The organism is Ensifer sp. Root127 (assembly GCF_001425225.1).
Classification (GTDB): Bacteria; Pseudomonadota; Alphaproteobacteria; order Rhizobiales; family Rhizobiaceae; genus Ensifer; species Ensifer canadensis.
The window spans coordinates 56,405-109,322 of record NZ_LMDX01000006.1 but is presented as its reverse complement, the minus strand read 5'-3'; the positions used below and the strand labels follow the sequence as shown (position 1 = coordinate 109,322).

At 62.7% G+C, this 52,918-nt stretch carries 50 protein-coding genes and 1 pseudogene (1 of these 51 only partly in view); 28 read left to right on the top strand and 23 right to left on the bottom strand.

The window, feature by feature from the left end:
• From ASD03_RS38790 to ASD03_RS10190, 5 genes and pseudogenes are all read right to left on the bottom strand, one after another.
• Window positions 1–111: pseudogene (locus ASD03_RS38790) on the bottom strand (sugar phosphate isomerase/epimerase); the annotation flags it as partial.
• A gap of 145 nt (window positions 112–256) precedes the next feature.
• Complete coding sequence (locus tag ASD03_RS10205; protein ID WP_025429470.1) at window positions 257–1,216, bottom strand: substrate-binding domain-containing protein; 960 nt, start codon at window positions 1,214–1,216, stop codon at window positions 257–259.
• A gap of 73 nt (window positions 1,217–1,289) precedes the next feature.
• Entirely contained in the window at window positions 1,290–2,294 is a 1,005-nt protein-coding gene (locus ASD03_RS10200; protein ID WP_057213217.1) for an ABC transporter permease, read from the bottom strand.
• A 15-nt stretch (window positions 2,295–2,309) separates the two neighbouring features.
• Window positions 2,310–3,833 carry a sugar ABC transporter ATP-binding protein gene (locus tag ASD03_RS10195; RefSeq protein WP_057213194.1) on the bottom strand — a complete coding sequence of 508 codons (1,524 nt, stop codon included), beginning with the start codon at window positions 3,831–3,833 and terminating at the stop codon, window positions 2,310–2,312.
• Window positions 3,834–4,294: 461 nt separating this feature from the next.
• A complete protein-coding gene (locus ASD03_RS10190; RefSeq protein ID WP_057213192.1) occupies window positions 4,295–4,663 on the bottom strand; it encodes a hypothetical protein in 369 nt (122 codons plus the stop codon).
• A gap of 371 nt (window positions 4,664–5,034) precedes the next feature.
• Between ASD03_RS10190 and ASD03_RS10185 the strand changes: the two genes are divergently transcribed.
• Window positions 5,035–6,417: a nucleobase:cation symporter-2 family protein gene (locus ASD03_RS10185; protein ID WP_057213190.1), complete on the top strand. Its 1,383-nt coding sequence runs from the start codon at window positions 5,035–5,037 to the stop codon at window positions 6,415–6,417.
• Window positions 6,418–6,488: 71 nt separating this feature from the next.
• Here the strand turns inward: ASD03_RS10185 and ASD03_RS39930 are convergent, their stop codons facing one another.
• From ASD03_RS39930 to ASD03_RS10165, 5 genes are all read right to left on the bottom strand, one after another.
• Window positions 6,489–6,647, bottom strand: a complete 159-nt coding sequence (locus ASD03_RS39930; protein WP_164474920.1) for a hypothetical protein — start codon at window positions 6,645–6,647, stop codon at window positions 6,489–6,491.
• A gap of 82 nt (window positions 6,648–6,729) precedes the next feature.
• Complete coding sequence (locus ASD03_RS10180; RefSeq protein ID WP_057213188.1) at window positions 6,730–7,146, bottom strand: organic hydroperoxide resistance protein; 417 nt, start codon at window positions 7,144–7,146, stop codon at window positions 6,730–6,732.
• Between the two features lie 272 nt (window positions 7,147–7,418).
• Window positions 7,419–8,741 carry a HAMP domain-containing sensor histidine kinase gene (locus ASD03_RS10175; protein WP_057213186.1) on the bottom strand — a complete coding sequence of 441 codons (1,323 nt, stop codon included), beginning with the start codon at window positions 8,739–8,741 and terminating at the stop codon, window positions 7,419–7,421.
• Window positions 8,738–9,478, bottom strand: a complete 741-nt coding sequence (locus tag ASD03_RS10170) for a response regulator (RefSeq protein WP_057207589.1) — start codon at window positions 9,476–9,478, stop codon at window positions 8,738–8,740. Before ASD03_RS10170 ends, ASD03_RS10175 begins: the two co-directional genes overlap by 4 nt.
• A 119-nt stretch (window positions 9,479–9,597) precedes the next feature.
• Entirely contained in the window at window positions 9,598–10,650 is a 1,053-nt protein-coding gene (locus ASD03_RS10165; RefSeq protein ID WP_057213184.1) for an alpha/beta hydrolase, read from the bottom strand.
• Between the two features lie 356 nt (window positions 10,651–11,006).
• Here ASD03_RS10165 and ASD03_RS10160 point away from each other — a divergent pair, with 356 nt between their 5' ends.
• The 5 genes from ASD03_RS10160 to ASD03_RS10140 all read left to right on the top strand — a co-directional run bounded on the left by ASD03_RS10160 (window position 11,007) and on the right by ASD03_RS10140 (window position 15,920).
• Window positions 11,007–12,782: a cytochrome c biogenesis protein DipZ gene (locus tag ASD03_RS10160; RefSeq protein WP_057213182.1), complete on the top strand. Its 1,776-nt coding sequence runs from the start codon at window positions 11,007–11,009 to the stop codon at window positions 12,780–12,782.
• Between the two features lie 58 nt (window positions 12,783–12,840).
• Window positions 12,841–13,596: an alpha/beta hydrolase gene (locus ASD03_RS10155; protein ID WP_057213180.1), complete on the top strand. Its 756-nt coding sequence runs from the start codon at window positions 12,841–12,843 to the stop codon at window positions 13,594–13,596.
• Between the two features lie 155 nt (window positions 13,597–13,751).
• Entirely contained in the window at window positions 13,752–14,456 is a 705-nt protein-coding gene (locus ASD03_RS10150) for a DUF899 family protein (RefSeq protein WP_057213178.1), read from the top strand.
• A 169-nt stretch (window positions 14,457–14,625) separates the two neighbouring features.
• Window positions 14,626–15,486, top strand: a complete 861-nt coding sequence (locus ASD03_RS10145; protein WP_057213176.1) for an AraC family transcriptional regulator — start codon at window positions 14,626–14,628, stop codon at window positions 15,484–15,486.
• Window positions 15,483–15,920 carry a DUF1801 domain-containing protein gene (locus ASD03_RS10140; RefSeq protein ID WP_057213174.1) on the top strand — a complete coding sequence of 146 codons (438 nt, stop codon included), beginning with the start codon at window positions 15,483–15,485 and terminating at the stop codon, window positions 15,918–15,920. Before ASD03_RS10145 ends, ASD03_RS10140 begins: the two co-directional genes overlap by 4 nt.
• Before the next feature lie 124 nt (window positions 15,921–16,044).
• On the opposite strand, the gene ASD03_RS10135 is transcribed toward ASD03_RS10140, so the two are convergent.
• From ASD03_RS10135 to ASD03_RS10110, 6 genes are all read right to left on the bottom strand, one after another.
• A complete protein-coding gene (locus ASD03_RS10135; RefSeq protein WP_057213172.1) occupies window positions 16,045–16,842 on the bottom strand; it encodes a M55 family metallopeptidase in 798 nt (265 codons plus the stop codon).
• 17 nt (window positions 16,843–16,859) lie between these two features.
• The gene (locus ASD03_RS10130) at window positions 16,860–17,966 is read right to left on the bottom strand and encodes a pyridoxal phosphate-dependent aminotransferase family protein (protein WP_244494619.1); all 1,107 of its coding nucleotides are present in this window, start codon (window positions 17,964–17,966) and stop codon (window positions 16,860–16,862) included.
• Entirely contained in the window at window positions 17,963–19,639 is a 1,677-nt protein-coding gene (locus ASD03_RS10125; protein WP_057213170.1) for a serine hydrolase domain-containing protein, read from the bottom strand. Before ASD03_RS10125 ends, ASD03_RS10130 begins: the two co-directional genes overlap by 4 nt.
• Before the next feature lie 34 nt (window positions 19,640–19,673).
• Complete coding sequence (locus ASD03_RS10120; protein ID WP_025429487.1) at window positions 19,674–20,546, bottom strand: ABC transporter permease; 873 nt, start codon at window positions 20,544–20,546, stop codon at window positions 19,674–19,676.
• Window positions 20,543–21,580, bottom strand: a complete 1,038-nt coding sequence (locus ASD03_RS10115; protein WP_244494232.1) for an ABC transporter permease — start codon at window positions 21,578–21,580, stop codon at window positions 20,543–20,545. Before ASD03_RS10115 ends, ASD03_RS10120 begins: the two co-directional genes overlap by 4 nt.
• 131 nt (window positions 21,581–21,711) lie before the next feature.
• Entirely contained in the window at window positions 21,712–23,640 is a 1,929-nt protein-coding gene (locus ASD03_RS10110) for an ABC transporter substrate-binding protein (RefSeq protein ID WP_057213168.1), read from the bottom strand.
• 123 nt (window positions 23,641–23,763) lie between these two features.
• Between ASD03_RS10110 and ASD03_RS10105 the strand changes: the two genes are divergently transcribed.
• From ASD03_RS10105 to ASD03_RS10090, 6 genes are all read left to right on the top strand, one after another.
• Entirely contained in the window at window positions 23,764–24,717 is a 954-nt protein-coding gene (locus tag ASD03_RS10105; protein ID WP_025429490.1) for a LysR family transcriptional regulator, read from the top strand.
• A 267-nt stretch (window positions 24,718–24,984) separates the two neighbouring features.
• A complete protein-coding gene (locus ASD03_RS37460) occupies window positions 24,985–25,911 on the top strand; it encodes an ABC transporter ATP-binding protein (RefSeq protein WP_082557289.1) in 927 nt (308 codons plus the stop codon).
• Complete coding sequence (locus ASD03_RS37455; protein ID WP_081788969.1) at window positions 25,908–26,864, top strand: ATP-binding cassette domain-containing protein; 957 nt, start codon at window positions 25,908–25,910, stop codon at window positions 26,862–26,864. The genes ASD03_RS37460 and ASD03_RS37455 overlap by 4 nt, the downstream gene beginning before the upstream one ends.
• A gap of 41 nt (window positions 26,865–26,905) precedes the next feature.
• The gene (locus tag ASD03_RS10095) at window positions 26,906–28,132 is read left to right on the top strand and encodes an alanine racemase (protein ID WP_057213166.1); all 1,227 of its coding nucleotides are present in this window, start codon (window positions 26,906–26,908) and stop codon (window positions 28,130–28,132) included.
• Between the two features lie 115 nt (window positions 28,133–28,247).
• Window positions 28,248–28,700 (top strand): LysR substrate-binding domain-containing protein, encoded by a 453-nt coding sequence (locus tag ASD03_RS41245; protein WP_082557288.1) that lies wholly within the window; start codon window positions 28,248–28,250, stop codon window positions 28,698–28,700.
• Between the two features lie 92 nt (window positions 28,701–28,792).
• Window positions 28,793–29,773, top strand: a complete 981-nt coding sequence (locus ASD03_RS10090) for a sugar-binding transcriptional regulator (RefSeq protein WP_057213164.1) — start codon at window positions 28,793–28,795, stop codon at window positions 29,771–29,773.
• Between the two features lie 82 nt (window positions 29,774–29,855).
• Here ASD03_RS10090 and ASD03_RS10085 read toward each other — a convergent pair whose 3' ends face one another.
• Genes ASD03_RS10085 through ASD03_RS10075 form a run of 3 tightly spaced genes read right to left on the bottom strand, consistent with a single transcriptional unit; the run spans window position 29,856 to window position 33,532 of the window.
• Window positions 29,856–30,899: a substrate-binding domain-containing protein gene (locus tag ASD03_RS10085; protein WP_057213162.1), complete on the bottom strand. Its 1,044-nt coding sequence runs from the start codon at window positions 30,897–30,899 to the stop codon at window positions 29,856–29,858.
• A 52-nt stretch (window positions 30,900–30,951) separates the two neighbouring features.
• Window positions 30,952–32,019, bottom strand: a complete 1,068-nt coding sequence (locus ASD03_RS10080) for an ABC transporter permease (RefSeq protein ID WP_107028122.1) — start codon at window positions 32,017–32,019, stop codon at window positions 30,952–30,954.
• Window positions 32,009–33,532 (bottom strand): sugar ABC transporter ATP-binding protein, encoded by a 1,524-nt coding sequence (locus ASD03_RS10075; protein ID WP_057213161.1) that lies wholly within the window; start codon window positions 33,530–33,532, stop codon window positions 32,009–32,011. The genes ASD03_RS10080 and ASD03_RS10075 overlap by 11 nt, the downstream gene beginning before the upstream one ends.
• Window positions 33,533–33,677: 145 nt before the next feature.
• Here ASD03_RS10075 and mtnK point away from each other — a divergent pair, with 145 nt between their 5' ends.
• The 5 genes from mtnK to ASD03_RS10050 are packed head-to-tail and all read left to right on the top strand — an operon-like array spanning window position 33,678 to window position 39,101.
• Window positions 33,678–34,949 (top strand): S-methyl-5-thioribose kinase, encoded by a 1,272-nt coding sequence (gene mtnK / locus ASD03_RS10070; protein WP_057213159.1) that lies wholly within the window; start codon window positions 33,678–33,680, stop codon window positions 34,947–34,949.
• Window positions 34,946–36,040 (top strand): S-methyl-5-thioribose-1-phosphate isomerase, encoded by a 1,095-nt coding sequence (gene mtnA, locus ASD03_RS10065; RefSeq protein ID WP_057213157.1) that lies wholly within the window; start codon window positions 34,946–34,948, stop codon window positions 36,038–36,040. Before mtnK ends, mtnA begins: the two co-directional genes overlap by 4 nt.
• Before the next feature lie 3 nt (window positions 36,041–36,043).
• Window positions 36,044–36,979, top strand: a complete 936-nt coding sequence (locus tag ASD03_RS10060; protein ID WP_057213155.1) for a 1-deoxy-D-xylulose-5-phosphate synthase N-terminal domain-containing protein — start codon at window positions 36,044–36,046, stop codon at window positions 36,977–36,979.
• 2 nt (window positions 36,980–36,981) lie between these two features.
• Window positions 36,982–37,983, top strand: a complete 1,002-nt coding sequence (locus ASD03_RS10055) for a transketolase C-terminal domain-containing protein (protein WP_057207607.1) — start codon at window positions 36,982–36,984, stop codon at window positions 37,981–37,983.
• Window positions 37,983–39,101: a RuBisCO large subunit C-terminal-like domain-containing protein gene (locus tag ASD03_RS10050; protein ID WP_057213154.1), complete on the top strand. Its 1,119-nt coding sequence runs from the start codon at window positions 37,983–37,985 to the stop codon at window positions 39,099–39,101. Before ASD03_RS10055 ends, ASD03_RS10050 begins: the two co-directional genes overlap by 1 nt.
• Window positions 39,102–39,477: 376 nt before the next feature.
• Here the strand turns inward: ASD03_RS10050 and ASD03_RS10045 are convergent, their stop codons facing one another.
• Complete coding sequence (locus tag ASD03_RS10045; RefSeq protein ID WP_025429502.1) at window positions 39,478–39,663, bottom strand: hypothetical protein; 186 nt, start codon at window positions 39,661–39,663, stop codon at window positions 39,478–39,480.
• A gap of 354 nt (window positions 39,664–40,017) precedes the next feature.
• Here ASD03_RS10045 and ASD03_RS10040 point away from each other — a divergent pair, with 354 nt between their 5' ends.
• The 9 genes from ASD03_RS10040 to ASD03_RS10000 all read left to right on the top strand — a co-directional run bounded on the left by ASD03_RS10040 (window position 40,018) and on the right by ASD03_RS10000 (window position 50,142).
• On the top strand, window positions 40,018–40,782 hold the full coding sequence (locus ASD03_RS10040; RefSeq protein ID WP_057207610.1) for an IclR family transcriptional regulator C-terminal domain-containing protein: 765 nt from the start codon (window positions 40,018–40,020) through the stop codon (window positions 40,780–40,782).
• Window positions 40,782–41,894 carry an extracellular solute-binding protein gene (locus ASD03_RS10035; protein WP_057207611.1) on the top strand — a complete coding sequence of 371 codons (1,113 nt, stop codon included), beginning with the start codon at window positions 40,782–40,784 and terminating at the stop codon, window positions 41,892–41,894. The genes ASD03_RS10040 and ASD03_RS10035 overlap by 1 nt, the downstream gene beginning before the upstream one ends.
• A 127-nt stretch (window positions 41,895–42,021) precedes the next feature.
• Window positions 42,022–43,740, top strand: coding sequence for an iron ABC transporter permease (locus ASD03_RS10030; RefSeq protein WP_057213152.1), 1,719 nt, complete (start codon window positions 42,022–42,024; stop codon window positions 43,738–43,740).
• Window positions 43,733–44,812 (top strand): ABC transporter ATP-binding protein, encoded by a 1,080-nt coding sequence (locus ASD03_RS10025; RefSeq protein ID WP_057213150.1) that lies wholly within the window; start codon window positions 43,733–43,735, stop codon window positions 44,810–44,812. Before ASD03_RS10030 ends, ASD03_RS10025 begins: the two co-directional genes overlap by 8 nt.
• Before the next feature lie 22 nt (window positions 44,813–44,834).
• Window positions 44,835–46,049: a CoA transferase gene (locus ASD03_RS10020; RefSeq protein WP_025429507.1), complete on the top strand. Its 1,215-nt coding sequence runs from the start codon at window positions 44,835–44,837 to the stop codon at window positions 46,047–46,049.
• Complete coding sequence (locus tag ASD03_RS10015; RefSeq protein WP_063978398.1) at window positions 46,046–46,894, top strand: CoA ester lyase; 849 nt, start codon at window positions 46,046–46,048, stop codon at window positions 46,892–46,894. Before ASD03_RS10020 ends, ASD03_RS10015 begins: the two co-directional genes overlap by 4 nt.
• Before the next feature lie 41 nt (window positions 46,895–46,935).
• Entirely contained in the window at window positions 46,936–47,964 is a 1,029-nt protein-coding gene (locus ASD03_RS10010; RefSeq protein ID WP_057213148.1) for a hydroxyacid dehydrogenase, read from the top strand.
• A 119-nt stretch (window positions 47,965–48,083) separates the two neighbouring features.
• A complete protein-coding gene (locus ASD03_RS10005) occupies window positions 48,084–48,761 on the top strand; it encodes an RraA family protein (protein ID WP_057213146.1) in 678 nt (225 codons plus the stop codon).
• Window positions 48,762–49,290: 529 nt separating this feature from the next.
• Entirely contained in the window at window positions 49,291–50,142 is an 852-nt protein-coding gene (locus ASD03_RS10000; protein WP_057213144.1) for an alpha/beta hydrolase, read from the top strand.
• Window positions 50,143–50,370: 228 nt separating this feature from the next.
• Here ASD03_RS10000 and ASD03_RS09995 read toward each other — a convergent pair whose 3' ends face one another.
• Entirely contained in the window at window positions 50,371–50,580 is a 210-nt protein-coding gene (locus tag ASD03_RS09995) for a hypothetical protein (protein WP_057213142.1), read from the bottom strand.
• 227 nt (window positions 50,581–50,807) lie between these two features.
• On the opposite strand from ASD03_RS09995, the gene ASD03_RS09990 reads away from it, so the two are divergent.
• Window positions 50,808–51,188, top strand: coding sequence for a YciI family protein (locus tag ASD03_RS09990; protein ID WP_025429513.1), 381 nt, complete (start codon window positions 50,808–50,810; stop codon window positions 51,186–51,188).
• Between the two features lie 287 nt (window positions 51,189–51,475).
• Here ASD03_RS09990 and ASD03_RS09985 read toward each other — a convergent pair whose 3' ends face one another.
• Together ASD03_RS09985 and ASD03_RS09980 are read right to left on the bottom strand one after the other, a co-directional pair.
• On the bottom strand, window positions 51,476–52,039 hold the full coding sequence (locus ASD03_RS09985) for a GNAT family N-acetyltransferase (protein ID WP_063997072.1): 564 nt from the start codon (window positions 52,037–52,039) through the stop codon (window positions 51,476–51,478).
• 9 nt (window positions 52,040–52,048) lie between these two features.
• Entirely contained in the window at window positions 52,049–52,687 is a 639-nt protein-coding gene (locus tag ASD03_RS09980) for an FMN-binding negative transcriptional regulator (RefSeq protein WP_057213140.1), read from the bottom strand.
• Window positions 52,688–52,761: 74 nt separating this feature from the next.
• On the opposite strand from ASD03_RS09980, the gene ASD03_RS09975 reads away from it, so the two are divergent.
• Window positions 52,762–52,918: the start of a PLP-dependent aminotransferase family protein gene (locus ASD03_RS09975; protein WP_057213138.1), read on the top strand. It continues 1,322 nt past the right edge of the window; only the first 157 of its 1,479 coding nucleotides appear in the window; the start codon lies at window positions 52,762–52,764; the stop codon falls past the right edge of the window.

The window sequence follows — 52,918 nt, the reverse complement described above, 5'->3', positions numbered from 1 at the left end:
CTTGTAGCCGCAATCGGCAGCCCACTTGGTGATCGCCGCAAACGAGTTGAACGGCGCCGCATCCCCGGCAAACTGCGCAAGAAACAGACCGGGGCCCTTGATCGTTTTCATGATTTTTCCTCGTCTAAGCTGCCGTGACCGGATCGATGTCACGCTGAAGAGGCGCCGGACACAGGGTTGGCCAAGCGCGATTGGGACCTGAAAAATGGGTGCGAAAGGAAAAAGGCGCGCCCGACCGACGGGCGCGCCTGGCTTATCAGAACGGAGAATCCGGGAAGTAGAACTGCTCGGCATTGTCCTTGGTCACCAGCGTGGCGTCGAGGATGTATTCGCCGCTGACCGGGACCTGGTCGTAGAACTTGGCAGCCGTGAGCTGCATTGCGGTTGCGACCATCGCCGGCGGATAGAGCACGTCGACCGGGACCATCTTGTCGCCGTCCATGACCTTCTTGATCATGTCCTTCGAGCCGGCGCCGGCAACGATGTACTGGATATCCGTGCGCTTTGCCTGGCCGATGGCTTCGAGTACGCCGACTGCCATGTCGTCGTCCTGGCACCAGACCACGTCGATCTTCGGGTATTTGGTCAGGTAGTCCTGCATGACGCGGAAGGCGTCGTCGCGGTTCCAGTTGCCGTACTGGCGGTCGAGAACCTTGACGTTGGAACCGGCAATGCCCTTGTCGAAACCATCCTGGCGCTGCTGGTCGATCGGGATCGGCAGACCGCGGATAACGACGACTTCGGCATCCGGCGTCGTCTTCTTGATATATTCGCCCGCGACCTGGCCGAGCGCCGGGTTGTTGCCGGCGACATAGAGATCGCGGATCGAGCTGTCGTTGACCGACGGGGCGCGGTCGACGAGCGCGACAAAGGCGCCGGAATCCTTGACCTGCTGGATGGCGTTGACGAGCGGATCCGGATCCGACGGCAGGATGACCAGCGCGTCCAGCCCCTGAACCGCAAGGTCCTGCACGGCATTTGCCTGGGTGGCTGCGTCGGGCGATGTCTTGACGATGACGTTGAGGCCCGGATGTTCCTGCATCAGCAACTTGGCGACACGTTCGGCGTGGAAGACGACACCGGCCGTCCAGCCATGGTCGGCCGCCGGGATCGATACGCCGATGGTCACCTTCTTGTCCTGCGCAAAGGCGCCGGGTGCGGCGCCTGCAAATGCCGCCACGGCGGCGACGGTCAAACCGATAATTGTCCTACGCATAGTCTCCCTCCCAAGAGTTCCACGGGGCCTCGATTGCAATGAAACCGGGCTCGCCCCAACGGCCCGGCCAATCTCAGGTGCGGCGCATGAGCGACCGCTGCACCAGCATGGCGATGATGATGATCGCGCCCTGGATGGCGCCGATCAGATATTCGCTGACGAAGTTCGAAAGCAGCATGATGTTGCCGACGATCTCCAGGATGAAGGCGCCGCAGACCGTGCCCCAGACACGTCCGACGCCGCCCCTCAGAGCCGTTCCGCCGACGACGACGGCCGTGATTGCCTGCAACTCCCAGAGGATGCCGGTGGTCGCCGATGTGGAGCCGAGACGCGGCACGTAGAGCAGGACGGCGACGGCGACGCAGAGGCCCTGGATCACATAGGCGATCGTCCTCACGCGGTTGACCGAGATGCCGGAATAGCGCGCGACGTCCTCGTTGGAACCCACAGCGACGACATGGCGCCCATAACGGGTGCGATAGAGCACGAAGGCGGCGATCGCTGCGGTCACAAAGATCACGATGATCGGCACGGGCACGCCGGCGACCGAGCCGAAATAGACCGGCCGATAGATCTGCTGGAGTTCGCGGTCCTGCAACGTGATCGCGCCGCCTTGCGACAGCCAGGTCGTCAACCCGCGGTAGATGCCCATGGTGCCGAGCGTGGCGATGAAGGGCTCGATCCGGCCGACGGTGGTGATCAGCCCGTTGACGAGCCCGCACGCCGCACCCAGCACCAGCGCCAGGATCGCGGCGCAGATCAGCATCAACACGGGATCAGCAATAACGCCGCTGTTGATAAACAGGATCATTAGGCTGGCGACGAAGGCGACCATCGAGCCAACGGAAAGATCGAGCCCACCGGACGAAATCACATAGGTTGCACCCAGCGCGATGATGGCGATGAAGGCGCTGCGCGTGATGACGTTCAAAAGATTGGCGACAGAAATGAAGTTCGGATTGGCGAAATAGCCAAGGATGAGCAGCAGTGCCAGCGCGACAAAGGGCGCGATCGCCGCCATATCCCAATCTCGCGACGTTCGCGGAGCGCTCTGCGTTTCGGTTGCAACATTCGTCATCATCGTGTCCCGCGCTTACGCGGCCTCCCCGGTATTGGCGCCTGTCGCAAGAACGACGATCTCGTTTTCGTTCATCTTGTCTCCCGTAACTTCGCCGACGATATGGCCCGCCCGCATGACCAGGATGCGGTCGGAAATACCGATCAACTCCGGCATTTCAGAAGAGACGACGATGATCGACCGCCCCTCCTCTGCGAGCTTGGCGATGAATTTGTAGATCTGCTCCTTGTTGCCGATGTCGATGCCGCGCGTCGGCTCGTCGATGATGACGATCTCCGGATCGAGCATCATCATTTTGGCAAGCAGCAGCTTCTGCTGGTTGCCGCCGGACAGCTGCCCGGCAAGGATATCCTTGCGGCCGGTTCGGATGTCGAACTCGCGGATCGCCCCGTCGAGCGCGTCGGCTTCCTTCTTGCGGTCGATCTGCAGGGTTTTGACGAAGCGGGATAGCGAGGCAAGCGTCAGGTTGACCCTCAGATCCTTGGTCAGCAACAGGCCCTTGCCCTTTCGGTCCTCGCTTAGATAGACCAATCCAGCCTTGAGGCTCGCCTCAACGTTGGAGAAATTCACCGCCTGGCCGTGATGCCTGATCCTGCCGTGGCCCGGACGAAGCCCGGCAATGCCCTCCATCAACTCGGTTCGGCCGGCGCCGACAAGACCGGCAAAGCCGAGGATCTCGCCCTTGCGCAGTTGAAAGGTGGCGTTGCGCGCGAAGCCCGGCACCGAAAAGTCTTCGATCTCGAGCACGACGTCGCGTGCAGGCCCACCGTGGCGTTCGGGATAAAGTTTTGCGACATCGCGCCCGACCATCAGCCGCGCCATGTCGGCCGGCTGCAGCTCGGCGGCATCGTGGGCGGCCACGACCCGGCCGTCGCGCAGCACCGTCACCCGGTCGGCGATCTCCTTCACCTCCGGCAGTCGGTGCGAAATATAGAGAACGCCGACGCCCTTGGCGCGGATATCCTTGATGACCTTGAGCAGTGCGTCCGTTTCATGCGGCGTCAGGGATGCCGTCGGCTCGTCGAAGATCACCACCCGGTGCGGCACCAGCAGCACCCGCGCGATCTGGACCAGCTGGCGCTGAGCGATCGACAGACGGCGCACGATGGCCCTCGGGTCGATATCGGCACCGAGATCACGGATCGCTCTGGCCGCGCCATCGTTCATGGCCCGGTCGTCGACGGAAAGACCCTTGCGCAGTTCGCGACCGAGATAGATGTTCTGCGCCACCGTCAGATCCGGCGCGAGCAGGATTTCCTGGTGGACAAGGACGATGCCGGCTTGCTCGGCATCGACGGGGCCGGAAAAGCTCACCGGCCTTCCATCGATCGCCAGCTCGCCGCGTGTCGGCAAATGATTGCCGGCCAGGATCTTCATCAGCGTGGATTTGCCGGCACCGTTTTCGCCGATGATGGCGTGGACTTCGCCGGGCCGCACGGACACATCGATGTCGCGCAGCACCTCGACGATGCCAAACGTCTTGGAAATGCCCCTCGCCTCGAGGACGGGTGGCGCACTCTGGGATGCCGCAGCCGTCATGTGGCGACCGCAATCGTCAAGCCACGCCCCATAGGGTCGGCCGCCACGCCCCGTGCTCGGGCACGAACGCAACGAAACAATGTCATAAGAACTCCTCCGGAAGTACTGCTAACCCATTTTCTGAGGTACGTAAATCAGAATTTGTTTTTCAGCCTGTTGATTTCGAACGGCGAGGCCAAAAGCCAAAGAGAGAGCCCCGAGGCAGCGCAGCGTCAGCACGGACGATCGGTTTTAGGAAGAGAGAAGCTCAGCCGCAGCCGACCCGATACGGGGCTCCAGACAGACGGACAGGCGACATTCGCGAGTGGAGTCAAAGGGCGGCATCTGGCGCACTTTCTCAGACCGAGCGGATCGACAGCTACAGGACGCATCAGCCAGTCCGATGATGGCATGGCCGAGTGCGCGCGCGCTGTCAGAGGGGGCGATTGGCACACACGCCGCATGGCCGGATACGCGTGCGCCTAGAAGCGCGAGAAGCCTTTCAGCGGTGGCATGATCATGCCACGTCCGTCACCCATGAACTGGGACACGCCTCTCGCCACCTCCTCGCTCGGATCGCCGTAGACTTCGAATTTTTCGACGGTGCAATGCGCAGACACGCTCTGAATATGCGCATCCGACATCTGCCAGTGGCGCAGGACATCGGCGGATTTTCGGTAGAGCTGGTAGCTGACCGCCCGCATTTCTGTCTCGTCGATGAACGTGCGGACCATCAATTGTGGAGCGTTCTCTTCCACGAAGTCGACCGCTGCCCGCACCGCTTCACGGAAGGGCTGCAGATGCCCGGCTTTGATCTTCATGACATTTCGAAAGAGCAATTGGTCGGTCATCATGTTTCTCCATAGCGCTGTACGGAGTGCCTTATAGAAACTCAAGCATAGTTGAGGTCAATGGGCGCGATCTGTCGACGGCAAGATCTTGCATCAGACTTTGGTCTTGCAGGGCGGGCCGGCGGCACGCCGCATGATTGCGCTGAGCACCAGCGAAACAGCTTCACGTATTTCTTGTGAATGAGAAACGTCGAATTCATCTAGCTTTCGCCGCGCACCCAACGTTGGAGGACGGCGGGCGCCGCACCGAATGTTTCGAGACATTCGGCGATCGACAAGGGAGGAACAATGTCGAAACTTTCAGCCGACCGACGGACTTCGAAATCGCGCACGCCGAACCTGCTCGGGACCCTGACCATGGGTCGACGCACATGAACATACACAATCCCACCGCCGCGCCGACGCGGCCGACCGAACTCGTGCTCGGCCTCGACGATCGCCCCTCGCCGTCGATCGCCTTTCTTGCAGCGCTGCAGCATTTGCTGGCAATCATCGTGCCGATCGTCACGCCAGGCCTGCTGATCTGCCAGGCACTCGGTGTCTCTCTTCGCGACACGAACATGATCGTGTCGATGTCCTTGGTCATCTCGGGGATCGCAACCTTCGTTCAATGTCGCCGTTTCGGCCCGCTCGGCGCGGGCCTGCTGATCGTTCAGGGAACAAGCTTCAACTTCGTCGGCCCGTTGATTGCCGGCGGCGTGTTGATGGTGAAGCAGGGGACGCCGGTCGAAACCGTGATGGCGTGCATATTCGGCGTCGTCATCGCCGGATCCTTCATCGAAATGGGCCTTTCGCGCGTGCTGCCCTTCGTCAAGCGCCTGATCACCCCTCTCGTCACCGGCATCGTCGTCCTGATGATCGGCCTTACCTTGATCAAGGTCGGCCTGATCAGCATGGGCGGAGGCTTTGCCGCGATGTCGCAGGGCACCTTTGCCAACGGCGAAAACTTGCTGCTGTCAGGCGTCGTGCTTGGGCTTATCATTGCGCTCAACCGCATTCCGGTCGTCTGGGTCCGCAGTAGCGCCATCATGCTGGCGCTCGCCGCCGGTTATCTGCTGGCGGCATGGATGGGTCGCCTCGACTTTGCCGGCGTGCATCAGGCAGCCTGGTTCCAGGCGCCGGTGCCGTTTCATTTCGGCGTCGACTTCTCGTGGTCGCTGTTTGCGCCGATGGTGGTCATCTATCTCGTCACGTCGCTTGAGGCGATCGGCGACATCACCGCCACCAGCAAGATCTCGCGCCAGCCGATCGAAGGTCCGCTTTGGATGGAGAGGATCAAGGGCGGCGTTCTCGTCAACGGCGTGAACTCGCTGCTGGCGGGCATCTTCAACACCTTCCCAAGCTCGGTGTTTGCGCAGAACAACGGCATCATCCAATTGACCGGCGTCGCCAGCCGTCACGTCGGCATCTACATCGCCGCCGCGCTGGTCCTGCTCGGGCTGTTCCCGACGGTTGCCGGCGTCATCCAGGCCGTGCCGGAACCGGTCCTCGGCGGTGCCGTCATCGTCATGTTCGGCGCGGTTGCCGCCTCCGGCATCAACATCCTCGCCGGCGTTCATCTGGACCGCCGCGCGCTTCTGATCATCGCCATCTCGCTTGCCCTCGGGCTCGGCGTCTCTCAGGTTCCCGAGTTCGTCACGCATATGCCCCGGGCGCTCGCGGACGTACTGGAATCGGGCGTGGCAACCGGCGGCATCTGCGCGGTCTTCCTCAACTGGCTTCTGCCCGAGCGCCAGGAAGAAATCATCGACTGACAACAAGGGGATCGCCACCCCAACCGGGCCCGCTCGCACGAGCGGGGCCGGTTGGGGTCACCTTCGAGAGGTCAGTGCCTGCTCGGCGCGAAATTGACGGTGGCACCCTCAATCGTGGAAGCCGCAGCAAACAGGCCTATCAAGGGCGAAGGTTCTTGCGAGCTCACATCATAGATACACGGTGCTGCAAAAACCGCCGCTCCAAGTGCGATGATGATCATCAGCTTCATTGGATCCTCCGATGGCGATGCGCAAGCATCGCCCATTCCATTTCCATGAAAGCTCGCCGCGACGCGGCGAGCTTTCATCGTTTTAGGCGACCGTCAACTCGACGTTGATGTTGCCGCGGGTCGCCTTCGAATAGGGGCAGGTCTGATGCGCCTCTTCAACTAGGGCTGTCGCCAGTTCCCGCTCGATGCCGGGCATGTTCACCTTCAGCCGCGCCTGGAGCAGATAGGCGCCGTTGGTCGATCCGAGATCAACCTCGGCAGCCACGGAGAGATCTCCAGGAAGCTTGACGTCGCGCTTTCCCGCCGCTTTACCGATGGCGCCGATGAAACAGGCCGACCATCCGGCCGCAAAGAGTTGCTCGGGATTGGTCCCGGCATGGGCGCTTCCCGGTGGCGAGAGCTTGACATCCAGCCGCCCATCATCACTGCGTGCGGCGCCGTCGCGACCGCCGCTGGTATGCGTCCTGCCGGTGTAGAGAACCTTGTCGACCTGTGTCATGGAACACTCCGTTATTGTGTCGCCCCTGGCGACTGCGTTGACGGAGAGAAATTTGACCGGCGGAGGTATCCGGCATGTTTCCGAAACAGGCGGAAATGTACCAAAGCGTAGCGGTGGTCGCTCCGGACACCTACTGCATGGCTCCTTAAATCCTATTCGATTTGAGGATAAAACATGCAGTAATTCAAAGTGCTACAGCGACCTTTGCGCGTCTGATAAGACGCGCGGCGCTGTAGAGCTACAAACCGCTTCGGCGAACTTTGACCGCGATATCAGCGGATGACGACCTCCGCCGCCAAACCGCCGCCGGCGCGATTGTAGAGCCGCACCGAGCCGCCGATGGCCCCTGCCAGTTGCTGGGCGATCGCAAGTCCGAGCCCGGTGCCGCCCGTCTCCCGATTGCGGGACTGTTCGAGCCTGAAGAACGGCTGCATCGCAGCCTCGAGCATGTCGTCCGGAATGCCCGGCCCCCGATCCATCACCGTGATGGCGACCTCGCCATTTTCCCGTCGCTCGACACTGATCTCGGCAGCGCCGGCAAATTTCAGCGCGTTGTCGATGAAGTTGGAGAGGATCCGGCGCAACGCATGCGGCTTGACGGGTATGGTCCCGTCAACGGCACTGACGACGGCCACGGACTTTCCGGTGTCCTGATAATCATAGGCCAGGCTGTCGATAAAGGATGCGAGGTCGATGCGGGAAGTCTTCTCGACATTGCCGTGCGCACTTCGGGCGTAAGCAATACCGTCCTGAACCAGTCGTTCGATCTCGCGGAGATCCTGCACCAGCTTATCCCTTTCAGGCGATTCATCCGCCATGTCGGCGCGAAGCCGCATGCGCGTGATCGGCGTCTGGAGATCGTGGGAAATGGCGGCAAGGATCTGCACGCGCTCTTCGAGATAGTGGGCGATCCTGTCGCGCATGGCATTGAAGGCCCGGGCGGCATGCGCGACTTCACGTGGGCCGGCTTCGCTCAACGGCGCGGCCTTCCTGTTCGGGTCCAGCGCATCGGCGGCAGCGGCAAGGTCGCTCAAAGGGCGGATGACCTGGCGCACGGCAAACCAGACGCAAAGGAGCAGGAGTGCCATCTGGGTCGCCAGCACATAGGGAAGCCATTCGGCGATCGGCATGACGCCCCGTGGCGTCACGTCTATCGTCAGGGGCGCGCCGTCGCTGAGCGTCAGATGGGCCTGCAATCTTTTGTCGTCACCCGGAATCGCCTCCACGTGCAGGGGAAAGCGATGCCCGGCCGCCTCCTCGATCTTGGTAGCGATCTCCGCACCACGGGTGGTGAGATCCGGCACGCCGGGAAGGCCGGGCCCCAGCACGAAACGATAGCTGCCGCGGCTGAGACGATCGAGCCAACCCGCTCTCTCGCTCGCCGGCAGTCGATCGAGAATGGCGATCGATGTGGCAACATCGGTTTCCAGCGTGCCGAGCATGACCGCCTTCGCCGACATATAGCGTTCGAGAAACAGGACGCTGAAAGAAAGGCCATAGGCGATTGCGAGACCGAGGAGAAGAACGAGAAAAAGCCGAGCGCGTAAGGTGCTCGGCCAATACCAGCTGACAGTCGATGTGACGCCCAAGCTCATTGCCTGGGCTCCGAGATCTCGACCGGAACGGAAAAGACGTAACCTTCGCTGCGCAGCGTCTTGATGTAGGTCGGCTCACGCGCATCGTCACCGAGCCGCTGGCGCAGACGGCTGACGAGAAGATCGATCGAGCGATCGAACAGCTCGGCGTCGCGCCCCTGGGTCAGATTGAGAAGCTGATCACGGTTGAGCACGCGCTGCGGATGATCGATGAAGACACGCAGCAGCCGGTATTCGGCACCACTCAAGGCGATCTCCGTGCCCTGCCTGTCGAGAAGGCGGCGGCCGACCGTGTCGAGCTGCCAGTCGCCGAAGGTCAGCAATTGACCCGCCTCAGTGATCTGCAGGTTCGGAGGCAGCATTCGGGTTCGGCGCAGCACCGCCTTGATGCGTGCCAAGAGCTCGCGCGCAGCAAATGGCTTGGGCAGATAGTCGTCCGCTCCCATTTCCAGGCCGATGATCCTGTCCATCTCATCGCTGCGAGCCGTCAGCATCAGGATCGGCGTCGCCTTGTGCTTGCCGGCGCGCAGCTCCCGGCAGAGGACCAGTCCGTCGTCGCCGGGCATCATCACATCGAGCACGATCAGATCGACGGTGTTGGCTTCCAGAAAGGCGCGCATCTGGCGGCCATCCGCGGCAACGGCCGTGCGCAGCCCGTTCTTCCTTAGATAGCTCGACACCAGCTCGCGAATTTCGCGATCGTCGTCGACGATCAGGATGTGATCGACGTGTTCCATATCCGACTTCCCACTCCCCTATGCACTCGGCCACAGCGCCTGATGCCTTTAGACCCAAGGCGGCTTGCGCGAGGCAGGCATCCACAAGGTCGCGCGCCCTGTTGCCGACTATCGTCGGTCTAAAAACGATCCACGTCCATAACCGCTTGTGCGAACGCCTGCGGCGCTTCCTGCGGCAGGTTATGCCCGATGCCGCCGCTGACGGTGCGATGTTCGTACTTTCCCGAAAATTTGCCGGCATAGGCGGCAGGCTGCGGATGTGGCGCGCCGTTGGCATCACCTTCCAGCGTGATGGTGGGAACCGAGATCTTCGGTCCCGCGGCAAGCCGCTTTTCGTAGGCGTCGTATTTGCGTTCGCCTTCCGCCAGGCTCAATCGCCAGCGATAATTGTCGACGACGACGGCGACATGGTCGGGATTGTCGAAGGCTTCAGCCGAACGCTCGAAGGTCGCATCATCGAATTTCCAGGTGGGCGAGGCGGTCTGCCAGATCAGCTTGGCAAAGGCGCGCCGATTCTCCTCATAGCCCAGCCGCCCGCGCTCGGTGGCGAAATAGAACTGGTACCACCAGGCAAGCTCGGCGCTGGGCGACAATGGCTTCCTGTTGATTTCCTGGCTTCCGATGAGATAGCCGCTCACAGAGACCATCGCCTTGCAGCGCTCCGGCCAAAGTGCTGCCATGATATTGACCGTGCGTGCGCCCCAGTCGCAACCGCCAAGCACCGCCTTTTCGATGCTCAGCGCATCCATCAAGGCGATCATATCCGCAGCGATCGCCGATTGCTGGCCGTTGCGCGGCGTATCCGGCGAAAGGAAGTGCGTCGTTCCGTAACCGCGCAGGTAAGGCACGATCACGCGGTAGCCGGCTTGAGCAAGCAAGGGCGCGACGTCGACATAGGTATGAATGTCATAGGGCCAGCCGTGCAGCAGCAGAACAGCCGGCCCATCGGCGGGACCTGCCTCCGCGTAGCCGACTTCGAGCACGCCGGCCCGGATCTGCTTGAGTGCGGCAAAGGAGGTGTGTGTGCCGGGCTTGATGTCAGGCAGCCGTGCGGCGGACGCTTGCCCCGACTGCGCCATCGCGGCACCCGCCATGCCAAGCTCGACCGCAGCAATGGTCATGGCAGCCACCCCGAAAAACTTGCGGCGTTCATGGTTGATTTCGTCAGACATCGGCCTCTCCTTTTTGAACCCAAGCACAATGGGAGAAAGACGGGCCGCTTGTATCCTGCGTGTGTCGCGCCCGCCCGATCTTGAATACCAATGTAGCGCCGACCCGCCCGGATACAGTCTGATACAAAGACGCCTTGCGACCAGCCAACTCGATCCGCCGGCGCGTGTCTGATGGCTGATCATCGGCAGCCGATTTGTATCGCTCTGTAGCAGGCCGGGCTACGCCTACATCCCGGTACATTTTCATACCTGAGCGGACACATGCGGGATACGTCGCAAAGACCAGATGCGTATCCGTTGCTGGTCAAGGCACATCGCCGTCCAGAGCCCGATCAATCGGTTCAAAGGAAACGATGATGACGCTTCTCATCATAGCCTATCTCGGAGGCGCGCTGACGATCTTCAGTCCGTGCATCCTGCCTATCCTGCCTTTCGTTTTCGCACGCGCCGAACAGTCCTTCCTCCGAAGCACGCTGCCGATGCTTGCCGGCATGGCCATCACCTTTGCGCTTGTCGCCACCCTGGCAGCCATCGGCGGCAGCTGGGCCATCCATGCCAACGAATATGGCCGCATTGCCGCGATTGCCTTGCTTGCGGCGTTTGGCGCAAGCCTGCTGTCACCGCGGATCGCCAGCGCGCTTTCACAGCCCGTCGTCGATTTCGGCAACCGCCTGATGAGGGCCACCGGCCATGGGCGCGCGACGCCCGATGTGGCCGGGTCGTTTGTTCTCGGCATCGCGACCGGCCTGCTCTGGGCCCCTTGCGCCGGGCCCATCCTTGGTCTGGTCCTGACCGGCGCGGCACTGCAGGGTGCCAATCTTGCGACGACATTCCTGCTGCTTGCCTATGCTGCCGGTGCGGCCACCTCGCTTGCCACAGCCATGTTTGTCGGCGGAAAGGTTTTCGCCGCCATGAAGCGGTCGCTGGGGATCAGCGAGCGCGTTCGCCAGGTCCTGGGTGCCGCGGTGCTCGCCGGCGTTGCGGCAATCGCGCTCGGCCTCGATACCGGCCTGCTGGCCCAACTTTCCTACGCCAGCACGGCATCCCTGGAACAGACCGTGCTCGAAAAGCTCGATACCAAAGCCGCTGGCGGACCGTTCTCCGCGGCTGCCGACAAGGGCGTGGACGTCGCATCGGCCGATACGACCCGCCCCTTTCAAAGCGACCTGCCCGTCGAAGGCGCTGCACCATCGCTTGATGGAGCGGTGGAGTGGCTGAACTCGCCGCCGCTCACCGCGGAAGCCTTGCGGGGGAAGGTGGTGCTCGTCGATTTCTGGACCTATTCCTGTATCAACTGCATTCGCACCGTCCCCTATGTCCGCGCGTGGGCGGAAAAATACCGGGATCAAGGCCTCGTCGTCATCGGCGTGCATGCGCCTGAATTCGCCTTCGAGAAGAAGATCGACAATGTCCGCAAGGCGGTCAGCGATTTCAACATCGGCTATCCCGTCGCCATCGACAACGACTACCGCATCTGGCGCGCCTTCGAGAACAGCTACTGGCCGGCCCATTACCTGATCGATGCCAAGGGGCAGATCCGCTACCATCATTTCGGCGAGGGCAATTACCCGCAGACGGAGAAGGCCATCCAGGACCTGCTCAGAGAAGCCGGTAGCGACATGGCGGCGAGCAGGCCGGTAGTGCCCGAGACCAAGGGCGCTGAACTCGGCGCCGACCTCAACAATATCCGCTCGAGCGAAACCTATCTCGGATACCAGCGCGCTTCGAACTTCGCCTCCAACGAGAGCCTGAGCGCCGATGCGGCGCGCAAATACACGGTCGCCGAACCGGGTCTCAACGAATGGGGCCTCACCGGCGCCTGGACCGTCGGCCCGGAACAGGCAACGCTCGACGAGCCGGGAGGCGGCATCGCCTCGCGTTTCAGCGCCCGCGACCTGCATCTCGTTCTTGGGCCGGGAGCGGCCGGAAAGCCGGTCCGCTTTCAGGTGACCATCGACGGCAAGGCGCCGGGCAAGGACCACGGCGCCGATATCGACGCCAATGGAAACGGCACGGTCACGGCAACAAGGCTTTATCAGCTGGTGCGCCAGGCAGGCGACGTCTCGGCGCGCAACTTCAGCATCCGGTTCCTTGACCCAGGCGTTCAGGCCTACGCCTTCACCTTCGGCTGAGACCTCGAGACATGTTCAAACCTGCCAATCGCCATCAACCCGACAAGGAGTGAAATCCATGAACCGTCATCTTTCCACCCTCGCGCTCGCCCTCTTCACCAGCGCGATTGCCTTTGCGGCCCAGGCAGCCGAGGTCAAGAATATCGTCATCGTTCACGGCGCACTGGCCGATGGCTCCGGCTGGCGCCAGGCAACGGAAATTCTCGAGAAGCGGGGCTATGCCGTGACGATCGTTCAACAGCCCATCACGTCGCTGGCGGATGACGTTGCCGCCACCGACCGCGTGCTCGATCTGCAGGATGGTCCGACCTTGCTCGTCGGGCACAGCTATGGCGGCATCGTCATCACCGAAGCCGGCAACCGTGGCGACGTCGCAGGCCTCGTCTATGTCGCCGCCTTCCAGCCCGACAAGGGCGAAAGTCTGCTCGCCCTTGCCAGCTCCAAACCGGCGGGCGGCATGAACATCAGGGAGACCAAGGACGGAAAATACCTCTATCTCGACCCGAGCGCCTTCGCCGCCGATTTCGCTGCTGACCTTCCGAAGGACGAAGCGGCATTCCTTGCAAAATCTCAGGTCTTTGCCGCCAAGGCGGCGTTTTCGTCCAAGGTCGGCGATCCGGCCTGGCGAACCAAGAAGAGCTGGTCGATCGTGGCGACGCAGGATCGCGCGATCAATCCCGATCTCGAGCGCGACATGGCCAAGCGGGCAAACAGCGAGGTGACGGAGATCAAGGCGAGCCATGCCGTCTTTGCCTCTCAGCCGGAGATGGTTGCTGATGTCATCGAAAAGGCAGCCAAACAGCTCGGCCAGTAAGTCGATGCACGGCAACTGACGTGCAAACATCTGACTGCCGCGTTTATCGCAGCTGGTCCGGGCGTTGCAGCGCCCGGCCGAGCATTCCTTCTCTCGTTCGGGAACCTGGACGGCTCGAAGCCGTTAGTTGGGATCGATAAAACGAGGGCAAGGACATGAGCTTCGATCAACTCGTTCCGGCGCCGGATCTCGCAGCCAAGGGCAAATCGCCCTTTCCCGGCGAAACGGCTGAGTACAGAAAGGCGCGGCAGGCTTTGCTGCGCGAAGAAATCGAGTTCCGGCGGCAGATGACGCGGCTGGTCGAGCAGCGGCGGTTGCTGCCGGATGGGCCGGTGATTGAAAAGAATTATCGCTTCAAGGATGCCAACGGCAACGACATCGGCCTGCTCGACCTCTTCGGCGACAAACAGACGCTCGTCGCCTATTTCTGGATGTACGGGCCGCAGCGCGCGCGCCCCTGCCCGATGTGCACGAACTGGCTCGGCGCGGTGAACGGCAACGCCGCCGATATCAAGCAGCGGGTGGCGCTGAAGATCTTCGGCCGCAGCTCCGTCGAGCGTCAGCTGGCGTTTGCCCAGGAGCGTGGCTGGCGAGACCTCGATTTCGTCCAGACGGTCGGCGACGACTATGCTCGGGATCTCGGCCTCATCAATGCGGACGGAAGCGAAAATCCGGCGCTTGGCGTCTTCAAACGTGAAGGCAACGCCGTCAGGCTCTTCTGGGCAAGCGAGATGACGACGGAGATGGCCGACCCCGGCCAAGATCCGAGAGAGGCGCCGGACATCGCCTCGCTCTGGTCGATCCTGGATCTGACGCCGGAGGGCCGCGGCACGGACTGGTATCCGAAGCTCAGCTACTGACGATCATCGTCACGGCGGCAATGGATGTCGTGGACGGGCCGCGAAGCTGGCGGGAAGCATTTGGGCGACAAATAGTGGCGGTTGCGTCGGCAAGATCTTCAAATCCGCAAGATTTGCCGGTCCACTTCGTGCAAATCTTCTCGTGGTTTGGAGAGCCGTGAGGACAGCGATGCGCAAGGCACTGACACAGGCGAGCTACAACGCACGGATGAACAGGGTCATCGACCATGTCTATGCTCATCTGGAAGAGGACATTTCCTTCGACGAACTGGCCGACGTCGCCTGCCTCTCCTCCTATCACTGGAGCCGGATCTACTCGGCCATGCGCGGCGAGACCATAGCGTCGACCATTCGCAGACTCCGGCTGCAGCGCGCTGCCGACCGGCTGGCCAATTCCGATCTTGAGGTCAGGATCGTCGCCGATCGCGCTGGGTATGCCTCGGTCGACACATTTGGGCGGGCTTTCAAGGATGCTTTTGGCATGACGCCCGCCGCCTATCGGGAAAATGGTCCGCACGACGCCTTCAGGGCGGCCAATGCCGCAGGCGACACGAACGGATTCCCGGTGAGCGTCGTCACCCTGCCCGAGCGACGGTGTGCGTCGATCGCCCACCGGGGCTCCTACATGGAAATCGACCGTGCGATGGCGCGGCTCTTTACCGAACTCGCGGCCCGTGGGGCATTGCCGGACCGACCGGAGATGATCGGGGTATTCTTCGACGACCCCGACCTCGGGTCTGAGCAGGACTTGCGCTCTCGCGCCAGCATGCCGATTGCCGGTCCAATCACCTTCGACCTGCCGTTGACCGAAACGGTCCTGCGTGGAGGCCCCTACGCTAGACTGAGTTACACCGGTCCCTATGCGGCAATGCGCGGTGCCTATCGCTGGTTCCTCGGCGTGTGGCTGCCCGGATCCGGGCATGAGCCCGACGATGCGCCGGTCTTCGAAGACTATCTCAACGATCCGCGCCTGGTGCCCCAGAGCGAATTGCGAACCGACATTCATCTGCCGCTGAAAAGCACGCCATGACGACCCCACCCGTTCCATCCGCCGTCGCCGAGGTGCTTGCGCAACACGCCGCAGCGATACGAGCGCGCCTTCTGCAGGTTCGCGACCTCATCTATATGGTTGCAGCCGAGACCGAAGGCGTGGGGCCGCTGACGGAAACGCTGAAATGGGGAGAGCCGGCCTATCTTACGCAGGCAAGCAAAAGCGGAACGACCATCCGTCTCGGCGTCGCCGAATCGGCGCCGGAACGATGTGCCGTATTCTTCAACTGCAGGACGACGCTCGTCGAAACCTTCCGCATTCACTTTGCCGATGATTTCACCTTCGAGGGCAATCGCGCCCTCCTCATCCCCACCACAGGGGATTTGCCGAAAGGACCGCTGGCGCTGTGCCTGCGGGCAGCATTGACCTATCACCGACGCGCGACGATCTTGCCCACGACATTGACGAGCTGACGAGCCCGCGAGTGCTTCAGTTGGCTGGCAGCCGCCGATAATCGTGAACGAGGTCCCGACGCCCTTGCCGGCGGAGGCTCGGCGAGCCGCGACGCAACGTCTGGCCCACTGCAAATCGCCTCGCTCACACGATAAAGCGGATGGCGCGCTGGATTTCGAAGAAGTCCTTGGCCTCGAAGCGCAGCGTGCGGGCGGCGACATGTTCAACACCGGGATACCAGCTGCCGCGATAGGCCTCGATCGGGGTCGTGTATTCGACAACAAGCTCGAAGCGGTCGGCGAGCTTCGGCAGGCAGCCCTCGAGATCACCCGACAGCGCTTTCTCCACGCCCTCGCGAATGGCGGCAACCGAGGCCTTTGGCGTCAGCGATCTGGTCGCCGGGCCGAAACCTTCGCTGGTGGCAACGGTGCCGATGCCGGAAACAATCGCCCTGGCCTCAGCGCACATGCCGGCGTCGCCGGAGAGAAACGCCGACGGAACGCCGTAGCGTGCGGCGCAAAATGCGTTCAGCGTGAATTCTGACGCCACGTCGCCATTGATCAAAAGCCGCGACACCGTGCCGGTCAGCGTATGGGCGAGCGGATTGGTGTCGGTGCCGGCCTTGTTGTGATAGCCAGTGTAGAGGGCTGCCGAAAAACTCTTGTCGATGCCGAACATCATCAGATCTGGATGACCGCTCCAGCCCCTGACGATGCTGACATAGGCCGGCAGCTTCGACAGGATCAGATTGCGCGCGGTCGAATGCGCATCCTTGACTACCACCTCCTTGGCACCGGCCGCCTTCGCCCCTTCGCAGGCCGCCACCAGCTCGTCGGTCATGTATTCGCGGAATTCCTCGTATTCCGGATGCCCCTTCTTGGCCTCGTCCCAGGCGGTGATCCCCGCCGTGCCCTCGATATCTGCGCTGATGAAAACCTTCATGATCGCTCCCTCATGTTTCAAAGAAGCTCGGCCATCGACTGCAGCAGCCGATCGATCTGAGCTGGGGAATGTTCGGAAAACACCGCGAGCCGCAGGGTCGGCACGTCGGGTGCGTCGGAATAGCCGCCCGCCTGCTGGACCCGGACGATGATGTCGCGTTCGGCGAGACGGTCGCGAAGCTGCTCGAGATCGGTCACGCCCTTGACGGTGACGATCGGCACCGGCGTGTCGGCGACCTCGAAGCCCAGCGCTCGCAGGCCGCTGCGCACATGCTTGATGTTGCGGGTGAGGTTCGCGCGCTTTTCCGGCGTCGTTTGCAGGACCCGGAGCGATGCGGCGGCCGCCGCCGCAAGACCGGGCGGCGCCGGCGAGGCGCCGCGCATGATCATTGCGTTGCGGGCAATCTTTTCGGCAAGCGCTGCGTCGCCCGGAACGACGCCGCCGAGTGCGCCGAATGCCTTGCTCATGGTGCCGGCCAGAAAATTGCCCTCGCCCTCGAGCCCGGCATGCTGCAGCGAGCCACGCCCGGTTTCGCCGAGAACGCCGACGCCGTGGGAATCGTCGATGCAGAGCAGCGCGCCCTCGTAGGGAGCCATCACATGGCGATAGTCGGCAAGCGGTGCAAGCTTGCCTGACGACGGGAAAACGCCGTCCGTCAGAACAGCCGGCCGCTCGCCTGCCTTCACATGCAGCGACAGTTGCGCTGCGAGATCTTCCGGGTCGGCATGGCGAAACTCGTGGATCGGCTTGCCGAGCGTCGGGATCGCGTCACGGGTGCTGTAATGGGTGGCCGAGTCGATGAGGATGACGTCGAAATCGTCGCGTAGCCCCTGCAGCAGCACCATCGGACTGGTGTAGCCGGAGATCATGTAGACGACCTCCTCGGTGCCGAACCAGTCGCGCAGCCGCTCCTGCAGGTCGGCATAGACCTGCATGTGGGCGAGCGTTCCCGGCCCCATGCCGTACTGCCGGGTGGCGTCGCAGGCCGCCTCGATCACTTCGGGGTGGCCGTGCAGGCAGAAGTAGGACGTGCCGCAGTAATAGTCGACCTCGCGCCCGCCGATGAACATACGGGCGCCGAGCGGCGATTCCATCTTGATCGGAGCAACCATGGTCCGGATCACGCCGCTTCCGCCTGGGACGGGCTGCGCCGTTCCAGGAACATCGGGCCGACGCGGATGCCGCGCTTGCCGTTGTCATCGACGGCGTCGAGTTCGAGGATCTCGTCCTCGTAGAGCCGGCCGTGCATGCGGAAGCGCCCTTCCTCGACCGGCTCGCACGTGTGCGTGCAGAAATACTCGATCAGGCACTTCAGCCCGCCGTGGCTGTAGGTCAGGTATGTGATGTTGAAATCCGGCCCGTATTCGCCGAGATGCGGCTTGATCGCGTCGGGCACGGTCTCGTCGAGAGGTGCCTCGATGCGCGTCCAGTTCGCATCCTTCCAGAGGAGCTTGCCGGCTTCCGGGAAGGAGAGGTTCATATGGGCATAATCAGCGCCGCGCCCGTAGATGCGGCCGTCTATGACGAAGTCGTTGCCGGCGACCGGACGAATCTGGTGTGGCACGCCCTCGCCCATCAGGTAGATCTTGCCGTCCTTGGACTTGACCTCGACGATCTCCTGCGTGGCGTCGTCGCGGTAATAGCCCGGCAGCGTCTTGAACTGCGCCTCGGAAATTGCAGGCGGACGCTGCACGCGCTCCGGCATCTTGCCCATCCTGCGCTCGGCAAGGACGATACGCACGCCGTCGACGCCGAGCCGCGAGGCGATCTGGTTGGAAAAGTCGAGCGTCGCGAAGATCAGCACACCGACGCCGGCGGCCGGCAGCAGCATCATTTGCGAAGCATAACCATAGACGGCGCCGCCATGGCCGACAGAGGTCCAGCCGTCGACATCACCGGACCCGAAGCACAGGCCGTAGCCGGCAAGCGTCTTGTCGTGGCCAGCCGGACGCTTGCCGAACGGCGTCCACATTTCGCGCAGCGCCGCCGGCGAGATGATGGAGTTGCCCTCAGCATCGAAGCCGCCGCGCAGAAGGCACTGGGCGTAACGCGCCATGTCGCCGGTGGTGGAGAAGATATTGCCGGCCGGCGAACCGCCGAGGCTGAACACCGGCGCCGGCGTGTCGCCGTCGAGCGTCCACATGTCAGCTGGTGCAAGCCTTTCACGAATGCCGAGTGCCATGCCGCACGAGGAGCTGTCCATGCCGAGCGGCTTTAGGATGTTGGCGGCGACATAATCGGAGTAGCTCTGGCCGCTGACCGTCTCGATCACCCGGCCGACGACGGCGATGCCGGCGTTGGAGTAATGCATCACCCCGAGGCTCGGGTCCTGCTTCAAGGTCGAGCTTGCCAGCTCGTTGACCGTGTCTTCGAGCGGCGGACGGGTGGCATCGAGATAGTGCCCGCTCTTCGGCTCGCGTACAAGGCCGGCCGTATGGGTCATCAGCTTGCGCAGGCTGATGACCGAGTCGTAGGGCCCGCCCTCGGCGCCGGCGAACGGGTTTATCGGCTTGAAGCCGGGGAGATAGGTCGACACGTCGACATCGATATCCACCAGCCCCTTCTCGACCAATTGCATCATCGCCAGTGAGGTGAAGGTCTTGGTGATGGAGCCGATGCGGAAGCAGGTGTCCTTGCCCATGTCGAAATGCCGGTCATGACGCTGGACATGGCCTTCGGCGAGCACGCCGTCACGGTCGACAAGGGCATAGGAGATCGACGGGATCGCCTTGTCCTCGACCTCGTAACGGATCAGATCCTCGAAAAGCTCGATCGAGGCGGCAGACAGAGAGGGCATCGGTACGCTCCTTGGGTCTCGATAGGAATGGGTCTCAATGGGAATGGCGAGGGTCCAGCATGTCGCGCAACGCATCGCCGACAAGGTTCCACGACAGCACGAAAAGGAAGACGGCAGCGCCGGGGAAGGCCAGCGTGTACCAGAACTGGAAAGGGTTGCCGGGCTGGCCGACGATCCAGTTGCGCGAGTAGGCGATGAACTGTCCCCAGTCGGCATAGCCTTCTTCGGTGCCGACGCCGAGGAAGCTGAGCGCCGAGGCGGACAGCACCATCGAGCCTGTCGCCATCGTTGCCAGCACCAGCACCGGGAACATGGCGTTGGGCAGGATATGCAGCACGATCAGCCGCAGATCGCTGGCGCCGTAGCTGCGTGCCGCATGGATATAGTCCATCTCGCGGATCCTCAGGATCTCGCTTCGCACGATACGGGCATAGCTCATCCACCCGAACGTCGTCAGGGCAATGGTGATCGGCACGATGCCCTTGCCAAGCAGCGCCGTCAGCACCATGGCCGCGATCAGGAACGGCACCGCCATGAACACGTCGACGATGCGCATCAGGATTTCTTCGGCAAGCCCGCCATAATAGGCGGCGACCGCGCCGACCACCGTGCCGATCAGCACGGAGATCGCCACGACCCCGAGACCGATCTTGAACGCCGTGCGCGTCCCCCAGACGACACCGTAGAAGATGTCGTACTGGCCTTGCGTGGTGCCGAAAACGGCTTCCGGCGAAGGCGGTTGCGGCGTCGCCAGGAAGCCGGCACGCGGCGTGTCGTAGGGTGAAAGCTGGAAGCTCTGCGGCGGCGCCAGAACCGGCGCGAACACGGCGATCAGCACGAAGGCCAGAAGCACCACGACGCCAAAGAGGGACACCGGGTTTCTTGCGAGGTAACGAAGAACCTTCATTGCGTCTTCACCCTCGGATCGAGCAGCGGATAGATAAGGTCGACGATCAGGTTCATCAGCACCAGAACGACCGCGAAATAGAGGCCGAAACCGAGAACCGCCGGGAAATCCAGATTGGCGGCGGTCTTGGCTGCGAACTGGCCGAGGCCGGCATAGTCGAAGATCGTCTCGGTGATGACGACACCGCCCATCATCACGGCCAGCTCCATGCCGGCGATGGTCGCAACCGGCAGAAGCGCGTTGCGCCGGGCATGACGCAGTTCGACGACACGGCGCGGCAGACCCTTGGCGCGGGCGGTGCGCACATAGTCCTGGCGCAGCGTCTCCAGCATCGAGGTGCGCATCACCCGGGTCATGCTGGCAACGTTGACATAGGTCAGCGTGATCACCGGCGCTGCCAGATGGCGAAGCGCATCGCCGAAGATCGCCAGATTGCCGTTCAGCAGCGCATCGACGGTGTTTGCGCCGGTGTAGCGCACGAAGTCGCTGGAGCTGACCACGGTCTGGGCCCACTGGCTGAGTCGGCCCGGTGGAAACCAGTCGAGCGCCGAATAGAAGATCAACAGCATCAAGAGGCCGAAGACGTAGACCGGGAAAGACCAGCCGAGAATGGTGAAGATGCGGATGAGGTGATCCGGCCAACGATTGAGATAGATGCCCGCGCGCGAGCCAAGGAAGACCGCGAGCAGCAGGCATGGAACGAAGGCCAGCACCACCAGTTCCAGGGTCGCCGGAAACAGCGACATCAGCGCGGTCGAAACCGGCTGGCGGGCCGTCTCCGACCAGCCGAGATTGCCGGTCAGGATGCCGCCGATCCAGCGGCCGTACTGGATGTAGAAGGGATCGTTCAGCCCGTACTGTTCGATCATCCTGCGGATGCTTTCCTGACCACCCTTGAGATAATCAGGCGACGGCGCATAGGCCGCCAGTCTCTGCGTCGGCGAAAGCGACATCTGCAGCGCAAAGATCATCAACGACAGAGCGAAGAGAACGATGGGCAACATCATCAGTCGTCTGAGTGCATAGTTCAGCACGGTTCATACGTTCCGATTTCAGGGAAAATGAAACAAAGGCATGTCGGGCGGGGATGCCGCCCGACATGCAGCAATTCAAAGTGCTACAGCGACCTTTGCGCGTCTAATAAGACGCGCGGCGCAGTAGCCAATCAATCGTTGGCCTTGGTGACCGGATAGAAGTCCCAGGCACCGTAGAGGATCATGTTGTCGACATAACCATCGATGTTGCTGCGGGTGACGACGTAGCCGAAGTCCTCCCACAGGAACTGGGTGGTGGCGTATTCGTACGACATTTCCTGCAGCTTGGCGTAGATCGGCTCGCGCACGGCGGGATCGACCGAGGCCCAGGCCTCATCGAGCAACGGCTTGAACTTCTCCGCCATCAGGTCTCGATAACCCTGGCCAACCATGCCGCCGACGAGACCCGTGGGCGAGAGATAGTAGCTGGCGGCACCGAGCGGACCGCCCGGGTCGGAATAGTCGGGCCCCCAGCCCATCACCGTCAAGGGTGCGGCCGGCTTTTCGCGGTTGTTGAGCTTGTCCGAAACGGATGCCCATGGCAGCGCCTGGATCTGCATCTTGAACTTCGGGTTGATGCGCGACAGGCCCTGCTGCAGGGCAGAGAGTGCTGCCGTCAGCTGCGGATTGCCCTCGGTGACATAGGCCGTAAACGCAAAGCCGGTCTCCCAGAGCTTGCCGCCGAACGCCTTCTTGAAGTGTTCCTCGGCCTTGGCGGGATCGTAGCTGTAAACAGGCGAATCCGGGCGATAGCCCATGATGCCGCGCACGGTCGGCCCGCGCGACTGCACGGTCTTTCCGAGCAGCACCTGGTTCAGGAGCGCATCGTAGTTCTGGGCGTAGTTGAAGCCCTTGCGCACATCGATGTCGGCGAAGAAGTCCGGCGGAATGCCGGCACCGTCGAGCTTGCCGCTGCCGATCGCCGGATTGTCGTTGTCGTCGAGCGGCCAGGCGAAGAAGACACCGCGCGAAAACACCTTCTGCAGGCCGTCGATGACCTTGACGCCCTCGGTCTTGCTGAGTTCGTCGATGAACTCGACCGGCGCGGTGACGAAATCGGCGTCGCCGGACAGAAGCTGCAGGCGTCGCGTCGTCCATTCCGGAACGGTGCGCATGACCACCCGCTCGAGCTTGGCCGGCCCCATGAAATAATTGTCGAAGCGCTTTAGAGTGATGCGCCGGTCGGTGCGGTCCCATTCCTCGAGCATGAATGGCCCGGTGCCGTTCTCCTCGGCAAACAGCGGATTGGCGCCGAGTTCCGGACGATAGTGGGCCTTCCAGGTATCGCCCGAGCCATCCCAGCCGCCGACCGAGGCAACCCATTCCTTGTCGAGAACCGAGGTACCGAACGGCAGCGCGATCACGCCAAGGGTGGCCGGAAACGACTTCGGCAGCTTCAGCGTGAGACTGTCGCCATCGACGATAATCTGCGAGGCGAGCTGGTCATAGACCTTGCGCAGGATCTCGGGGCTGGCGTCGTTGATGGACTTGACCTCGCCTTCGGTCTCTACCCATTTGGCGATGTCGGTATATTTGCCGGCGGTGATCACCTCGGTGATCGCGTTCGACATCCACGACTGACCCTGAAGAATGGCGCGCAGCAGCGAATAGCGCACGTCCTCGGGCGTGATCTGGCCGTAGCCCGGCTCGATCGTCGCCTTCTGGGCGTCGGTCAGCTTGTCGTAATACTCCCAAATGACTTTGCCGTCGGCGCCCTTGACGCCGACCTTGTGGGCGAAAACGCCCTTGCGGATCGGGAAGGTATAGCTCACCGAGCCGTCGTCGCCCTGCTTGATGAGGCCGTTTTCAAGCGACGGCACCTCGGTCGAAAGCGACGGCACGAACTCGGAGATCTTCGAGCCGTTGAAGTTCAACAGCCGGCTGTAGATGTTGAGCGCGCCGTAGGAGCTTGGCGTGTTGGCGATATAGGCCGGATCGAACGACTGGATGTCGTCGGTCCACATGAAGACGAAAGTGCCGGGGTTCTTGGTCTCGGCCATAGCGGGCGCAGCCGCGATGCCGAGCCCCAGGCTGAGGGCTAGGGCTAAGGTGCGTTTCATCGTTGTTCCCATTTGGTGGAGGCGGAAGTTTTCTTCTCGTTATAAGGGAGGCTAGAAGAGCGCTTGCAGGTCTGTCCAATGTGTAGTTAGGATAGACTATGCAAAACACGCATGAGGGCCGGCATGGAACTGCAATGGCTTGAAGATTTTCTGGAAATCGCCGCGACGCGGAATTTCTCGACGGCGGCGACCGCGCGCAATATTTCCCAACCGGCCTTCAGCCGACGCATCAAATCGCTGGAGAACTGGATTGGCGCCGACCTGATCGACCGCAGCACTTACCCCGTGCAGCTGACCCGGGCCGGCACGATGTTCCTGCCCGGCTGCCAACGGCTCGTCCGCGAAGCGTACCGCCTGCGCACCGACTGCCGCAATGTCGCCGGCGAAAGCTCGGCCATGCTCACCTTCACCTCGCTGCATACGCTGGCGATGTATTTCTTTCCAAAGTGGATCGGCTCGCCGCTGATCTCGCGCATGCCGCTTCGCACCAGCATGCATGCGGCCGACTTCCTAGAAAGCATCGATCACCTGTGCTCCGGTCAGTGCGATTTCGCCATCACCTATGTCCATCCCGACGGCCCTCCGGTGCTGGAGGGCGGCCCGTTCGAATCCCTGCAGATCGGCAAGGACCGGCTCATTCTCGTATCGGGAACCGACGACAACGGCCGGCCGCTGTTCGACATCGACGTGCCCGAAACCACCGAGATCCCCTATCTCGCCTATTCCTGGAGCGACGGTTATATCGGCAAGCTGGCAACGCTGATCCAATCGCGCTGGCGCCGCCCGCTCAACCTCAGCACCGTCTACCAGTCCGGCCTTGCCGATGGCTTGAAGCACATGGCCGTTGCTGGGCGGGGCGTCGCCTGGCTGCCGCAGATTTGCGTCGCCGAGGCCATGCGGCAGGGACGCCTGGCCCAGATCGGCGGCCAGCAGATGTCGCTTGAAATGGAGATCCGGATCTTCAGGCGCGCCGGCCCCGGCAGCCATGACAGCGATGCGCTCTGGCAGCATCTCAAGCAATGTGCCGCACTGCCTCAATATAAAAGCGGCTTTGAGGCGACGACCGACGCAGCCTGAGGTGTCAATCCGTCCGAAATCGCACTACCGGCGCGATATGCGAAGACAGGCGATACAATGCGCAAAGCGCATAGTTTTGCCTGCCACAATCGTGACACGTTGATTTCACTGGATTTTGCGGCGGCAGCGGATCGGGAGCGAGGCCGATGTCTGCTCCAGCGACCCGGCGGACAGGGCTGATCGCACCTCCCTTCCGTATTGACAGGATGCGACCTCGTTGCGAGACCTGAGAGCGCAACGTCCCTTCGAAATCGGGTGCATGTGCTGATGATCCTGTCCAAATCCGCAAAGCCTGAGCTGCCCGAGAATGTCATCCTTTCCGTGGAAGACCTCGAAGTTTCCTTCGCTGCCGGCACCCGGGCGCAGCTGCGCGCGGTGCGTGGCGTCTCCTTCAGCATCGCGCGCGGCGAGACCGTCGCGCTGGTCGGAGAATCCGGATCGGGCAAATCGGTCACGGCGATGACAATCATGCGGCTGACCGAATATGACGGCGCAGCCATCACCGGCGGACGGGTGCTGATGCGTTTGAAGGACGGCAAGGTCGCCGACCTCGCCAAGCTCTCGGAAAAGCGGGTCGAGGCGCTGCGCGGCGCGGAAATCTCGATCGTCTTCCAGGATCCGATGTCGAGCCTGAACCCGGTCTTCACTGTTGGCGATCAGATCGCCGAGGCGGTGATCCATCATCAGGACAAGACGCCGGAAGAGGCGCGCCAGATCGCGCTCAATACCCTGAAGCTGGTCCGTGTGCCCGATGCCGAGCGCCGGCTCGACCAGTATCCCCACCAGCTTTCCGGCGGTATGCGCCAGCGCGTCATGATCGCCATAGCCCTTGCCTGCCGCCCCTCGCTGATGATCCTCGACGAGCCGACAACCGCGCTCGACGTGACCATCCAGGCGCAGATCCTCGATCTGGTTCGCGCCTTGCAGCGCGAGATCGGCATGTCGGTGCTGTTCATCACCCACGACATGGGCGTGGTTGCCGAAGTCGCCGACCGGGTCTGCGTCATGCTCAAGGGCGAGATCGTCGAGGAAGGCTCGGTCTACGACATCTTCGCCAAGCCGAAACATGCCTACACACGCGCGCTGATTTCCGCCGTGCCCCGCCTCGGCAGCATGGCCGACAAGGACGCGCCGGAGAAATTTCCGTTGCTTGTGTTCGAACCCGAGCGCCTGCTTGCCGAGGTGACAGAATGAACGCGTCCGCGCCGATGAAGGAAACCCGAAAGCCGCTCGTCGAGGTGCGCAACCTGGTGACGCGCTTCGATTTGAAGGCCGGATTGTTCGGACATGTCTCGGGTCGGGTGCACGCGGTGGAGAACGTCTCCTTCGACATCTTTCCGGGAGAGACCCTGGCGCTGGTCGGTGAATCCGGCTGTGGCAAGTCGACGGTTGCCCGTTCGATCATGCAGCTCGACCGACCGCGTTCGGGCTCGATCCGGTTCGATGGAACTGAATTGATCGGCGCGCCGCGCGCGATGCTCGCGCGGTTTCGACGCGACGCCCAGATGGTCTTCCAGGATCCGTTCTCGTCGCTCAACCCGCGCATGACGATCGAGCAGTCGCTGATGGACCCGATGCGCGTTCACAAGCTGGGCTCGACTGCGGTCATGCGCGCCCGCGCCGCCGAGCTTCTGGCCAAGGTCGAACTTTCGCCTGAGCACCTCGAGCGCTATCCGCATGCGTTCTCCGGCGGTCAGCGCCAGCGCATCTGCATCGCCCGCGCGCTTGCGCTCAACCCGCGCCTGATCGTCGCCGACGAGGCCGTCGCCTCGCTCGACGTGACGATCCAGGCGCAGGTCATCAACCTGCTTATGGACCTGCAGCGCGAAATGCAGATCGCCCTCCTGTTCATCAGCCACGATATGGCGGTGGTCGAGCGCATTGCCCACCGCGTCGCGGTGATGTATCTCGGCGAAATCGTCGAGATCGGCGACCGCCGCTCGGTCTTCGGCAATCCGCAGCATCCCTATACCCGCAAGCTCCTGTCGACGGTTCCGATCGCCGACCCGACACGCCGCCCGGAAGGCCGCCAGCCGATGTCCGACGAGATCCCAAGCGCCGTGCGCCCGCCGGACTTCGTGCCGCGCGAACTGCCGATGCAACAGGTCTCATCGAGCCATTTCGTGCGACAGGTCGCAACGGGCTGACGACGACAACCAATCCCCTCTTCAGATCAGAGCATTCCAAGATGAACACTTCCGAAGTGACGCTGGCGGCTGCGAACGCTGCCGGCAACGTGACCGCAGACATCGACAGCGCCCCGGCGCAACCGAAAGCCAACGGCTTCCTGCGCCCTGCGGCCGCAGAGCGATCGACGCCCTATATCGAAGTCGACGAATTGCGCCTTGCCCGCAACATTGCGGTCATGCAGCAGCGTGCCGATCAAGCCGGCGTCTCGATGTTTCCGCACGTGAAAACGCACAAGAGCCTTTATGTCGCGCGACGGCAGCTGGCACTGGGCGCCCGCGGCATCACCGCGTCCAAGCCAAGCGAGGCGCTGGTCTTTGCGGAAGCCGGGATACCGTCGATCATCCTTGCCTATCCCATCGTCAAGCCGCAGTCGCTCGACCGTCTGCTGCCCGTGGTCAAGGCGCGCGGCACGCAGCTGCGCACGATTGCGGCAAGCGCGACGGGCGTCGAAGCGTTGTCGGCGGCCGCGACGCGCCACGGTGTCGAAATCGGCGTCTTCCTCAAGGTCGATGTCGGCCTCGGCCGCGTCGGCCTCAAGCCGAGCGATCCGGCTGCGCTCGAATTGTGCGCCCAGATCGCCGCTTCCGACGGCCTGCACTTTGCCGGCCTGCTTTCGCACGCCGGCCATTCCTACGCGGCCACTGGCCCGCAGGGCCTGGCCAAGGTCGCCCGCGATGAGGCCGCAGACCTTGCCGGTCTCGCCGGCCGGCTTCGGGACCGCGGCATCGCGGTCGACTGCATTTCCGTCGGCGCAACGCCGACCTGTGTCGGCGCGCCTCTGTCCCAGGAGGTAGACTGCGTCCGGCCCGGCAATTACGTGTTCCTCGACGGAACCGCGCTCAGGCTCGGCATCTGCACGGCCGACGACCTGGCGCTCTCGGTGGTTGCGCGCGTCGTTGCCTCCAATGACACGCACTTCATCATCGACGCCGGCTCCAAGTCGATGAGCTCCGATCGCGGCGCACACGGCATGGGCGGCGCCGGCTTCGGCACCGTCGTCAGCGCCGAAGGCGATGGCGAAACAGGTGTCTGGACGCTCGAGCGGCTGTCTGAAGAACATGGCTTCGTTCCCTTCTCGGGACGCCCCTTGACCCTCGGAAGCCGCGTGCGGGTCTTCCCCAACCACTCCTGCGCATCGATCGCCAACTTCGATCATTTCACGCTGCATCACGCAGATGGCGGGGCGACGACACTGCCGGTCGATGCCCGCTGCTGCCAGACCTGATCGGGCGTGTGACGCACGGATGCGTCACAACGACATCGCCGCCCGTGCTACGCGATGGCCGTGTGGCCCAACCGGAGCCCACTGCATGTTTCCTTAAGTCCTATTCGATCTAAGGATAAAAACATGCAGCACTTCAAAGTGCTACGGCGACCTTTGCGCGTCTATTAAGACGCGTGGCGCTGTAGGACTGAAGGCGGGCCTTCGCCTTCAGCCGGCAAAACCTGCCCGCCGGCACGCCACCTTTACCCCTAAGGATCAGCCCCGCTCTCAAGCGACCCCGGCCGGTGAAACGTTCGTTTCCAGTATAGCAACGGCAGACGGTCTTCCGTTCCTTCTGGACCGAACTGCTGTCATTGGTCAGGGCGTTGCACTTGTCCGCGGTATCTATGCGCGGGAAGAAATCGCCGACGGCCGCCTAGCCATCGCTCTCGATCGACCATGGCCGAGCGAATTCGCCTATTATATCGTGACGTTGCCTGCGGCGATCGAACGGCCGGCAACTGCGCATTTCGTCGACTGGCTGATGAAAGAGGCGCAAGCGCGACACTTTCCCGGCTCCAACGCCTGAGGCAACGCCCGCCTCCAACTTTGCCTGAATGGCAATTTGACTTATGTCACGACCGATGAATAATGTCAGAAATCGACAAGTGAAGGATCCCCATGCCTATTCGCAACACCGATCAGATCATGCACAAAGCCGCGTGGCTCTACTATAGCCATGGGTTGCGGCAGGACGAAGTTGCGCAGAAACTGGGGATCTCCCGCGCCTCTGTCGCGACCTATCTCAGGCGAGCACGCGAGACCGGGATCGTCAACATCACCACTTCGACCGAGCTTTTCACCGACGACGTGCTGGCGCGCGAGCTCGAGGATGCAACCGGGGTCACGGCGGCCTGGATCGTGCCGGAGGACCGGCAGGCCATGGACCCGACGGCTGAGATGCCGGTGCTGGCTGCATCCGTCTTTCTCGAACTGATCAACAAGGGCGATCGCGTCGGCGTCGCCTGGGGGCGAACGGTCTATCATATCGCCGACGTGATGCCCTTCGCCGACCTGCGTGGCGTCACTGTGGTCCAGCTCTGCGGCAATCTCGGCGCGCCCTATTCCTATCGGCCGGACCAGTGCACGACGGAGATCGCCCGCCGGCTCAATGCCGAAGGCATCAATTTCTACGCGCCGCTCGTGCTGTCGTCCGAGCGGCTGGCCGAGGAGCTTCGCGGCGAGCCGGTGATCCGCGAGCAGCTGTCGACGATCGCCGACTGTCATCTGGCGCTCTATTCCGTCGGCGGCATCGAGGACGACAGCCACCTCGTCAAGTGCGGCGCGCTCAGCGCCAGCGAGATGCACCGCATGGGCGAGGAAGGCGCTGTCGGTGTCATCGCCGGACAGCTGATCGATGGTGACGGCCAATGGGTGAACTGCGCCCACAATCGGCGCTGCATCTCGGCGGACCTCTCGTCGATCCGCGCCATCAAAAAGCGCATGCTGGTCGTCCAGGAAGAGAGCAAGTTCGAACCACTGATGGCGGCCCTGAAGGGCGGCTTTGCCTCGCATCTGGTGGTCACGACATCAATGGCGCGCCGCGTCATGGAGCGCTGGAGCCTGGACGGTCTCGGCAAGGTAGACGCAACGACGACTTAAAGCGCGTTGTGATGCGTAGGGCTGGCAGTACGCAAACGGGGCGGTCTTTCGACCGCCCCACTTTCATCAACAAACCGCGTGATCAGGGCTTCGGCATCCAAGCCGGCATGGCGACATCCGCGTGGGCGAACTGCGGCAGCTTGGTGCCGAGTTCTTCCATGTTCTTGATGTCCTGATCGTTCAGGTCCTTCTGGGTGATCAACGTCGGGGGCACGATGACGCTGCGGCCCGGATCCTCGCCGGCAAGCAGCATGGCGAGTGTGCGAACCGAGACTTGCCCGACCACGGCCGGGTTGGTGGCGGCAGTCGCAGCCCAGGCGGAATCCGGCTCGCGCATTGCCGCGATATCGGAGGTCGAGATATCGGCGGAATAGATCTTCACGTTGGACGAAAGACCGGCTTCGTCGACCGCAATCTTGACGCCCTTGGCGAACTCGTCATAGGGCGCGAACATCACGGTGATATCGGGATTGGCGGAGATGACCGAGCGCGCCTGGTTGGCAACCGAGTTGGCGATCGGGTTGTCCATCGTGCCGAATTGCGAGACCTCGTTGATCCCGGAATACTTGCCCTTGAATTCCTTCCAGGTCTCGTCGCGACGGTCGAGCGGAGCGATGCCGGCGACATAGACGTAGCCCGCCTTGAAGCTCTCGCCATTGTCCTTGATCGCCTGCTCCAGAGCAAGGCGGGCAAGATCGCGGTCGGACTGTTCGACCTGCGGAATTTTCTCGTTTTCGACGTTCACGTCGAAGGCCACGACCTTGATGCCGGCATCGACGGCGCGCTGGGCAGCTTCCTTCATCGATTCCGTCAGGCCGTGCTGGATGATGATCCCCTGCACGCCGAGCGCGATCGCCTGGTCGACCATGTCGGCCTGAAGCGCTGCGTCCTGGCGGCTGTCGAGAACCTGAAGCTGTACGCCGAGAGCCTTTGCCTGCGCCTCCACGCCGGCAAGGTAGGACTGGAAGAAGTCGCCAGTCGACAGATAGCGCACGAGCGCGATCTTGACGTCGCCCGGCTTGTCGAACGGCTTCGGCATGTCGGCGGCAAAGGATGCGGTGGCAAATGCCACGGTTCCGGCAAGACCAAGCGCCAGCTTGCCCATTGCTCTGCGTGTAAAGTTCATTTCAGTCTCCTCCACTGGTGAACGTTTGTTGTCCGCGGGCGGGGCTTTCCCGTCAGCGTTTGCCTCTTTTCGAGAGCGCAAAGGTGAAGATCAGCGCGATGACGAGAACCGCGCCCTTGATGAAATCCTGCGTGTAGTAGGGTGCATTCATCATCGTCAGGCCCTGGAGCAGGATGCCGACGAAGAGCGCGCCGATCGCTGTGCCGAACGCATTGGGCTTGGCCGCGCCGAGCACGGCAAAACCGATCAGCGCTGCGGCAACCGCATCGAGCAGCAGATTGTTGCCCGAGGCGATGTCGCCGCGGCCGAGACGCGCGGCGAGCAGAATGCCGCCGATCGACGCGAAGACGCCTGAAATGACATAGGCCGAGATCTTATAGGCGTTGACCGGAGCGCCAGCCAGGCCGGCGGCGCGCTCGTTGGAGCCGACCGCATACATCATGCGCCCAAAGCGGGTGTATTCGAGGAAGAACCAGATCAGTACCGCCAGCACGATCAGCACCACGACGGCAACCGGCACGAGGTTCGGCAGGATGAGATCGAAGCGATGGCGGCCAAGCGCCAGGAAGGCAGGGCTGAAAGTGCCTGTTGCCACCGAGCCATCGGGAAGCGTCATGCCGGCGGCGATCGAACGGCCCTCGGTCGGTATGCGCTGCAGGCCGAGCAGCAGGAACATCATGCCGAGCGTCGCGAGCAGGTCCGGCACGCGCATGTAGACGATGATGATACCGTTGATCAGCCCGACGAGAACGCCGATCGCCAGGCAGACGAGCGTCGCCGTCAGCGCATCTCCGCCCATCACCACCATCACATAGGATGACGCCATCATTGACGTGGTCGCGACCGAGCCGATCGACAGGTCGAAACCGCCAACAACGAGCGTGGCCGTGACGCCGAGCGCCAGGATGCCGGTGATCGACACGGATTGCAGGATGAAGACGGCGCTCTGCGGCGAGGAAAACCCGTTCGTCACCAGCGAGAAGTAGACGACCAGTCCGCCCAGAAGGACAAGGAAACCGTATTTGATGGCGATATCGCGCAGGCCAACCGTGGCCGTGGGCGGCAGCACCGGCAACGCGGAAGCGGCGGGCACCGCGGGTTTCATCTGTTCACTGCTCATGGGGCTGTCCCTGCTGATGATGTTGACCGGCGATCTCCTGCAGCAGGCGCTCGACGTCGACCGAAGCGTTGCGATGCTCGCCGACCACAGTGTGTTCCGACATCACCAGAATGCGGTCGGCGACCTCGAAAGCTTCGTCGAGTTCGGTCAGGAAGACGATAGTGGCGCGACCCGCCGCCGAGGCGCGCAGTTTGGCGCCGATATCGCGGCGTGCGGCGATGTCGACGCCCTGGAAAGGCTCGTCGAGGATCAGGAGACGCGACGGCTCGGAAAGCCACCGCCCGACCATCACCTTCTGCTGATTGCCGCCGGAAAGCGTCTGCATTTCGTCGCGCTCGCTGCGGCAGACGACGCCGAGGGCGGCGATCTGCGCCCGCGATTTCGCCCGTTCGGACCGGCGGTTCGCTATGCCGAAGCGCGACAGCCGCTTGAGGAACGGCAGGCTGATATTCTCGTAGATGTTGAAATCGGGAACGATGCCGCTGTCGGATCGATCCTTCGCCACCAGAAACACGCCCTTGGCAATCGCCTGGCCGGTCGATTGCGGGCGATAGGAAGCGCCGTCGAGCGTCATCTGGCCGGCGGCGGGCGGGCGGGCTCCGAAGAGCGTCTCGGCCAGCGCCGTCTTGCCGACGCCTACGAGGCCCGTGACCGCGACGATTTCTCCATCGCCCAGTTTGAGATCGAACGGACGCGACGTGTCGGTAAGTTTCAGTCCCTGGGCAGAAAAGACGCAACCGAGCCCTTCGCGCACGGTCACGTCGCCTGCCGAGACTTTCTGTCCGAGCATCGCATTGACGGCACCCTCATAGTCCAGATCCGCGCCTTCGAAGCGGCCGGTTATGCGCCCGTCGCGCAGGGTGACGATGCTGTCGGCGAGCCTGCGGATATCGGACATCCGGTGCGAGATATAAAGGATCGCGACCCCACGGGCTTTCAGCCGGTCGAGAAGCTCGAACAGCCGATCGGCCTCGGCACTCGAGAGCGACGACGTCGGCTCGTCGAGGATCAGCACCTGCGGCTCGTGCGCCATGGCGCGGGCGATCGCCACCATCTGCCGGTCGGCGAGCGTCAGATCGTTGATATCAGCGGAAAGATTTATGGCGAGGCCCATGCGGGCGGCAACGACGGCTGCCTCGCGCCTTACCCGGCGCGGGTTGAAGAACAGGCGCGCACCGCGGCCGTTCAGCCGGTCGAGCGTGAGGTTGGTCGCGACGTCGAGGTCGGCAACGACGCCATCATTGATGTTCTGGTGAACCGTCACCACACCAGCACGGATCGCCTCCGCCGGTGTTGTCGGCGAAAAAGGGAGATCATCCAGCTGCATGGCTCCGGCGTCTCCGACGTAGACGCCGCAGAGGATGCGCACCAGTGTCGACTTTCCAGCGCCGTTGGCGCCCATCAGCACCGTCACGGCACCCTTGCGCAATTCGAGATCGACGCCCTTCAGAACCGGTATCGGCCCGAAGGATTTGCGCACGCCCTCGACGCGAAACACTGCTTGTTCGCTCATGCTCTCCTCCCAATGAAGTCAGGTTAGGATGGCTATCCATCAAATGTCAAGGCGATTGACATTTGACAGAATGCCGATTTAGCTATGGCCCATGACAGCATGGCGAGGAGCGGCCGAGGCCGGCCATGCCCATAGGGAGGACCATATGGACAAGCACGTTTTCGAGGCGCTCAGCGCCGAAACGCTGCCATTAAGGCTGAGCGGCAATGCTGCGCTATGTGACAGGATCGGCGGCGATCATCGCCGCTGGCAGGTCAAGGAGGTCGGCGACGGCAACCTCAACCTCGTCTTCATCGTCACGGGCGAGATGGGTGCAGCTATCGTCAAGCAGGCGCTCCCCTATGTCAGGCTCGTCGGTGAGCGCTGGCCCTTGCCGTTGAAGCGCTCGTTCTTCGAATACCACGCCCTTACCCGCCAGGCGGCGCGCGACCCGGGCATGGTGCCGGAAATCCTGTTCTTCGACGCCGAGCAGGCGATGATCATTATGGAATATCTGGCGCCGCACGTGATCCTGCGGCGTGCGCTGATCGAGGGGCGTAAGCTGCCGAAGATCGGTCGCGATCTCGGCCTTTTCGCGGCCCGCACGCTTTTCCGCGGCTCGGATCTTTCGATGCCGACGCGCGACAAGAAGGCCGATCTCGCCCTTTTCGCGGACAATGTCGAACTCTGCGACATCACCGAAAACCTGGTCTTTTCCGATCCCTACTTCGAGGCGGAAATGAACCGCCACACCACCCCGCACCTCGACAGCCTGGTCGAGGAATTGCGTCGCGACCGCGACCTGAAGGTCGAGGCCCAGCGGCTGAAACACATCTTCTCCGCCAAGGCCGAAACCCTCTGCCACGGCGATCTACATACGGGTTCGGTCATGGTCACCGACGACGAGACGCGCGTCATCGATCCGGAATTCGCCTTCTACGGACCGATCAGCTTCGATGTCGGCATGCTCTTGGCGAATTTCTGGATGAGCTACTTCTCTCAAGGTGGCCACGAGAGCGCTGCCGGCGAACGCGATCAGATGCGCGCCTACCTGCTGGATACGGCAGAGACGATCTGGCAAACCTTCTGCGACGAGTTTACCGCGCTCTGGCGCAGCGAGCGCAAGGGTATCCTCTATCAGGCGAGCCTTTTCGAAGACCGCGCCGACCCGTTCGGCGCCGAACAGGCGCTGACCATCGTTCTTGATGAGATCTACCGCGAAATGCTCGGCTTTGCCGGGGTGGAGATCCTGCGCCGCATCCTCGGCCTTGCCCACAATGCCGATTTCGAAACCATCGCCGACCTCAGCCGCCGCGCCAAATGCGAAAGCAAGGCGCTGAAGCTCGGGCGCCATCTTGCCGTCAACCGGGATCGCATTGCGAGCCTCTGGGATATTCGCGCCACTGCGGAACGGCTTCAGCAGGAGACACTTTCGTGAAAGTCGGAGAAAAGCACTACCATACGATCTGGCTCAACGCCGACGGCCGTTCGGTCGACATCATCGACCAGCGCTGGCTGCCGCACGAGTTCCGGATCGTGACGTTGAAAACCGTCGCCGACGTCGCCGTTGCCATCCGCGACATGTGGGTGCGCGGCGCACCGCTGATCGGCGTCACCGCCGCCTACGGCATCGCCATCGCAGTGGCCGACGACCCGTCCGACCGCCATCTCGACGCGGTCTGGGAGGAACTCAACGAGACCCGGCCGACGGCGATCAACCTGCGCTGGGCGCTCGACGCCATGCGCCAGTTCCTCCGTCCGCTGCCGGTGGAAGAGCGTGCCGTGGCCGCCTACCAGCGCGCCGCCGAAATCGCCGAGGAGGATGTTGAACTCAATCGTGCGATCGGCGCCAACGGCCTCAAGATCATCCGCGAGATCGCCGCAACCAAGAAGTCGGGCGAGCCGGTCAACATCCTCACCCACTGCAATGCCGGCTGGCTCGCAACGGTCGACTACGGAACGGCGACCGCGCCGATCTATATGGCGACGGAGGCGGGCATCCCCGTCCACGTCTATGTCGACGAGACCCGGCCGCGAAACCAGGGTGCGCAGCTGACAGCCTGGGAATTGAACGGCCATGGTGTCCCGCACACGCTGATCGTCGACAATGCCGGCGGCCACCTGATGCAGCACGGCGAAGTCGACATGGTGATCGTCGGCACCGACCGCACCACCGCCAATGGCGATGTCTGCAACAAGATCGGCACCTATCTGAAGGCGCTTGCCGCCAGCGACAACGACGTCCCCTTCTATGTCGCGCTGCCTTCGCCGACCATCGACTGGACGGTCAAGGACGGCGTGAAGGAGATTCCGATCGAGGAGCGCACCGGCGACGAGGTGAGCTTCGTCCAGGGCCGCGGCCCCGACGGTTCGATCATCTCGGTTCGCGTTTCGCCAGAAGGCAGCCCTTCGGCAAACCCGGCCTTCGACGTGACGCCGGCCCGGCTCATCACTGGCCTCATCACCGAGCGCGGCGTCGCCGTGCCCTCGCCCGAAGGCCTCAAAGCGCTGTTTCCGGAAAGGAGCTGACCGATGAGCCTTACAAACCAGAAGACCACCGAAGAAATCGCGCTCGGCATTCGCCGCCGCGTCTTCTTCCACACGATGAAGAACAACGGCGGCTATCTGAGCCAGGCCTGCTCGGCCGCCGAAAGCCTTGCCTTGCTCTACAACGAGATCCTGACGCTCGGCGAGCCGACCTTGCCCAAAGTACCGCTGCCGTTTCGCGGCGTGCCCTCTGCCGATAACCCGGAGGCCTTCACCGGCGCGGGCTATCACGGCCCGGCAGCACCCGAGTACGACCGCTTCTTCATCTCGCCGGCGCACTATGCGCTGGTGATTTATAGCGCGCTCATCGAAGTCGGCCGTATGGACGATAGCGCGCTCGACCATTTCAACAAGGACGGAAGCTCGGTCGAGATGATCGGCGCCGAACACAGCCCGGGCATGGAGGTTACGACCGGCTCGCTGGCACAGGGGCTTTCCATGGCCTCCGGCGTCGCCTTCGCTCGCAAGAAGCGCAACGAACCAGGCAAGGTCTGGGTCTACATGTCCGACGGGGAATTCCAGGAGGGACAAACCTGGGAGTGCCTTGCCGCCATGGCCCATCACGGGGTCGACAACATCCGCGTCATCGTCGACGTCAACCGCCAGCAATGCGACGGCGCCATGTCCTCGGTTCTCGATCTGAGCGACCTCGCCGGTCGGGTCGAAGCCTTCGGGGCAACCTGCCGCTCGATCGACGGTCACGATCTGCAGGCCATGCGCATTGCTGCCAACAGCGCAGAACCCGGCAAGCCGCTGATCACCCTCGCCAATACGTCGCCGTTCCAGGGAATGAACTTCTTGCAGAAACGCTTCCCCCGCCTTCATTACGTGCGCTTCAAGAGCGCCGAGGAGCGGCTTGAGATGCAGGCGGCACTGGCTGTCGAACTGGGCGTGAGCCCGAACGAAATGGAAGGGGCCTGACCATGGTCGAAATCGTCAACCGCCCTTATGCGAGAGCATTCGAGGCTTTCGCGACAGCGCGCCCGGAAGTGCTTTGCCTTTCGGCTGACCTCACCTCTTCCTGCGAGGTCGACGGTTTCCGTGATCGGCATCCGGAGCAGTTCCTGTCGCTGGGGATGGCTGAGCAGAACATGCTCTCCTTCGCCGGCGGGCTTGCCATGCAGGGTTATCGGCCGTTCATCCACACCTTCTCGGTCTTTCTCTACCGCCGCCCGTACGATCAGTTGATCAATTCGATCGCCTATTCCAATCGCAAGGTCCGGCTGATGGGCTTCCTGCCGGGCATCACCACGCCGGGCGGTATCACCCACCAGGCCATCGAAGACATCGCCGTCATGCGCGCCGTGCCGAACATGACGATCTTCGAGACCGGCGACGCGACCGAGGTCGAGACCGTGCTCGAGGTTGCCGATGCGATCGACGGCCCGGTCTATGTCCGCGTCCTTCGCGGCGAAGTTCCACGGCTTTTTTCTACGCCGTTCGCCTTCAACAAACTGCGCACGCTCTCGGAAGGCGACGACATCCTCGTCGTCAGCTCGGGCGTCTGCACCGAAGAGGCCCTGCGGGCGACACGGCCGATCGAAGCCCGCGGGATCGGGCTGCATCACCTGCACGCCTCGACGCTCAAGCCGTTCGACCGCGACGGGTTGATCAAGGCTGCGCGCGGCAAGAAGGGCATCGTCACGCTCGAGAACCACACCATCGTCGGCGGGCTCGGATCGTTGGTGGCCGAGATCCTCGCCGAAGAGGGGCTTGGCGTCCGTCTGAAGCGCCTCGGTCTGAAGGACACTTTTGCCCATGGCGCCTCGAAGCCTTACCTGATGAAGAAGTACGGCCTTGATGCCGGCGCGCTGGTGTCGGCAATCGAGGAGCTTACCGGCAGATCGCTCGAAATCGGCGAGGACGAACTGACCGAGGTTCGTCTCGACCACGTGCATTCGGCACAGAAGGCGGAGGCGCTCTGATGGCGCCCCGGTTTACCGTCAGCTATTACGTCAGGGCCGCAGATGAAGCCGAGGCGCGCGCACGGGCGCTGGATATCGCCCTGGAACAGACGGTCGAAATCCCGCGCGATGTCGTGCCCAAAGGTTATGTCGAGGATGAAATCCTCGGCAAGCTCGAAGCCCTCGCGCAGGACCCGGTCGGGCGCCCCGGCTACCTCGCCACCATTTCCTATAGCGAGGACGATGTCGGCGGCGACTTCCTACAATTCCTCAACATCGTCTTCGGCAACAGTTCGATCAAACCGGGATTGAAGGTCGAGGGCATCGGCCTGTCCAAGGGCATCCTTGCTCTCTGCCATGGTCCGCGACATGGCATTGCCGGGCTGCGGCAAAAAGCCGGCATCGGCGCGCAACCGCTGTTGATGTCGGCCATCAAGCCGGTCGGATTGTCTACGTCCGAACTGGCGCGCCGCGCGCACGACTTCGCGCTCGGCGGCATGCATTTCGTCAAGGACGACCACGGATTGGTCGATCAAAGGACGTCACCATTTGCCGCACGCTTGGCAGCTTGCGTCGACGCCGTCGGCGAAGCCAATGCGAAGGGCGGCGGGCGAGCCAGTTTCGTGCCGAACATTACAGCGTCGTCAAAAGAGCTGTTCGAGCGGGCGAAGATGGCGGAAGAGGCCGGCGCCGGCGCGGTCATGATATCCCCGGCGCTGGCCGGCTATCACGTCATTCACACGCTGGCGTCCGACCCGGATTTCACGTTGCCGATCGTTTCACACCCCGCATTTTCGGGCGCCAACGTCGTCTCGCCGGATACCGGCTTTTCCCATCGGTGCTTCTACGGCGCCTTGCAGCGGCTGATGGGTGCCGATGCGGCGATCTATCCGAATTTCGGCGGCCGTTTCGGCTTTACCCGCGAGGAGTGCCAGTCGATCGCCAAGGCCTGCGCCGACGACATGGGCGGCCCGAAGGCGATCGTGCCGGCGCCAGGTGGCGGCATGAATCTTAGCCGTGTGCCGGAGATGCGCGAGGCCTACGGAAACGACGTAATGTATCTGATCGGCGGCGCGCTGCTTCAGGACACGGACATCGTTTCGGCCAGCCGCCGGATCGTCGAAGCGGTTGCACGCTAAGCGTACGACGGTTCAGCTACGAGATAGCCTCCCAAGGCTCTGCCGGGCGCGATGGTGCGCCCGGCAGGTTTGATCGCCGTCGCAGCAAAGACCCGGCAAGGACGGCCCGCCCTACGCGGCGCAAAGCGCTTTCCGGGTGTCCATCCCCCCGCAGATGCCAGCTCGACAATGATCCTCCGTGGCTCTTGCCAAGGCCGCTGGCTTGACGCTGTTTGGAAACTGGCAGGTGGTTTCGCCCGTATCCGCGAACTGAGCGACTGCCGTCGCTCGACGGCCGTCGGCCCCCACGCTCAGATATCGCCGGATAACTTACCGCTCCTGCGACGATGCGCATCCCGCCTTCGGGAAACGTCCGTGCGAAGCGGGCGCCTGTTCGTCAGTCGGTGTCGCGATCGAACTGGTTGACGATGCGCATGGTCGCCTTCCTCTGGGCGTGACGCACGTCGGCATCGTTCCTGCTTTTCAGCATCAGGTGAGCGGCACGCACCGCCGGCAGCGCCACCGGCTTGTAGCCGGGCTCGATTACGGGATGGGCCGTGGAATTAAGCTTTGGCTTACGCATAGTTCACTCCTCAGTCGAACACTGCCCAGGTCGTTCATGCACCTTGACGAGGCGCGATCTGAGACCGGACACGACGGGAGCGTGCCCGCCAATGGAGGCGAGCGTTTGATCAGACGATTCAAGATTTGTTGCGGTCTGAAATGACGTTTCGGGTTCGACCGGATGAACCGGAACCTCCCAACTCCCCAATCGTGTCGAGGAACCGGCACTTATCCTTTGCCTGCTGGCACTCTTTGGCGAACGGCAAGGGGCACAGGAAACGAAAGCACTGGCCGCACCTTGACAAGGGCGGCCACGCTCGGTAAGTTCACTATATAGCACATGTTCAACATATTGAACAAGGAAAAAATCGCGATGAGCGGCCGGGGCGCGGAAAGAATTTTGGACCTGATCGAGTGGCTGGCGTCGCGCAGCGAAGCCGTCTCGCTCGCCGAGGTCGTCCAGGCCCTTGCCCTGCCGAAGAGCAGCACGCTGCTTCTGCTGCGCACCCTAGTTGAAGCCCGGTACGTCACCCGCCAGACCGACGGACGCTACCTGTTGATCCGGCTCCCGGGTGAGCCGTCGGAGGCAAACAGCGGCTGGGGCACGATCCTGCGGGTGGCTGAGCCGATCCTTCGCGAAACGGTGGCGGCGATCGAGGAGACCGGCTTCATCGCCGTGCTGACGGACGACCGGCAGGTCCGCTATCTCAACAAGATCCTGCCCATTCGCGAGATCCGCTATGACCGCGATATCGCCACACAGCGTGTCGCCCACTACGTCGCAAGCGGACTGATGCTACTGTCCGGCCTGACGGACCAGGAGCTCGAAACCTATCTCGGCCGATCCGTCCCGACCGAAGACGATCCGCATGCCATCGCCGAGCGCGTGAGCGCCGGCCGCCGAGAAGGCTATGTCGCCAACCTCTACGGCCGGGTCGAGGGTGCCGCCGGCGTCGCGGCGCCCATTCGCGATCCTGATGGCCGCATCGTAGCCGTCGTCAATATTTCCGGTCCACGCGAGCGGATCGCCAACAATCTCGATCGCGTCACCGAGGCGACGGTCGAAGCCGCGCGTCGCGCAAGTGAGGAGCTCTCGCGACGCATTTTCAAAAATGGGAAAACCCACGGGAGGAATTGATGTCCTATTTGAAGAGAGAGCTCGCCGGTTGGCTGCTGGCCGCATCGGCGATGGTCTCGACCAGCGCCTTTGCCCAGGAGCCGAAGCTGCCTGAGTACTATCCGGCCGATTACGGCCAGATCGTCGAAGCCTCGCGCAAGGAAGCTGGCCTCGTCGTCTACTCCAACATGGCCGACAACAACTGGCAGCCTGTCATCAAGGGCTTCAACGAACTCTATCCCTGGATCAAGATCGAGACGCTCGACCTCGGCTCCGGCACCGTGCACACCCGTTGGGAAGCGGAAGCTGGCAGCGGTGCGCGCACCGCCGACATCCTGGTCTCCGGCGCAAACGACCGCTGGGCACGTTATGGCAGCGAGAGCCGCATGCTCGATTATGCCAGCCCGGAAACCGAACGCCTGCCGGGCTTCGCCAATCCCTATCCCGGCATCTACGTGATGTCGGCGGACCCGCTCGTCATCACCTACAATGCCGCGCTGCTGCCGGAGGGCCAGCGCCCGACCGGTTTCGCCTCGCTCGTCAAGGCGGCAGCCGCCGACAAGGCGACGTTCGACGGCAAGATCACCACCTATGACGCCGCCCGCAACTCCTTTGGGCTTGCTGCCTGGTGGAAGACGCTGCAGGTCAAGGGCGACGACGGCTGGAAGGGCTTGCGCGAAATCGGCCCGATGATCCGCGGTGAAGTCTCAGGCGGCCCGATGAACGAGAAGATCGCCACCGGCGAATATCTCGTCGGCATCGCCGTCTCCGGCATCACCATCTTCCCCCGCCTGGAGCAGCCCGGCGGCGAGATCCTCGGCTTTGCCTTCCCCGATGACGGAACGCCGGTCATGCTTCGCGGCCTCGGCATCCCGAGCGAGGCGGCCAACCCGAACTCGGCAAAACTGTTCGTCGACTATCTGCTCAGCCAGAAGGGCCAGACGCAGGTCGGCAAGGGCGGACTGACGCCTTATCGCGAGGACGTCGAAGAAGCCGAGGTTCGCTACACCTATCAGGCGATCGCTGCCAAGGTAGGCATGGAAAACCTGATCGCCGTCGGCTTCGACAAGGCGATCATCGATGACGCTGCGGGCTTTGCCACCAAGTGGACCGCCGCGATGGCCGGCAACTAACGGGCCTCGACTCAGCAACCGTCGGCCGCGATACGGTCGGCCGGCGGTTCCTCTGCCCTCATTTTCAACTCTACGAAGCCTGACGACCGTCTTTCGCGTTCGCGGACGGCTTTCGAGGACTATTGCCATGACCGAGCTCACAGCAGGGTCGGCACCGAGCGCCACGCGTGACCGGTCGACCATCACCTTCTGGGCCGTAAGCATCTTGACCACGATCCTGGTGATCGGGCCGATTGCGCCCATTATTCTCCAGGCCTTTCTCGACCGGCCGCTCTACAAGCCCGACGCCGTCGTCACCGCCGGCAACTTCGTTCGCCTGTTCACCGAGGCGGGCATGGGCAAGATCGTGCTCAACACGCTGTTCTTCGCCGTCGTCACGATGGTCGTTGCCCAGCTGTTCGGCTCGGTTATGGCCGTCATCGTCGGCCGCACCAATCTGCCCGGACGCAAATGGATCGGCGAGATCCTGATCTGGCCGCTTTTCGTCAGCAACCTCGTCATGGCCTTCGGCTGGTTCACCATGTACGGACCGTCGGGCTATATCACCCTCGCCTTCAAGGCGAGCACCGGACTCAGCCCGTGGAACCTCTACAGCCTGACCGGCATGAGCATCGTTGCGGGCTTGAGCCAGGCGCCGCTCGCCTATCTCATGTGCATCGGCGCCGTCACCAAGGCCGATGCCCAGCTGGAAGATGCTGCCCGCTCGGCCGGCGCCAGCCCGATGCGAGCGCTAATCAGCATCACCGTACCGATGATGCGGCCGGCCATGGTCTATTCCGCTGTTCTGAACTTCGTCATCGGCATCGAGATGCTGGCAATCCCGTTGGTTTTCGGCGGCCCGAGCGGCATTCATACCGTCACGACCTTCCTCTATGACCAGGGCATCAACGCCGCGGTGCAATCCGACTACGGCATCGTCGGCGCCGGCGCGGTCATGTTGCTTGTGATCGTCGGTCTGCTCGTCTGGCTCCAGGGCCAGTTGATGAAGGACAGCGGTCGCTTCGTCACCGTGCGCGGCAAGGCCTCCCGCCCCTCGCTCGTCGACCTCGGACACTGGCGCTGGGTCGCATTCGCCGCCGTCGCGGCCTATGTGCTCTTCACCATCGTCGCCGTCTTTGCGGGCATCTTCATGCGCGCCAGCGTCAGCTTCCTGACGCCGCTGGTCCCGTTCTGGAAGCTACTGACCCTTGCCAACTTCGAGCTGATCTTCAATCAGCCAGGATATGTCAGGGCGATCCTCAATTCCGTCGTCATCTCCTTCCTCGGCGGCATCATCGGCACCGCCTGCGTCGTGCTCATCGCGCTTGTCGCCAAGCGTTCCGAATTCCGCTTCCGCCGCGCGCTGGAATATGTCGCGCTGTTCCCGCGCTCGCTGCCCGGCATCATCGCCGGCCTCGGCTTCTTCTATGCCGTGGTCTGGGTCCCGGGCCTCGACATGATCCGCGGCACGATCTGGATCCTGATCGCCGCCTTTGTCGTGCGCTACATTCCGATCGGCTTCGGTGCGATCGCACCGGCGCTGTCGCAGATCGGTGAGGAGCTTGACCGCGCCTCGCGCATTTCCGGCGCCGACTGGTGGACGACGGTGACGCGCATCGTCCTGCCGCTGTTGAAGCCGGCGCTGTTTTCCAGCTTCGCGCTGCTCTTCATCCACTTCTTCAAGGAGTATGTGACGGCGGTCTTCCTCTATCAGCCGGGCTCCGAAATCATCGGCTCGACCATGCTGCAGCTCTATGCCCAGGGCGACAACGGACCCGTCTCCGCCCTTGCCACCATCCAAGTCATCATCACGGCCTTGTTCGTCTTCATGGCGCGCCGTCTGCTGGGAGCCAAGATCTATGGCTGATCTCATCCTCGACAACCTCTCCATCAACTACGGCTCCTACAAGGCCGTCAGCGAAGTCTCGCTGACCATTCCGAAGGGCGAGTTCCTGACGCTGCTCGGCCCCTCCGGCTGCGGCAAGTCGACGACGCTTTTTGCAATTTCCGGACTGAACCACGCGACATCGGGCGCAATCCGCATGGGCAATCGCGTGCTCTTCGACGGCAAGACCAAAACGGTGGTGCCGCCGGAACAGCGCAACATCGGGCTCGTCTTTCAAAGCTACGCGCTTTGGCCGCATATGTCGGTGGCGGAAAACCTCGCCTTCCCGCTGAAACTGCGCAAGATCGGCCGCGCCGACCAGTTCAAGCGCATAAAGGAAGCGCTTGAACTGGTCGAGATGGCCAAATTCGCCGAGCGTTACCCCTTCGAGCTTTCCGGCGGCCAGCAGCAGCGCGTGGCGCTCGCGCGCGCACTCGTCTATCGACCGGGCCTGCTTTTGCTTGACGAACCGCTGTCCAACCTCGATGCGAAGCTGCGCGAGCGCGCCCGTGTCTGGTTGCGCGAGCTTCAGGAACGTCTCGGCGTCACGACCGTCTACGTGACCCACGATCAGGCGGAAGCGCTTGCGGTTTCCGACCGCATCGCGGTGATGGACACGGGGCGTATCCGCCAACTCGGCACCCCGAAGGAAATCTACGAGACGCCGGCCGATGCCTTCGTCGCCGACTTCATCGGCTCCTCGAACTTCCTGACAGGTACCGTGGTCGATCGCGCCGCCGGCATCGCCAATGTTCGCCTCGAAGACGGAACGATGATCAAGGCGAACACCGGCCGGAACGGTGCTGACGAAAAAGTCGTGATTGCCGTGCGTCCGGAGCGGCTGCAGATCGTCGGCAGCGCCGGTGAAAACGTCGTACAGGCAACCGTTCAGGGCGGCTCCTATCTCGGCTCCGTCTATCAGTACGAGCTGACAGGCGCCGGCAGCACCTTCCGCGTCCAGACCGCGCGCGAGGTCGCCGACAAGCATGTCTTCGTCTATGTGCCGCCGGAAGCCTCGACGCTGTTTGCCGCGCAATCCCGGCCGCAGGCCTGAGCCCTTAAACGCGGAGCACCTCATGACCAAGGAACCCAAAAGCTTCGACGCCGCCGCCAAAGGCCCGCTTGACGGCATTCGCGTCGTCGATCTGTCGCGGCTGGTCGCGGGCAACATGCTGTCGCTGCAGCTCGGCGATTTCGGTGCCGACGTCATCAAGGTGGAGCCGCCGGTCGGCGACCCCTTGCGCGACTGGCGCGACGGCGGAAGCTCGCTCTATTGGAAGACCTATGGCCGCAACAAGCGCTCGGTCATGCTCAACCTTCGCGAACCGGCTGCGATGGGTGCCATGCTCAAGCTGCTCGACACGGCGGATGTGTTCATCGAGAACTTCCGCCCGGGCACGCTCGAGGAGATGGGCATGGCGCCGGAGACGCTGCTTGCCCGCAATCCCGACCTGATCGTCGTGCGCATTTCCGGCTTCGGTCAGACCGGTCCTTACGCCACCCTGCCGGGGTTCGGCACGCTGGTGGAAGCGATGAGCGGATTTGCCGCCCGCACCGGCTTTCCCGATCGGGAACCGGTACTGCCGCCGTTGGCACTCGCCGACATGATCGCCGGCATCTACGGATCTTCGGCTGTCAGCATGGCGCTGCTGGCGCGCCAGCGCGGCACGGCGCGCGGGCAGGTCATCGACCTGTCGCTGCTGGAGCCGATGTTCTCGGTGCTCGGACCGGAGGCCGCGATCTACAAGACGACCGGCAAGATCAAGGAACGGGTCGGCAGTGGCTCCAACACGACATCGCCACGCAACGTCTATCGATGCGCCGACGGCAAATACGTCGCGCTGTCCGGCTCCACCCAGGCGGTTGCCAAACGTATCTTCGAGATCATCGGCCGTCCCGAAATGATCACCGATCCGCGCTTTGCCACCAATACCGACCGGGTCCGCAACCGGCCGCTGGTCGACGAGGCCGTCAGTGCCTGGTTTGCGACGAGGGAGCGCGACGACGCACTCGACGTCATGCGCCGGGCCGGTGCAACGGTCGGGCCGGTCTACAACATCGCCGATGCCTTCAGCGACGCGCATTTCATCGAGCGCGAGGTTTTTACCGAAGTGGAGGATCGTGAGCACGGGTCGCTGCCCATGCACAACATCCTGCCGCGGATGTCGGCGACCCCCGGCGTCTGGCGCAACCCGGCACCGGCGCTTGGCGAAAACACCCGCGACGTCCTCAACGAAGTCGGCCTGTCGACCGACGAAATCGACCTGATCATGGGGGGAAGAACCGAATGATGCTGCGCTCGCTACTTTATGTTCCCGGCAGTTCGCCCCGCTTTCTGGAAAAGGCCCACGAACGCGGCGCCGATGCCATTATCATCGACCTCGAGGACGCGGTCGCCGCCAACGAGAAGGACGCGGCAAGGGTCGCTCTTGCTCGAACCGTGCCGATGGTTGGCCAGCGCGGCGCTGCGGTGATCGTGCGGATCAACACCCATGACGAAACGACGATGCTGGCCGACGCCAGTGCGGCCTGCGAGGCCGGCGCACTGGCGCTCTACATTCCCAAGGTGTCTTCGCCTCAAGTCCTGCATCAACTCGATCGGCACCTGGAGCCGCTGGAATCGGCCGCGAACCGGCCGCCGATGCGGTTTGCGCCGCTGATCGAAGATCCCGCGGGATTGCTCAACGCCACGTCGATCGCCACAGGCCCGCGGGTCTTCGCCTTGTCGGCTGGTGGCGAGGACCTTGCGACATCCATGGGCGCCCAGCCGACGCCTGAGGTTTTGCGCATACCGAAGCTGATGATCCACTACGCCGCGAAGGCCGCTGGCGTCCTCTCCTTCGGGCTGCTGCGCAGCACGGCCGACTATGCCGACAAGGAGGGATTGGCTGCAGCCATAAGGGAAGCCAAGGACTTCGGTTTCGACGGCGCCACCTGCATTCACCCGAGCGTGATCTCGCTGCTGAATGACGGCTTCTCGCCTTCCGCGGAAGAGCTCGACCGCGCCCGCCGCCTGATTGCCGCTGCTGATGCCGCCGCGCAGGCCGGGATCGGTGCCTTCACCTTCGAGGGCAAATTCGTCGACCTGCCGATCGTCACGCGCGCCCGCGGATTGCTGGCGCGCACCGCGGGCTGATCCAACCGCCCGGCGACCCCGCATCTATCCTGGAGAACAGAGTGTCCGACTTTCCAGCTGCCGAGAACCATACAAGCCGCAAATGGCGCGTCCTTGTAACCCACAACAGGATTGCCGAGAGCGCCGTCGCGCTGCTCAACGCCCATGACTGCGATGTCTTCTTTTCTCCACCCTATGACGCCTCGGATGTCGTCGCCGCACGCGCCGCCGATCTCGGCGTCGACGCGATCATGGTGCGGCAGGGCCAGATCAACAAGGCTGTCATTGCCGCGTCGCCGAAGCTGAAGGTCATCGTCAAACATGGCGTCGGCGTCGACAATGTCGATATCCAGGCCGCCGCCGATCGCGGCATACCCGTGTTGCGCTCGATGGGCTCGAACGCGCGCGCAGTCGCCGAACACACGATCGCGCTTTCGCTGGCGCTGATCAAGGAGATCGCACCGCTGACCGCGGCGGTCAAAGGCGGCCAATGGCCGAAACCGACCTTCATGGGGCGCGACATCGCCGGCACCCTCATGGGCCTCATCGGCTATGGCTCGATCGGCCGCGAGACAGCGGCCATGGCGCACGCACTCGGCATGGACGTCATCGTCTACGATCCGCATGCCGCAGCGACACTCGCTCAGGCGAACATAACCGCCATCGACGACGTCGACGAGCTTGTCGCCCGCGCCGACATCGTCAGCCTGCATTGCCCTTTGACGGCGGAGACTCGCCACCTGATCGATGCCCGTCGCCTGGCGCTGATGAAGCCGACGTCCTTCATCGTCAACACCGCCCGCGGCGGCATCATCGACGAGGCGGCGCTCGCCGTCGCCCTGCGCGACAGGCGTATAGCGGGTGCCGCGCTCGACAGCTTCGCAGCCGAACCGCCGGCTGCCGACAACCCGCTCTGGGCCTCGCCGCTGGTGCTGGCGACGCCCCACATCGGTGGCGTCACCCACGGCTCATCGAAAGCGATGGCCGAAATTGCCGCGCGCCACATCATCAGCGTCATCAACGGCCAAGCGCCTGATGCCTTCAGCCTTGCGGCTCCGCAGAGCCTCGGCCTGCGCAAGGCGACCGCCTGAAGCTTTCACGGGAAACGCGAGGCGGATTTCCGCCGGGAAATGCATGAAAACAACGAGATAGAGTGTTTCTACGACCCGCCTAAACCGGAAACGCTCGAGAGTTCCAGAAGGAAGACCACATGCCCATCGGTTTCAGAGTAAAGAACAGCATGAAGCGTATCGACGCTTCCTATGTCGAGGCCTTCCGCGTCCTGCCCGTCGCCAACGTGTCCGACAGCATGTCGCGGCTTGTCGCCGGCGGTGATCGGCTACGCCCGATGCATAGCGGCGGCATGCTCGCCGGCCCGGCGCTGACGGTCAAGACCTGCCCGGGCGACAACCTGATGCTGCACAAGGCGATCGACATGGCGGCACCGGGCGACGTGATCGTCGTCGATGCCGGCGGCGACACGACCAATGCGCTGATGGGTGAACTGATGCTGGCGCATGCGGTCAAGCGGGGCGTCGCCGGCTTCGTCCTCAACGGCGCGATCCGCGACGCCGAAGCCATCCGCGCCCAGCCCTTGCCGCTCTATGCGCTTGGCGTCACCCATCGCGGCCCTTATCGTACGGGACCGGGCGAGATCGGCTTCCAGATTTCCATCGCCGGAATGGTCATCAATCCGGGGGACCTGATGCTCGGCGACATCGATGGTATCGTCTGCGTGCCGAAGGCGGATGCCGAAGCGGTCCTCAAGGCAACCCGGGCCAAACAGGATGCCGAGGCCAAGCAGATGGCGGCGACGCTTTCTGGAACGATGGACAGGTCCTGGGTGGACCGGGAACTCGAGCGGCTGGGCTGCGCCCTGGTCGACTAGCCTGCTCGATCAAAAGGCGCGGACCAAACACGACCGGGTTCCCCACCCGGTCGTTTTACGACGATAACTGCCCGACCGTTTCAACAACGCAGTGATCGACGTGGCCGCCAGCCGGTTGTCGGCCAAGCGCCCCGTTACGCGGCGTCTGCGACGCCCGTGCCTTCCGCCATCAGAGCCTCGTGGACCCGCCGGTCTAGACGCGACCTAACAAAAGCTGCGCGACTTACAGCGCTCTGGCACGAATGCCCCTATTTTGGCCAGTTCCTCTCTCGAGCGAGAAGGTCGGGAGCCGTAGTGTCTGCCCATGCCGACGTTAGATGTCGCGAGGGAGCCGACGATGAAAAGCACGCTGTTTCCTTAAATCCCATTCGATTTAAGGATGAAAGCATGCAGCAATTCAAAGTGCTACAGCGACCTTTGCGCGTCTAATATGCCGCGCGGCGCTGTAGATACCTACATCGCCGACGCCAGTTCCTGCTCGTGGCAGCAGCCCTGGCCGCCACTGGTGCAACAGCGAGGAGCAGGGCCCATGGCCGAGGAAACGTCCAAGAATGTCGTAGGCGGCAACGGCGTCACCATCGCCACGGGGACCTTTGGCGATCCCTTAGCGCCGCCGGTGCTTTTGATCATGGGTGCGATGGCCTCGATGATGTGGTGGCCCGACGAATTCTGCCGCAAGCTGGCGGCAAGCGGGCGCTATGTCATCCGCTACGACAACCGCGATACGGGGCTTTCCACCAAATATGCCCCCGGCAATCCTCCCTATTCGATGGAGGACATGGCCGGTGATGCAGTTGCCGTGCTCGACGCCTATGGCATTGCATCGGCTCACCTCGTCAGCATGTCGCTCGGCGGCATGATCGCTCAGATCCTGGCGTTGTCCGCTCCGGAACGGGTGTCGTCGCTGACGCTTGTCAGCACTACGCCAATGGGACTCGAGCTTGAGCTTCCACCGATAAGCGCTGACTATATGGAACACGTCGCTGCGGCCGAAAGCGTTGACTGGTCGGATCGGACACAAGTGATCGATTTCATGACGAAGGACGCCCGCATGGTCGCGAGCACAGCCCACCCCCATGACGCGAACCGGATCCGTGCCTTCATCGAGCGGGATCATGATCGCTCGGGCGGCCTACTCTCCGCCACGAACCACTTCATGCTTCAGGGCGGCGACACTGTCAAAGGCAAGCTCAAATCGCTCGAAGCGCCGCTGCTGGTAATCCATGGCACCACCGACCCGATCTTCTCGGTCGAGCATGGGATGGCCATTGCCGAAGTTGTGGCCGGCTCCGAATATCTTCCGATCGCCGGCGGCGGGCATGAACTTCACAGGGCCGATTGGGGTATCATCATCCCGGCCATTGTCAGACACACGGACTAAAGCCAGGAAAAGTGCGAGGCGGTTTTCCTGGAAATGTGCAAAAACAAAGAGATAGAGCGTTTCTGCTACCTCGTCGAAACCAGATGCGCTCTCGGTGAAGGCAGTATCCCGCCTGCACAATATCCGTCGAAAGTGCGCAGCGCCGACAACGTGTGCTGCGTGCTCTCGCCGTTTGGCGATGAGACAGCGAGGCGCCTGCGCCAACATCAAGGTCCGCGCTGATGAACGTCAGCGACAACGGGTTCTGTTGCGGGTAATATCTCGCCTGATTTCCTTGAGCGTGTGTCGCAACTCGGCAAGAGTGCCATCATCGCTGAGAGCGGTGCTGGTGCACTCGAGAAAATCGAGCTTGAGCTCCAGCTCGTCGTGTCGTTCGATCAATCCGGCCAGTATTCGAGACGTGCGCATGTCATACCCATCAAACGTCGGCGCCGTCATGGGCGGGCGCGGACGTCAAGATTGCTTCGCGGTCTCCGATACCCCTCCTGTGCGACAGTTTATTGAAGCGTGAGCGCTTTCGCCTCGAACCGTTCCTTCAATTGAAACGTGCATGCCCATAGTCTGCGCGCCGATCCGGCCATATATTCGCGGCGGCGCTCACCCAAATACGTCCCGATGGTTGTTTGGCTGAGCGAAAACCGAAAACGCGCAAGGGAGATGTTTTGATGTATTACGCCATCCTCGCCTATCACGAAGAGGGAGTGGTCGAATCCTGGACCGAGGAGGAGGACGCGGCCCTGATGACCGACCTGCTCCAGGTCAATGACCGCCTCGTGCGGGAAAAATCCTTAGGCCCCGCGGCACGGCTTGGCCCCACCCAGCATGCAGTGACGCTGCGAGGCAAAGGCGAGGGCATTGTCATCGACGGCCCCTTTGCCGAAACCAAGGAACAATTGCTCGGTCTCTACGTCGTGGATTTTCCAACGCTTGAGGCAGCCGTTGCGGCAGCCCGTGATCTGCGTCGCGCCAACCCGACGGCCACCTACGAAATCCGGCCGATTTCGCTTTACCTTCCCGGCGCGTCATTGGGTTTCAAGGAAGAATAACCGTAAGTATTGACTTACAATGAAAACGGAGCTCTCCGATATGGTTAGTCCGTTCTTCTTGCGTCAGCCGTTGCGACCTGCTCGAGGCTATGAAGTGCCAGCTGCGCACGATCAAACAGCGATGCGACGGTTGCCATCGCAGAGGTCACCTCGCCGATCGCCTCCAGACGAGACGCCCTTCCGGCCAGCGTCAGAAAAACCTTCTACGAGTGGAAATCCTCGGGGTTTGCGCTTGTTTGCACTGACTTTCGACGCCGGGAAAAGCCTGACCGCGGCAACGAAGCGGATCAAGCGACCTCAGCCCTGCCGGCGACGACACGGTTCCAATCGTCCTGCCGCAGCCGGAAGCACATCCACGGCGACGGCGTGCCCAAGAGGTCCAATATCGCGTCATAGACATGTGCCGCACCGAGCTTGGCAGTCGCCTTTTGCGAACGAATGTTTGTCGGCGCGATATGGAACCAGACTTCCGGATAGGTACCGAAGGCATGGCCGAGCATCAGCCGCTTCAGGTCGAAGTTGGTGCCGCCGCCCCAATAGGCTTTGTTGAGGAAAGTAAAACCGATCGAAATGCTGTCCGGCATGTCAGGAGCGACGTAGTAGCGGGAGCATCCGATGATCTTGTCGTTTTGCCGATCGATCGCCACGAGCGTCGTTTCGCTTGCAAGCAACAACGCGAAGTAGGGCTCGAACTTCTCCCGCTTGTAGCGATCCGTTGCTGGATGCCCTGCCCAGACGTCGGGATGGCTTGCTGCGGAGTAAAGGCCCTCGAGGTCTTCCGGCCGCAGCGGCCTGAGGAAGATGGCCTCGCCGCTCAATGCCGGTTGTGGATCGAAATCAGACTTGAACATGCTCTTGTCTCATGATGATGATGATGGAACGGGGATCATGTCCGCAATTGCGCGGTCGAAATCGCGATGACTTTCCGAAAGGCCGTTCCTGACGCCCATCCTGTCCGGCTCTGGACGGTTCTGGCTCAGCTTGCGTTTGCCTGTCAGATGCGTGATCGGCATTCGAATACCGACGATGCCGCGCAATTGCGCTGCGATATAAGCCGCAGGCGCATCGCTGACGGCCCACGGCTTTGCGGCCGCCGCCTCGTGGAGATCAGTGAGCCGCTTGACGACATCGAGCAGCCGGGCCGGATCATCGAAGAACTCGACCGGGCCCTTTGCTTGAACAGCAGTGTAGTTCCATGTCGGAACCACCTTTCCATGCTCGGCCTTCGCTGCATACCAGGCCGGGGTGATGTAGGCGTCGGGACCCATGAAGACAGCGAGGCCATCGCCAATCATGGGCGTTTGCCACTGCGGATTGGGGCGGGCGAGGTGGGCATAAAGCGTACCCATTTCTCCCTCCTCAGCGTCGAGCAACATCGGCAGCGGTGTCGCCAAGGGACCTTGCGCCGTCGCGGTGATAAAATTGGCGATGCGGCATGCCCGCATCATCGCGTGTATTTCGCTGGTGTCGTCGACCACAAAAGCTGGCGGCGTGTACATGGAACTCTCCTTGAACTTCGCGCAGCATCGGCGTTAACTGGCACAAAATAAACGTCCAGTTTCGGAGATTTTCATTGGGCCAGTTGAGCAGTGGGAGATCACAACGCACGGGCGCTGCCCGCCGCATTTACCTTGAGCTGCAAGAGCAGATTGGTGCTGGCGTCTATGCGCCCGGTGACAGGCTGCCATCGAGCCGTGCGCTCGCCGAGGAACTGGGCGTGTCGCGCACGA

Bases quoted from the DNA above. Each gene is read 5' to 3' on its own strand.
- ASD03_RS10105 (WP_025429490.1), top strand. From the start codon at position 23,764: ATGGAACTGCAATGGCTTGAAGATTTTCTGGAAATCGCCGCGACGCGG.
- ASD03_RS10060 (WP_057213155.1), top strand. From the start codon at position 36,044: ATGAGCCTTACAAACCAGAAGACCACCGAAGAAATCGCGCTCGGCATT.
- ASD03_RS10170 (WP_057207589.1), bottom strand. From the start codon at position 9,478: ATGGAACACGTCGATCACATCCTGATCGTCGACGACGATCGCGAAATT.
- ASD03_RS10160 (WP_057213182.1), top strand. From the start codon at position 11,007: ATGACGCTTCTCATCATAGCCTATCTCGGAGGCGCGCTGACGATCTTC.
- ASD03_RS10045 (WP_025429502.1), bottom strand. From the start codon at position 39,663: ATGCGTAAGCCAAAGCTTAATTCCACGGCCCATCCCGTAATCGAGCCC.
- ASD03_RS09990 (WP_025429513.1), top strand. From the start codon at position 50,808: ATGTATTACGCCATCCTCGCCTATCACGAAGAGGGAGTGGTCGAATCC.
- ASD03_RS39930 (WP_164474920.1), bottom strand. From the start codon at position 6,647: ATGAAGCTGATGATCATCATCGCACTTGGAGCGGCGGTTTTTGCAGCA.
- ASD03_RS10035 (WP_057207611.1), top strand. From the start codon at position 40,782: ATGTCCTATTTGAAGAGAGAGCTCGCCGGTTGGCTGCTGGCCGCATCG.
- ASD03_RS10025 (WP_057213150.1), top strand. From the start codon at position 43,733: ATGGCTGATCTCATCCTCGACAACCTCTCCATCAACTACGGCTCCTAC.
- ASD03_RS10080 (WP_107028122.1), bottom strand. From the start codon at position 32,019: ATGAGCAGTGAACAGATGAAACCCGCGGTGCCCGCCGCTTCCGCGTTG.
- ASD03_RS10030 (WP_057213152.1), top strand. From the start codon at position 42,022: ATGACCGAGCTCACAGCAGGGTCGGCACCGAGCGCCACGCGTGACCGG.
- ASD03_RS09995 (WP_057213142.1), bottom strand. From the start codon at position 50,580: ATGACGGCGCCGACGTTTGATGGGTATGACATGCGCACGTCTCGAATA.
- ASD03_RS10150 (WP_057213178.1), top strand. From the start codon at position 13,752: ATGAGCTTCGATCAACTCGTTCCGGCGCCGGATCTCGCAGCCAAGGGC.
- ASD03_RS37460 (WP_082557289.1), top strand. From the start codon at position 24,985: ATGATCCTGTCCAAATCCGCAAAGCCTGAGCTGCCCGAGAATGTCATC.
- ASD03_RS10040 (WP_057207610.1), top strand. From the start codon at position 40,018: ATGAGCGGCCGGGGCGCGGAAAGAATTTTGGACCTGATCGAGTGGCTG.
- ASD03_RS10090 (WP_057213164.1), top strand. From the start codon at position 28,793: ATGCCTATTCGCAACACCGATCAGATCATGCACAAAGCCGCGTGGCTC.
- ASD03_RS10205 (WP_025429470.1), bottom strand. From the start codon at position 1,216: ATGCGTAGGACAATTATCGGTTTGACCGTCGCCGCCGTGGCGGCATTT.
- ASD03_RS10185 (WP_057213190.1), top strand. From the start codon at position 5,035: ATGAACATACACAATCCCACCGCCGCGCCGACGCGGCCGACCGAACTC.
- ASD03_RS10140 (WP_057213174.1), top strand. From the start codon at position 15,483: ATGACGACCCCACCCGTTCCATCCGCCGTCGCCGAGGTGCTTGCGCAA.
- ASD03_RS37455 (WP_081788969.1), top strand. From the start codon at position 25,908: ATGAACGCGTCCGCGCCGATGAAGGAAACCCGAAAGCCGCTCGTCGAG.
- ASD03_RS10020 (WP_025429507.1), top strand. From the start codon at position 44,835: ATGACCAAGGAACCCAAAAGCTTCGACGCCGCCGCCAAAGGCCCGCTT.
- ASD03_RS10085 (WP_057213162.1), bottom strand. From the start codon at position 30,899: ATGAACTTTACACGCAGAGCAATGGGCAAGCTGGCGCTTGGTCTTGCC.
- ASD03_RS10125 (WP_057213170.1), bottom strand. From the start codon at position 19,639: ATGCCCTCTCTGTCTGCCGCCTCGATCGAGCTTTTCGAGGATCTGATC.
- ASD03_RS10110 (WP_057213168.1), bottom strand. From the start codon at position 23,640: ATGAAACGCACCTTAGCCCTAGCCCTCAGCCTGGGGCTCGGCATCGCG.
- ASD03_RS10055 (WP_057207607.1), top strand. From the start codon at position 36,982: ATGGTCGAAATCGTCAACCGCCCTTATGCGAGAGCATTCGAGGCTTTC.
- ASD03_RS10095 (WP_057213166.1), top strand. From the start codon at position 26,906: ATGAACACTTCCGAAGTGACGCTGGCGGCTGCGAACGCTGCCGGCAAC.
- ASD03_RS10195 (WP_057213194.1), bottom strand. From the start codon at position 3,833: ATGACGGCTGCGGCATCCCAGAGTGCGCCACCCGTCCTCGAGGCGAGG.
- ASD03_RS10135 (WP_057213172.1), bottom strand. From the start codon at position 16,842: ATGAAGGTTTTCATCAGCGCAGATATCGAGGGCACGGCGGGGATCACC.
- mtnK (WP_057213159.1), top strand. From the start codon at position 33,678: ATGGACAAGCACGTTTTCGAGGCGCTCAGCGCCGAAACGCTGCCATTA.
- ASD03_RS09980 (WP_057213140.1), bottom strand. From the start codon at position 52,687: ATGTACACGCCGCCAGCTTTTGTGGTCGACGACACCAGCGAAATACAC.
- ASD03_RS09985 (WP_063997072.1), bottom strand. From the start codon at position 52,039: ATGTTCAAGTCTGATTTCGATCCACAACCGGCATTGAGCGGCGAGGCC.
- ASD03_RS10005 (WP_057213146.1), top strand. From the start codon at position 48,084: ATGCCCATCGGTTTCAGAGTAAAGAACAGCATGAAGCGTATCGACGCT.
- ASD03_RS10180 (WP_057213188.1), bottom strand. From the start codon at position 7,146: ATGACACAGGTCGACAAGGTTCTCTACACCGGCAGGACGCATACCAGC.
- ASD03_RS10190 (WP_057213192.1), bottom strand. From the start codon at position 4,663: ATGACCGACCAATTGCTCTTTCGAAATGTCATGAAGATCAAAGCCGGG.
- ASD03_RS10050 (WP_057213154.1), top strand. From the start codon at position 37,983: ATGGCGCCCCGGTTTACCGTCAGCTATTACGTCAGGGCCGCAGATGAA.
- ASD03_RS10015 (WP_063978398.1), top strand. From the start codon at position 46,046: ATGATGCTGCGCTCGCTACTTTATGTTCCCGGCAGTTCGCCCCGCTTT.
- ASD03_RS10175 (WP_057213186.1), bottom strand. From the start codon at position 8,741: ATGAGCTTGGGCGTCACATCGACTGTCAGCTGGTATTGGCCGAGCACC.
- ASD03_RS10075 (WP_057213161.1), bottom strand. From the start codon at position 33,532: ATGAGCGAACAAGCAGTGTTTCGCGTCGAGGGCGTGCGCAAATCCTTC.
- ASD03_RS10000 (WP_057213144.1), top strand. From the start codon at position 49,291: ATGGCCGAGGAAACGTCCAAGAATGTCGTAGGCGGCAACGGCGTCACC.
- ASD03_RS10200 (WP_057213217.1), bottom strand. From the start codon at position 2,294: ATGACGAATGTTGCAACCGAAACGCAGAGCGCTCCGCGAACGTCGCGA.
- ASD03_RS10145 (WP_057213176.1), top strand. From the start codon at position 14,626: ATGCGCAAGGCACTGACACAGGCGAGCTACAACGCACGGATGAACAGG.
- ASD03_RS10155 (WP_057213180.1), top strand. From the start codon at position 12,841: ATGAACCGTCATCTTTCCACCCTCGCGCTCGCCCTCTTCACCAGCGCG.
- ASD03_RS10120 (WP_025429487.1), bottom strand. From the start codon at position 20,546: ATGAAGGTTCTTCGTTACCTCGCAAGAAACCCGGTGTCCCTCTTTGGC.
- ASD03_RS10165 (WP_057213184.1), bottom strand. From the start codon at position 10,650: ATGTCTGACGAAATCAACCATGAACGCCGCAAGTTTTTCGGGGTGGCT.